General features: G+C 64.0%; 58 protein-coding genes and 1 pseudogene (1 of these 59 only partly in view). 27 read left to right on the top strand and 32 right to left on the bottom strand.

The window, feature by feature from the left end:
- The 3 genes from EPN33_11470 to EPN33_11460 all read right to left on the bottom strand — a co-directional run.
- Positions 1-145, bottom strand: partial view of a PIN domain-containing protein gene (locus EPN33_11470; protein ID TAN21242.1) — the 5' end (the start) only. It extends 260 nt beyond the left edge of the window; only the first 145 of its 405 coding nucleotides appear in the window; its start codon is at positions 143-145; the stop codon falls past the left edge of the window.
- Positions 142-378, bottom strand: a complete 237-nt coding sequence (locus EPN33_11465) for a hypothetical protein (GenBank protein ID TAN21241.1) — start codon at positions 376-378, stop codon at positions 142-144. The genes EPN33_11470 and EPN33_11465 overlap by 4 nt, the downstream gene beginning before the upstream one ends.
- Positions 379-456: 78 nt before the next feature.
- Positions 457-2,028, bottom strand: a complete 1,572-nt coding sequence (locus EPN33_11460; protein TAN21240.1) for a peptidase S10 — start codon at positions 2,026-2,028, stop codon at positions 457-459.
- A 129-nt stretch (positions 2,029-2,157) separates the two neighbouring features.
- On the opposite strand from EPN33_11460, the gene EPN33_11455 reads away from it, so the two are divergent.
- Positions 2,158-3,177, top strand: a complete 1,020-nt coding sequence (locus EPN33_11455; GenBank protein ID TAN21239.1) for a serine protease — start codon at positions 2,158-2,160, stop codon at positions 3,175-3,177.
- Here the strand turns inward: EPN33_11455 and EPN33_11450 are convergent.
- Together EPN33_11450 and EPN33_11445 are read right to left on the bottom strand one after the other, a co-directional pair.
- A complete protein-coding gene (locus EPN33_11450; GenBank protein ID TAN21238.1) occupies positions 3,160-3,657 on the bottom strand; it encodes a hypothetical protein in 498 nt (165 codons plus the stop codon). The genes EPN33_11455 and EPN33_11450 overlap by 18 nt on opposite strands.
- Entirely contained in the window at positions 3,657-4,109 is a 453-nt protein-coding gene (locus EPN33_11445) for a hypothetical protein (GenBank protein ID TAN21237.1), read from the bottom strand. The genes EPN33_11450 and EPN33_11445 overlap by 1 nt, the downstream gene beginning before the upstream one ends.
- Positions 4,110-4,203: 94 nt before the next feature.
- On the opposite strand from EPN33_11445, the gene EPN33_11440 reads away from it, so the two are divergent.
- Positions 4,204-5,865 (top strand): hypothetical protein, encoded by a 1,662-nt coding sequence (locus EPN33_11440; GenBank protein TAN21236.1) that lies wholly within the window; start codon positions 4,204-4,206, stop codon positions 5,863-5,865.
- Positions 5,866-5,946: 81 nt separating this feature from the next.
- Positions 5,947-7,602, top strand: a complete 1,656-nt coding sequence (locus tag EPN33_11435; protein TAN21235.1) for a hypothetical protein — start codon at positions 5,947-5,949, stop codon at positions 7,600-7,602.
- Here the strand turns inward: EPN33_11435 and EPN33_11430 are convergent.
- From EPN33_11430 to EPN33_11420, 3 genes are all read right to left on the bottom strand, one after another.
- Positions 7,599-9,038: an NAD(P)/FAD-dependent oxidoreductase gene (locus EPN33_11430; GenBank protein TAN21234.1), complete on the bottom strand. Its 1,440-nt coding sequence runs from the start codon at positions 9,036-9,038 to the stop codon at positions 7,599-7,601. The two genes, EPN33_11435 and EPN33_11430, sit on opposite strands and share 4 nt — an antisense overlap.
- Before the next feature lie 63 nt (positions 9,039-9,101).
- Complete coding sequence (locus EPN33_11425) at positions 9,102-9,500, bottom strand: PIN domain-containing protein (protein TAN21233.1); 399 nt, start codon at positions 9,498-9,500, stop codon at positions 9,102-9,104.
- Positions 9,497-9,733 (bottom strand): hypothetical protein, encoded by a 237-nt coding sequence (locus EPN33_11420; GenBank protein ID TAN21232.1) that lies wholly within the window; start codon positions 9,731-9,733, stop codon positions 9,497-9,499. Before EPN33_11420 ends, EPN33_11425 begins: the two co-directional genes overlap by 4 nt.
- A 9-nt stretch (positions 9,734-9,742) precedes the next feature.
- Here EPN33_11420 and EPN33_11415 point away from each other — a divergent pair, with 9 nt between their 5' ends.
- From EPN33_11415 to EPN33_11405, 3 genes are read left to right on the top strand one after another with little or no spacing between them, the layout of a single operon-like run.
- Complete coding sequence (locus tag EPN33_11415) at positions 9,743-10,588, top strand: SDR family oxidoreductase (protein ID TAN21231.1); 846 nt, start codon at positions 9,743-9,745, stop codon at positions 10,586-10,588.
- Between the two features lie 12 nt (positions 10,589-10,600).
- Positions 10,601-12,181, top strand: a complete 1,581-nt coding sequence (locus EPN33_11410) for an amino acid permease (GenBank protein TAN21230.1) — start codon at positions 10,601-10,603, stop codon at positions 12,179-12,181.
- A gap of 6 nt (positions 12,182-12,187) precedes the next feature.
- Positions 12,188-12,544: a hypothetical protein gene (locus EPN33_11405; protein TAN21229.1), complete on the top strand. Its 357-nt coding sequence runs from the start codon at positions 12,188-12,190 to the stop codon at positions 12,542-12,544.
- Here EPN33_11405 and EPN33_11400 read toward each other — a convergent pair.
- From EPN33_11400 to EPN33_11390, 3 genes are all read right to left on the bottom strand, one after another.
- Entirely contained in the window at positions 12,541-13,644 is a 1,104-nt protein-coding gene (locus EPN33_11400) for a TIGR04053 family radical SAM/SPASM domain-containing protein (protein ID TAN21228.1), read from the bottom strand. The genes EPN33_11405 and EPN33_11400 overlap by 4 nt on opposite strands.
- A 158-nt stretch (positions 13,645-13,802) precedes the next feature.
- The gene (locus tag EPN33_11395) at positions 13,803-15,581 is read right to left on the bottom strand and encodes a phospholipase (GenBank protein TAN21227.1); all 1,779 of its coding nucleotides are present in this window, start codon (positions 15,579-15,581) and stop codon (positions 13,803-13,805) included.
- Entirely contained in the window at positions 15,566-17,131 is a 1,566-nt protein-coding gene (locus tag EPN33_11390; GenBank protein ID TAN21226.1) for a bilirubin oxidase, read from the bottom strand. Before EPN33_11390 ends, EPN33_11395 begins: the two co-directional genes overlap by 16 nt.
- Positions 17,132-17,147: 16 nt before the next feature.
- Here EPN33_11390 and EPN33_11385 point away from each other — a divergent pair, with 16 nt between their 5' ends.
- Entirely contained in the window at positions 17,148-17,825 is a 678-nt protein-coding gene (locus EPN33_11385) for a 4'-phosphopantetheinyl transferase superfamily protein (GenBank protein TAN21225.1), read from the top strand.
- On the opposite strand, the gene EPN33_11380 is transcribed toward EPN33_11385, so the two are convergent.
- The 5 genes from EPN33_11380 to xseA all read right to left on the bottom strand — a co-directional run bounded on the left by EPN33_11380 (position 17,788) and on the right by xseA (position 22,599).
- Positions 17,788-18,417, bottom strand: coding sequence for a hypothetical protein (locus tag EPN33_11380; GenBank protein TAN21224.1), 630 nt, complete (start codon positions 18,415-18,417; stop codon positions 17,788-17,790). The genes EPN33_11385 and EPN33_11380 overlap by 38 nt on opposite strands.
- On the bottom strand, positions 18,414-19,475 hold the full coding sequence (gene waaF / locus EPN33_11375; protein ID TAN21223.1) for a lipopolysaccharide heptosyltransferase II: 1,062 nt from the start codon (positions 19,473-19,475) through the stop codon (positions 18,414-18,416). The genes EPN33_11380 and waaF overlap by 4 nt, the downstream gene beginning before the upstream one ends.
- Positions 19,463-20,407: a tetraacyldisaccharide 4'-kinase gene (gene lpxK / locus EPN33_11370; protein TAN21222.1), complete on the bottom strand. Its 945-nt coding sequence runs from the start codon at positions 20,405-20,407 to the stop codon at positions 19,463-19,465. The genes waaF and lpxK overlap by 13 nt, the downstream gene beginning before the upstream one ends.
- A 57-nt stretch (positions 20,408-20,464) precedes the next feature.
- Positions 20,465-21,073, bottom strand: coding sequence for a phosphoribosyltransferase (locus tag EPN33_11365; protein ID TAN21221.1), 609 nt, complete (start codon positions 21,071-21,073; stop codon positions 20,465-20,467).
- Between the two features lie 131 nt (positions 21,074-21,204).
- Entirely contained in the window at positions 21,205-22,599 is a 1,395-nt protein-coding gene (gene xseA / locus EPN33_11360; protein ID TAN21220.1) for an exodeoxyribonuclease VII large subunit, read from the bottom strand.
- Positions 22,600-22,685: 86 nt separating this feature from the next.
- On the opposite strand from xseA, the gene EPN33_11355 reads away from it, so the two are divergent.
- The 5 genes from EPN33_11355 (at position 22,686) to EPN33_11335 (ending at position 25,689) form a co-directional block, all read left to right on the top strand.
- Positions 22,686-23,636 carry an alpha/beta hydrolase gene (locus EPN33_11355; GenBank protein TAN21219.1) on the top strand — a complete coding sequence of 317 codons (951 nt, stop codon included), beginning with the start codon at positions 22,686-22,688 and terminating at the stop codon, positions 23,634-23,636.
- A complete protein-coding gene (locus tag EPN33_11350) occupies positions 23,633-24,037 on the top strand; it encodes a carboxypeptidase regulatory-like domain-containing protein (GenBank protein ID TAN21218.1) in 405 nt (134 codons plus the stop codon). The genes EPN33_11355 and EPN33_11350 overlap by 4 nt, the downstream gene beginning before the upstream one ends.
- Positions 24,038-24,245: 208 nt before the next feature.
- Entirely contained in the window at positions 24,246-24,539 is a 294-nt protein-coding gene (locus EPN33_11345; protein TAN21217.1) for a hypothetical protein, read from the top strand.
- A gap of 3 nt (positions 24,540-24,542) precedes the next feature.
- Positions 24,543-24,731, top strand: coding sequence for a Trm112 family protein (locus EPN33_11340; protein TAN21216.1), 189 nt, complete (start codon positions 24,543-24,545; stop codon positions 24,729-24,731).
- Positions 24,724-25,689, top strand: a complete 966-nt coding sequence (locus tag EPN33_11335; GenBank protein ID TAN21215.1) for a lipopolysaccharide heptosyltransferase family protein — start codon at positions 24,724-24,726, stop codon at positions 25,687-25,689. The genes EPN33_11340 and EPN33_11335 overlap by 8 nt, the downstream gene beginning before the upstream one ends.
- On the opposite strand, the gene EPN33_11330 is transcribed toward EPN33_11335, so the two are convergent.
- Positions 25,676-27,472, bottom strand: coding sequence for an elongation factor 4 (locus tag EPN33_11330; GenBank protein ID TAN21214.1), 1,797 nt, complete (start codon positions 27,470-27,472; stop codon positions 25,676-25,678). The genes EPN33_11335 and EPN33_11330 overlap by 14 nt on opposite strands.
- Before the next feature lie 65 nt (positions 27,473-27,537).
- Here EPN33_11330 and EPN33_11325 point away from each other — a divergent pair, with 65 nt between their 5' ends.
- The 7 genes from EPN33_11325 (at position 27,538) to EPN33_11295 (ending at position 33,058) form a co-directional block, all read left to right on the top strand.
- Complete coding sequence (locus tag EPN33_11325) at positions 27,538-28,320, top strand: enoyl-CoA hydratase (GenBank protein TAN21552.1); 783 nt, start codon at positions 27,538-27,540, stop codon at positions 28,318-28,320.
- Entirely contained in the window at positions 28,310-28,792 is a 483-nt protein-coding gene (locus tag EPN33_11320; GenBank protein TAN21213.1) for a 6,7-dimethyl-8-ribityllumazine synthase, read from the top strand. Before EPN33_11325 ends, EPN33_11320 begins: the two co-directional genes overlap by 11 nt.
- 174 nt (positions 28,793-28,966) lie before the next feature.
- Positions 28,967-29,371, top strand: coding sequence for a response regulator (locus EPN33_11315; protein ID TAN21212.1), 405 nt, complete (start codon positions 28,967-28,969; stop codon positions 29,369-29,371).
- A gap of 108 nt (positions 29,372-29,479) precedes the next feature.
- Complete coding sequence (locus EPN33_11310) at positions 29,480-29,842, top strand: hypothetical protein (GenBank protein ID TAN21211.1); 363 nt, start codon at positions 29,480-29,482, stop codon at positions 29,840-29,842.
- A complete protein-coding gene (locus EPN33_11305) occupies positions 29,839-31,404 on the top strand; it encodes a methylmalonyl-CoA mutase (GenBank protein ID TAN21210.1) in 1,566 nt (521 codons plus the stop codon). The genes EPN33_11310 and EPN33_11305 overlap by 4 nt, the downstream gene beginning before the upstream one ends.
- A gap of 29 nt (positions 31,405-31,433) precedes the next feature.
- Entirely contained in the window at positions 31,434-32,318 is an 885-nt protein-coding gene (nadC, locus tag EPN33_11300) for a carboxylating nicotinate-nucleotide diphosphorylase (protein ID TAN21209.1), read from the top strand.
- Complete coding sequence (locus tag EPN33_11295) at positions 32,315-33,058, top strand: biotin--[acetyl-CoA-carboxylase] ligase (GenBank protein ID TAN21208.1); 744 nt, start codon at positions 32,315-32,317, stop codon at positions 33,056-33,058. Before nadC ends, EPN33_11295 begins: the two co-directional genes overlap by 4 nt.
- On the opposite strand, the pseudogene rlmN reads toward EPN33_11295, so the two are convergent.
- Positions 33,052-34,110: pseudogene (rlmN, locus tag EPN33_11290) on the bottom strand (23S rRNA (adenine(2503)-C(2))-methyltransferase RlmN). The gene EPN33_11295 and the pseudogene rlmN sit on opposite strands and share 7 nt — an antisense overlap.
- 123 nt (positions 34,111-34,233) lie before the next feature.
- Here rlmN and EPN33_11285 point away from each other — a divergent pair.
- The gene (locus tag EPN33_11285; GenBank protein ID TAN21207.1) at positions 34,234-35,553 is read left to right on the top strand and encodes an insulinase family protein; all 1,320 of its coding nucleotides are present in this window, start codon (positions 34,234-34,236) and stop codon (positions 35,551-35,553) included.
- Here the strand turns inward: EPN33_11285 and EPN33_11280 are convergent.
- From EPN33_11280 to uvrA, 12 genes are all read right to left on the bottom strand, one after another.
- Positions 35,550-36,053, bottom strand: coding sequence for a GNAT family N-acetyltransferase (locus EPN33_11280; protein TAN21206.1), 504 nt, complete (start codon positions 36,051-36,053; stop codon positions 35,550-35,552). The genes EPN33_11285 and EPN33_11280 overlap by 4 nt on opposite strands.
- Positions 36,050-36,331 (bottom strand): DUF1778 domain-containing protein, encoded by a 282-nt coding sequence (locus tag EPN33_11275; protein ID TAN21551.1) that lies wholly within the window; start codon positions 36,329-36,331, stop codon positions 36,050-36,052. Before EPN33_11275 ends, EPN33_11280 begins: the two co-directional genes overlap by 4 nt.
- A 43-nt stretch (positions 36,332-36,374) precedes the next feature.
- A complete protein-coding gene (gene mnmG / locus EPN33_11270; protein TAN21205.1) occupies positions 36,375-38,234 on the bottom strand; it encodes a tRNA uridine-5-carboxymethylaminomethyl(34) synthesis enzyme MnmG in 1,860 nt (619 codons plus the stop codon).
- Between the two features lie 24 nt (positions 38,235-38,258).
- Positions 38,259-38,480, bottom strand: a complete 222-nt coding sequence (locus EPN33_11265; GenBank protein TAN21204.1) for an addiction module toxin, HicA family — start codon at positions 38,478-38,480, stop codon at positions 38,259-38,261.
- On the bottom strand, positions 38,480-38,704 hold the full coding sequence (locus EPN33_11260; protein TAN21203.1) for a type II toxin-antitoxin system HicB family antitoxin: 225 nt from the start codon (positions 38,702-38,704) through the stop codon (positions 38,480-38,482). The genes EPN33_11265 and EPN33_11260 overlap by 1 nt, the downstream gene beginning before the upstream one ends.
- A gap of 10 nt (positions 38,705-38,714) precedes the next feature.
- A complete protein-coding gene (locus EPN33_11255; protein TAN21202.1) occupies positions 38,715-40,001 on the bottom strand; it encodes a serine--tRNA ligase in 1,287 nt (428 codons plus the stop codon).
- An 11-nt stretch (positions 40,002-40,012) separates the two neighbouring features.
- Complete coding sequence (gene prmC / locus EPN33_11250) at positions 40,013-40,852, bottom strand: peptide chain release factor N(5)-glutamine methyltransferase (protein ID TAN21201.1); 840 nt, start codon at positions 40,850-40,852, stop codon at positions 40,013-40,015.
- Positions 40,824-41,882, bottom strand: coding sequence for an S-methyl-5-thioribose-1-phosphate isomerase (gene mtnA, locus EPN33_11245; protein TAN21200.1), 1,059 nt, complete (start codon positions 41,880-41,882; stop codon positions 40,824-40,826). The genes prmC and mtnA overlap by 29 nt, the downstream gene beginning before the upstream one ends.
- Positions 41,879-42,499 (bottom strand): orotate phosphoribosyltransferase, encoded by a 621-nt coding sequence (gene pyrE / locus EPN33_11240; protein ID TAN21199.1) that lies wholly within the window; start codon positions 42,497-42,499, stop codon positions 41,879-41,881. Before pyrE ends, mtnA begins: the two co-directional genes overlap by 4 nt.
- Positions 42,500-42,513: 14 nt before the next feature.
- The gene (locus EPN33_11235) at positions 42,514-43,557 is read right to left on the bottom strand and encodes a CPBP family intramembrane metalloprotease (GenBank protein TAN21198.1); all 1,044 of its coding nucleotides are present in this window, start codon (positions 43,555-43,557) and stop codon (positions 42,514-42,516) included.
- 120 nt (positions 43,558-43,677) lie between these two features.
- The gene (locus EPN33_11230; protein TAN21197.1) at positions 43,678-44,727 is read right to left on the bottom strand and encodes an NAD-dependent epimerase/dehydratase family protein; all 1,050 of its coding nucleotides are present in this window, start codon (positions 44,725-44,727) and stop codon (positions 43,678-43,680) included.
- On the bottom strand, positions 44,724-47,570 hold the full coding sequence (gene uvrA, locus EPN33_11225; protein ID TAN21196.1) for an excinuclease ABC subunit UvrA: 2,847 nt from the start codon (positions 47,568-47,570) through the stop codon (positions 44,724-44,726). Before uvrA ends, EPN33_11230 begins: the two co-directional genes overlap by 4 nt.
- Before the next feature lie 230 nt (positions 47,571-47,800).
- Here uvrA and EPN33_11220 point away from each other — a divergent pair, with 230 nt between their 5' ends.
- The 7 genes from EPN33_11220 to EPN33_11190 all read left to right on the top strand — a co-directional run bounded on the left by EPN33_11220 (position 47,801) and on the right by EPN33_11190 (position 53,986).
- Positions 47,801-47,998, top strand: coding sequence for a hypothetical protein (locus EPN33_11220; protein TAN21195.1), 198 nt, complete (start codon positions 47,801-47,803; stop codon positions 47,996-47,998).
- A 61-nt stretch (positions 47,999-48,059) separates the two neighbouring features.
- On the top strand, positions 48,060-48,404 hold the full coding sequence (locus EPN33_11215) for a hypothetical protein (protein ID TAN21194.1): 345 nt from the start codon (positions 48,060-48,062) through the stop codon (positions 48,402-48,404).
- A 432-nt stretch (positions 48,405-48,836) separates the two neighbouring features.
- A complete protein-coding gene (locus EPN33_11210; protein ID TAN21193.1) occupies positions 48,837-49,784 on the top strand; it encodes an SDR family oxidoreductase in 948 nt (315 codons plus the stop codon).
- A 103-nt stretch (positions 49,785-49,887) separates the two neighbouring features.
- Positions 49,888-50,880, top strand: coding sequence for an ABC transporter ATP-binding protein (locus EPN33_11205; protein TAN21192.1), 993 nt, complete (start codon positions 49,888-49,890; stop codon positions 50,878-50,880).
- Entirely contained in the window at positions 50,877-51,632 is a 756-nt protein-coding gene (locus tag EPN33_11200; GenBank protein TAN21191.1) for an ABC transporter, read from the top strand. The genes EPN33_11205 and EPN33_11200 overlap by 4 nt, the downstream gene beginning before the upstream one ends.
- Positions 51,633-51,635: 3 nt before the next feature.
- Positions 51,636-53,045: a hypothetical protein gene (locus EPN33_11195; protein TAN21190.1), complete on the top strand. Its 1,410-nt coding sequence runs from the start codon at positions 51,636-51,638 to the stop codon at positions 53,043-53,045.
- Complete coding sequence (locus tag EPN33_11190; GenBank protein TAN21189.1) at positions 52,871-53,986, top strand: DUF4340 domain-containing protein; 1,116 nt, start codon at positions 52,871-52,873, stop codon at positions 53,984-53,986. Before EPN33_11195 ends, EPN33_11190 begins: the two co-directional genes overlap by 175 nt.
- Positions 53,987-54,326: 340 nt before the next feature.
- On the opposite strand, the gene EPN33_11185 is transcribed toward EPN33_11190, so the two are convergent.
- Together EPN33_11185 and EPN33_11180 are read right to left on the bottom strand one after the other, a co-directional pair.
- Positions 54,327-55,550, bottom strand: coding sequence for a type II toxin-antitoxin system HipA family toxin (locus EPN33_11185; GenBank protein ID TAN21188.1), 1,224 nt, complete (start codon positions 55,548-55,550; stop codon positions 54,327-54,329).
- Entirely contained in the window at positions 55,522-55,818 is a 297-nt protein-coding gene (locus EPN33_11180) for a helix-turn-helix domain-containing protein (GenBank protein TAN21187.1), read from the bottom strand. The genes EPN33_11185 and EPN33_11180 overlap by 29 nt, the downstream gene beginning before the upstream one ends.
- Between the last annotated feature and the right edge of the window lie 219 nt (positions 55,819-56,037).

Below are 56,037 nucleotides of genomic sequence, written 5' to 3'. Positions count from 1 at the left end.
GCCGCAGGGAACTGGCGACCTCTACGTCCGTCAGGTGGGGCACGTGCACTCCACCCAGGAGATCTTGGAATCTACCGGCGAGGGTGACAGCGGAGGGACGCCCCCAGATAAACTCCACCAGAGCCGAGGCGTCGGCAACGATCAAATCTTGCCCCGCATCTTGCGAATGATTTGGGCGGGGCTCGGCTTCATTTCCGGCAGCGGGTGCGTTCGGAAGTACTCGAACAGTTCGGTCTGGGGCGGCACCGCGGCGAGATTGCGTAGCTCACGCAGGATGAGCGCTGATAAGGTAATGCCTTCCCGGGCCGCGCGCGCTTTGAGCTCACGATGGAGTTCGCGCGGCACGTTGCGGACCTGGATCATGGTGGTCGACGACATGCGCTCAGTATACTCTCATCAATTTCGCATGTTACGCCAGGGGGCCGCGCGGGGAGCGCGGCCCTGGCGTCGGGCGGCCTAGTGCTCGCCGGGGAGGGAGTGGACGAAGTTCACGAAGTCCTGGTGCAGCTTCACGCGGGAGGCGCGGTGGGTGTAGAGCATGTGGCCGGCGCCGTAGTGCTCGATGGAGATGTGGCTCTGCTCGGCGGGGGTGATGAACAGGTGTTTCATGCTGTTGGTGGCTTCGAACATGGGCGTGGCCTGATCGAAGTAGCCTTCGCAGAGCATTAAGCGCATGGAAGGAACCTGCTCGAAGGCCCGGGCCAGCAACGGGGTGACATCGGCGGTGCCGAACCAGTCGCGGCCGAGCTCATAGTTCCAGCCGGGATTGCCGGCGCCGCCGGCGTTGCGGTCGCCGTACTCGAGCGTGGTTTTGTAGTCGAGCTCGTTGCGCAGGTAGTTGATGAATTCGTGATCGTAGGGCGTATTGATATTGCTGCTGGGGTCGCCCATCTGGAAGGGCGAGCCCGGAGTGCGGACGGGTTCAGTCATTTCGCCGTCATAGCGGCCAACCACCAGCCCCTGCTCTTGCAGCAGCCGGGTATCGAACTGGCTGGTGCCGATGCGCAGGTTGTTGGCGTTCAAGAATTCCGCCGGCAGGCCGGTAAAGCGAGCCATTTCGCTGAGAGCCTGCTGGCGCTCAGCGCCCTGCAGGGTATCGCCCTCATCCAGATAGTGTTCGTACTTTGTGCTGGCCCACTGCTCGGCGGCGGTGACGACCTGCGGGAGCGGTTCTTTTTCCAGATCGGCGGGGAGCTTCTTGTGATACCAGGCGATGGCGGTCAGCGTCGGCAGCGCCAGCCAATAGGGGCGGTCGTTGCTCATCGAGGGCGACAGGGTCATCAGGTTGAGGACGCTCGAGAGCAGCACCACGCCGCTGGCCGCGATGTGATGCTGCAAGAGCGTTCCGGCGAGACCGGCAGAGCGGAAGGTGCCGTAGCTTTCACCGGCGAGAATCACGGGCGAGTTGAGGCGGTTGTTGTCGTACAGCCAGAGGCGGATGAACTCGCTGAAGGCCTGCAGGTCGCCACTGACGCTGGCGGCTTTTTTCAGATTGGCGAGGGAGGTGGCGCGGCTGTAGCCGGTGCCCATGGCGTCGATAAAGACCAGGTCGCTGGCGTCGAGCCAGGTCTGATGGTTATCGACCATGGTGTAGGGCGGCGGGGAGATTTGGGCGTCGTCGCCCAGGGCTGCGCGGCGGGGGCCGAAGCCGCCGATGTCGACCCAGACGGAGTCGGCGCCGGGGCCGCCGTTGTAGCTGAAGGTGACGGGGCGGGGATGAGCGGGGTCGGGGTTGTCGAGGGTGTAGGCAATGTAGAAGAGATGGCCTTCGATTTTGCCGGCGTCGTCGGGGACGGGAAGCTTGCCCACGGTGGCGGTGTAATGCAGAACTTTGCCGTCCATGGTAATGGTGTGGTGGGTGACGACCGGCGGCGGATCGGTAGCCGCGGTCTCAAACATAAAAGGCGACGAAGTCGAGTCGGCCTCGGGAGTGCGCTGCCGGCCCTGGGCGGCGGCGGGCAGCCAGGCCACGAGGGCCGCGCCCAGGGCCAGGCCCACGGCACGGGCAAGAAAATTGCGATTGGGCATGATGAATTTCTCCTGATAGGTAAGAGTTTGACCCCGCGATTATGGCTGTGGCCTGAAGTGCAAGCAAGGGAATTCCGGCACCCGACTGGGTGATTGTGGATGAAGTCTTAACTCCGTAGGCTGCGTATCGTGAGGGGTACTCGAGGCACATGGCTGCGTGCGCTGACGCTGGCGTTAGCCGTAACCCTCGCGGCGGTAGTGGTCTGGACTCGGAGTGAGTCGTTCGGTCCGGGACCGCGGCTGCTGCGGAAGCTGGGAGCCGATGTGGTACGGGTGCAGGCGATGGACGGCTCCGGATCGCTGCTGGATCAGGGCAGCGGGGTACGTTTGCGCGGCGGCTGGATCGCAACAAACTACCATGTCGTCGAAGGGTCTGCCTCTGTGCGCGTACTGGGACTGGGTGAGGCTTCGCCTGCCCGGGTGGCGCGGTGCAATGAGGCTGACGACCTTTGCTTACTTCGGGTGCAATCGACGGAGAAGGAGGGGCCGTCCGGGGTGCGCCTGGCGGGCCCGACTACGCCGGGGGAAACAGTGTACGCGCTGGGGGCGCCGGAGGGGATCCCCTCGGTGATCTCGCAGGGCCTGCTTTCGGGCCTGCGCGAAGTAAAGGGTAGTCCACGCTTGGTTACCAGCGCGCCACTGTCGGCCGGGAGCAGCGGTGGCGGGTTATTCGATGCCGGGGGCCGGCTGGTGGGCATTACTACGGCACAAGTCGCGAATGGCCAGGATTTGAATCTCGCAGTTCCCGCAAGTCAGGTGGCAGCGCTGGTTGCACAACGACGGTTGGCCAGGTCCGCACCGGTTCGGAGGCGGAATGTTTGTATCACCGATCTTGGTACTACGGCCGCAGTGAGTACGTTTCGGGAAGCCTTGATTGACGGCCTTGTCGGTTCGGGAATCGGAGTGGACCAAGACTGCGATCGTTCGAGCGCAGAGCTGACTGGCGAAGTGGAGGCCTGGACACCAGCCGCCGGCCGGCTGTCTATGAGCTACGGTCTGCACTTGGCGGATAGCTCCGGCCACGTTATCCGGGCTTGGCGCGGACACGGCCAGGGCTTGGCGCACCGGCTTCCCGGCGCTCTGGCGGCGGGGCTGCTGCCGCGCCTGCGCGAGGCGCTCGCATCGCCAGGCTCAGTGCGGAACCGGTAAGGGTCCGGCGTCGTGGAGGAGCTGTTTGACGCAAGCGTCGGCGGCGCTGGCGCCAGCTCCCTCATATTTGCCGCCGTTGCTCTCCTGGGTTGTGGACCAGAGGATGTCGCCATCTTTCGCGACCAGGCGCACCGAGACCGCTGCGTGAGAGTCGGTCTCGGTATCTGCGGTGCGGTCGTTGGATGCTAGTCTTCCCACACGGGTCGCGGATTGGTAAGTATGGAGTTGCTGCGATGTGCGCTCGATCGCCTGGCCTTGGAGTACGGCGTCGGCCCGGCCACGGTTTTCTGTCACGATGAAGCGACCGCTCGCCACCAGTGTGGAGATCACCATGGACTGTATGGCTTGTGACTGCGCGTCCTTGCCGAAGGGTTCGACGTAGATACGTTTTACTGCCGTCAGCCCGGAGGGAGCGGGCGGCGCCGCTGGAGCTTGCGGCATCGCAGGAAAGAGGCCCAGCAGGAGGATCGCGGCGAGCATTACTCGCCGCCGAGGCCGGATTTGCGCGCCTCATCGTCCTGATACTCGACCTTGCGCCCGGTCCTGGCTTCCAGCGTGGCGAGGGTCACGCGGACAATGTGCTTGCCCAGCTCGAATATTGCTACGTGCTGCTGGCCGTGCTCATCCTTCCAGCCGATGGTAAGAAAGTGTTTGCGTTTCTTGGAGAACAAGGCGAGCGGAGTGACCATGATGGCCAGGCCGACACGACGGCCCGCCTTCTGGCCGTACTCGAGGTCATTGACTTCGGCGTAGGGGATGGAGATGGAGCCATGATCAGCGGAGAAGACAAAGTTCACCGTGCCTGTAGTCGACACCGTCCCCTCGGTTTTCGTTTTGACCTGATTTTCGGTTCCGCCGTCATATTCCGCCTTGTTGCCATTGACCGCGAAGGCCGCGGTGATCAGCAGGAAGGAAACGGCCAGAAGGCTCACAGTTCGACGCATAGTGACTCCCAGGAGGAGATTTGATGAGAGTCACTCTACACCCGTCGTCCCGGAAGCGCAAATTTTCCGCTACACTACGCGCATGCGTAAACTGACCTGCGCGGCTACTCTGCTGTTAACCGTCCTTGCCCTGCTGGCGGCGGGATGTTCGTCGCACTCTTCCGGGACGCGGTTCGCGCTGTCGTTTCCGGCGAGCGTGCATAGTGGGCCGGTCACCGGGCGGGCGTTTGTGTTTGTGACGCGGAGCGATGAGCGGCAGCCGCGCCTGCAGATCAACGGCTACGACGGCAGCATTCCTTTCTTCGGCGCCGATGTCAGCCAGCTCCAGCCGGGGCAGACGGCGGTAGTTGACGACGCGGCGCTGGGGACAGTGGTCACCAGCCTGGCGGATTTGCCGGCCGGCGACTACTACGTACAGGCGCTGATGAACGTCTATACGCGCTTCCCCCGTGCGGACGGGCATGTCATCTGGGCGCATATGGACCAGTGGGGTGGGCAGCGGTTCAATACCGCCCCCGGGAACCTGATCAGCGCGGTGCAGAAAGTGCATATCGACCCGCAGCAGGCCCAGACCATCACGCTGTCGCTGGATCAGGCACTGCCGCCGCACAAAATGCCGGCGGATACGACGTGGGTGAAGCACATCAAGATTCAAAGTCCGATGCTGACGAAGTTCTGGGGGCACCCGATTTTCATGGGCGCGACGGTGCTGCTGCCGACGGGGTACGAGCAGCATCCGCACATGACCTACCCGGTGGTCTACATTCAGGGGCACTTCAATCTGCGGCCGCCGTACGGATTTAACCCGACGCCGAGCCAGCCCAACGCGCGCAGCGCCTACATCCGCAAAGTGTACGGCATGGAAACGGGCTACCAGTTCTATCAGGAATGGACGGCGGCCAATTTCCCGCGGATGATTCTGGTCACCTTCCAGACGCCCACCCCTTATTACGACGACAGCTACACGGTGAATTCGGTCAACTCCGGGCCCTACGGCGACGCCATCCTGCAGGAGCTGATTCCCTACGTGGAGACGCACTTCCGGATTGACCGGAAACCCAGCGCGCGGATGCTTACGGGCGGATCGACCGGAGGGTGGGAGTCGATGAACCTGATGGTCAAGCATCCGGACTTTTTCGGCGGAACATGGACGCTGTATCCTGACCCGCTCGATTTTCATCACTTTCAGAGCGTGGACGCCTACAACGACGCCAACGCGTTCTGGGCGCCGGGTTTTGGCCCGTGGCTTAAGGTTCCGCGCTACATGTCGCGCGAGCCCAACGGCCAGCCGGAGGTCAACTACGAACAGATGAGCCAGGCGGAGGCGGTCGAGGGGACGCATTGCCGCAGCGGACAGCAGCTCTGCGCCTTTTTTGCTTCGTGGGGGCCGATTGGAGCGGATGGGTATCCGGTGCCGTTCTGGAATCTGCGCACGGGTGCAATCAATCGCAGCGCTGTAGCCTACGGGCGCGATCACGGTTTTGATCTGACCGCCTATCTGCGAGCCAACTGGCCCACAATCGGGCCGAAGCTGGTGAACAAGCTGCATGTTTACGTCGGCGACATGGACACCTACTACCTCAACCTGGGGGTGTACGACATGCAGAACTTTCTGGAGACGACGAAGAACCCCCATTATGCCGGCACCTTCGTTTACGGCCGGCCGGAGAAGCCGCATGGCTGGAACGGCGGTATGACGAACGGAGAGCTGCTGCGGCAGATTTACGCGGCGGTGAGGAAGTGAAAGAAGTATTTCAGTATGTCAGTAAGTCAGTATTTCAGTAGATCAGTATGTCAGTATTTCAGTAGGTAGAGCGAGGGGGCGATGCGGAAGCTGGGGTGGTTGACGGTGTTGGCGATGGCGGCGGTGGCGGCGGTGGGCTGCTCGTCGCACAATCCCGGCACGCGGTTTGTTCTCTCGTTTCCGGCGAGCGTGCATCGCGGGCCGATCACGGGGCGGGCTTTCGTATTCCTCACGCGCGGCGAACACGGCGAGCCGCGCCTACAGGCCGGCGGGTACAACGGAAACATTCCCTTCTTCGGCAAAGATGTCAGTCAGCTTCCGCCGGGGCAGCCGGTCACTTTGGATGGCTCGGCGCTGGGCACGGTGGTGAAGAGCCTTCGTGACCTGCCGGCGGGGGACTACTACGTGCAGGCGCTGATGAACGTCTACACGCGGTTTCCGCGTTCCGACGGTCATACAATCTGGGCGCACATGGACCATTGGGGCGGGCAGCAGTTCAATACCTCACCCGACAATCTTTATAGCGCGGTGCAGAAGGTGCATCTTGCTCCGGGCGAGGCGCAGACGGTTGCCCTCTCGCTCGATGAGGTGATTCCCCCACACAAGCCACCGCAGGATACCGAGTGGGTGAAGCACGTCAAAATCCAGAGTCCGATGCTGACCAAGTTCTGGGGGCATCCGATTTTTATGGGGGCGACGGTGCTGCTGCCTGCCGGCTACACGCAGCATCCGCAGCAGCAGTATCCCGTGGTTTATGTGCAAGGGCATTTCTCGCTGCGGCCGCCCTACGGTTTCACCACCACGCCGAGTCAGCCGGATGCGCGCAGCCGGTACATGCGCGCGGTGTTCGGGATCGAGAGTGGCTATGAGTTTTACCGGGAGTGGTCATCGCCGGAATTTCCGCGCATGATCGTCGTCACCTTCCAGACGCCGACGCCCTACTACGACGACAGCTACACGGTGAATTCGGTGAATTCGGGTCCATACCTAGACGCCATCATGCAAGAGCTGATCCCATATGTCGAGACGCACTTCCGGATTGTCCGCAAGCCCGGCGCGCGGATGCTGACAGGAGGCTCAACCGGCGGCTGGGAGTCGATGAACCTGATGCTGAAGCAACCGGACTTTTTCGGAGGCACCTGGTCGTTGTATCCCGATCCCCTCGATTTTCACCATTTCCAGATGGTCGATCTGTATCAGGACGCCAACGCATTCTGGGCGCCAAAACTGGGGCCGTGGCTGCGCACGCCGCGTTACACCGCGCGGCAAAGCGATGGCCAGCCGATCATCTCCGTGGCACAGATGAGCCAGGCGGAGGCGGTGGAGGGATCCCACGGCCGCAGCGGCCAGCAGTTTGATGCCTGGTTTGCCACTGGCGGGCCGATTGGCGCCGACGGCTATCCCGTAGCGTTCTGGAATTTGCGCACCGGGGCGATCAGCCGCGCGGCGGCCGAGTACGCGCGCACGCACGGGTTCGATTTGACCGCGTATCTGCAAGCCCACTGGCCGACGCTGGGGCCAAAGCTCGTAAACAAGCTGCACGTGTACGTGGGCGACATGGACACCTACTACCTGAACCTGGGCGTGTACGACATGCAGAACTTTCTGGCGGCGACGAAAAACCCGCACTATGCCGGCACGTTTGTCTACGGGCGGCCGGAAAAGCCGCACGGCTGGAACGGCGGCATGACCAACGGCGAGCTGCTGCGGCATATCTACGCCGCGGTCAGGCGCTAAGAATTTGGCCTGGGGCCACGGGGCGTGGTGGGTGTCTCCGGCGCCCAGTCGACGTGGCTCGCCATTTTTTGCCCTGGTCGCTCCCGATGGTCGCTTGGAGTGCGGGCTTCGATTCCCGGCAGGGTCCGCCCGCTGGCGCTCGGGGCTCCTCCAGGCTGCCACCAAGTGGGACGATCGAGAACCGGACTGACGTGGACGCGACCAAAATAATCCCACGCCCACTCCAGGAAGGTGTCCATTTTCGCGCGCACCGTGGTCAGCAAGACCACATGCACGCCCAGCCAGGCGGCAAAGGCGAAAACGCCCGAGATGGGGTGATGGCGGGCGCCGATTTCTGCGACGGCGGCATTGCGGCCAATCATTGCCATGACGCCCTTGTCGAGATACACAAAAGGGGTTTGGGGGTCACCGGCGGCGTGGGCGGCAATATTGGCGGCACAGTGGCGGCCGGCTTGCTGGGCGACCGCGGCTAACTGAGGCAGGGGCTTGCCGGAGGCGTCCCTGCAGTTGGCGAAATCGCCGAGGGCGTACACGCAGGGGTAACCGGCGAGAGTGAGATCGGACTGCACATCCAGGCGGCCGCCGTGCCCCGGTTTGAGACCGAGGGCAGCGGCTAGACCAGAGGCCTTGAGGCCGCCCGCCCAGATCACCGCGTCTGCCTGGAGGTGGGAGCCATCGGCGAGCAGGACAGCGTGAGCGGATACTTCCCGGACGGCGGCGCCCAGGCGCAGGGTTACGCCGCGCTCGCCGAGGATGGCGGCCGCGTAGGCTTGCGACTGAGCGGTGAAGCCGGGAAGGACGGTGGCACCCTTATCGACCAGGGTGATGGAAACCTGATGACGGTCGAGATGGGGGTAGAGATGCGGCGGCATGCGCTGCAGGATGTCGGCGATGGCGCCCGCGGTTTCAACGCCGGTGGCGCCGGCGCCGACGATCACTATCGCCGGGCCGGGGGCGGCCGTGCCTCGGCGGTCGGCCGCTTCCAGCAACTCCAGCAGGCGGGAGCGCAGGCGTTCGGCATCCTGCAGCGAATACATAGGGAAGGCGAACTGGGCGACGCCGGGAATACCGAAAAAGTTGGCGGTGCTGCCGGCGGCGAGGACCAGATAATCGGCATGGAAGACGGCGCCATTGCGCGCCGTCGCCCGGCGCGCAGCGAGATCGACGGTCACAATTTCGGCCAGCGTTACCTCGACGTTGGTATCTTGGACCAACACAGCACGAAGATTGAAGGCGGCATTTTCCGGCGCTAGAATGCCCGTGGCCACCTGATACAACAGGGGCTGGAATTGCTGGTAATTGTGTTTGTCAACGAGGGTGACGCACAGATTAGGGACGGCTGCGAGTTTGCGGGCACAGTGAAGGCCGGCGAAGCCGGCGCCGATAATGAGGACGCTTTTGAGAGCGGTATCCGTGACCGGATCCTTCGATTCTATTCTCTACTATCATCCGATGCCGATCTCGGACGGGTGGGCCACGGCTCTCGCGTGCTGGACGGTTTAGTCGACGGGCGTGAGGAAAGCGCAGCGGGGGCCGGGGGCGCGGGCGAGGCGGAGATCGAGGGTGGCGAGGGGGCAGTCGAGGCTTTCGGCCAGGGCCACGTACCAGGCATCGTAACTGGTGAGGTTGTGGCGCAGCTCCCAGATGCGGGCGGCAAACGGGCGGAAGGGGAAGGCTTCGACCGCGAATTGCATGAGCTCTTCGCGTACTGCGCCGGCTTCTGCCAGGGTGAGATCTCCGGCCGCTTCCATGCGGCGGAACAGGTTCGTCGCCTCCGCCCAGAACAGTGCTGGGGCGGCGAGGGAGTGTTCGTGCACTAAACGCTCCGCCCAAGCACCATCGGAACCGCTATCGGCGAGCGCCACGACCATCGCCGAAGCATCAATGACGAGGTTCACCTGCGGTCTTCATCGCGATATCTAAGAATCTGCTCGGCACTGATCCTGGACTGGCTAAGACGCTTACGTTCGCGGATCTGACGCATCAGGGATTCGTTGGTGGGCTGGGAGGCCAGGCGCTCGAGAGCGAGGCGGAGATATTCCTGCATGGAGCGGCCCTCGGCGGCGGCACGGGAGGCGAGTTCGTTGCGAACGGCGTCAGGCACGTTGCGGATGGTGATCTGTACCGCCATGCAGTCATAATGCCAGCGTTGCAGGCAAAATGCAAGCGCGTGGGACGGTTGCGCAGAAAGGGCCGGGGCCGGTACTATGCGCACGTGCTGTTTATAAATTTGGATGGGCAAGTCGCGGTGGTGAGCGGCGGGTCGCGGGGGATTGGCGCAGCGGCAGTGAAGCTGCTGGTGGAGGCAGGGGCGCAGGTGGCGTTCAGCTACCGGGCGGACCAGGGCGCGGCGGAGGCGCTGGTGGCGACGGCGCCGGAGAGCATTTGTGCGATTGCAGCGGATGGACGGGAGGCGGGGGCGGGTGAAGCGCTGGTGCGGGCGGCGGTGGAGCGCTTCGGGCGGCTGGACATTGCCGTGGCTAACGCGGGCATCTGGAATGCCGAGGACGTGGCGATTGAGAATCTAGAGCCCGGGGCGTGGAATAACGGCCTGGCGATCAATCTGAGCGGCGTGTTTCATCTGGTGCGGGCGGCGGTGAAACAGATGAAGAGTCAGGGGCGCGAGGGCGAGACGCCGCGCGGGCGAATTGTGGCGATTGCCTCTACGGCGGGACAGCGGGGCGAGGCGTGGCACGCGGATTATGGGACGGCGAAGGCAGGCGTGATCGGCTTCGTGCGCGGGCTATCGACGGAGGTCGCGCGGGACGGCATTCTGGTGAATTGTGTGGCCCCCGGCTGGGTCAACACCGACATGGCGCGGCCCGCTTTCCGCGCGCATGCCGACCGGGTGTTTGGCGCGATTCCGCTGGGACGGGTAGGCAAGCCGGAAGAAATCGCCGGCTGCATTGCCTTCCTGTGCTCGCCCTGGGCCAACTTCATGACCGGCTCGGTGGTTAGCGCAAACGGCGGAGCAGTGTTAGCCTGAAAGAACTCCTGCATGTCTTCCCAGCTCTGGCGCACTAAATCCATCGACAAGCTGATTGCCGCCTCGGAAGAGCCGTCGCACAAGTTGAAAAAGACGCTGGGACCGTGGAGCCTGGTGGCGCTGGGGATAGGCGCGATTGTGGGTTCGGGCATTTTCGTGCTGACGGGCACGGCGGCGGCGGGCGAAGCCTACAAGGTGCCGTCGATTCTGCATGCGCAGGTGCTGGACATCATCACCAGCCTGATACAGTACGGCAACTTGTCGCACGCCATGATGCATGGGCGGCCAGCGGCGGGGCCGTCAATCGCCATTTCGTTCATTCTGGTGGCGGTGGTGTGCAGCTTTGCGGGGCTGTGCTACGCCGAGCTGGCATCGATGATTCCTATCGCAGGGTCGGCGTATACATACTCCTACGCCACGCTGGGCGAGCTGATCGCCTGGATCATCGGCTGGGATCTGATTCTGGAATACGCGGTCAGCAACGTCGCGGTGGCGGTGGGATTTTCGGGCTACTTCACCAGTTTGCTGGGAGCGATGGGCATCCGCCTGCCCCCGCAGTTGACGCAGCCTATTTGGGAGAACGGAGTGCGGACGGGGGCGTGGTTCAACCTGCCGGGCTTTCTGGTGGTGATGATTCTGACGGTGCTGCTGGTGCGCGGCATCCGGGAATCGGCAGAGACGAACAATATCATGGTGGTGATCAAGCTCGCCGCCATCCTGATTTTCATCATCGCCGGGGGGATGCTGGTGAAGCCGGCGAACTGGCACCCGTTCGCGCCGCATGGTTTTGCCGGCATCATCACCGGCGGGGCGATTGTGTTCTTCACTTATATCGGGTTTGACTCGGTCTCGACCGCATCGGAAGAAGCCATCAACCCGCAGCGGGATATTCCCTTCGGCATCATCGGGTCGCTGATTGTGTGCGCGGTGTTGTACGTGGGCGTGGCCGTGGTGCTGCTGGGAATGATGAAGTACAGCACGTTTCTGAGCGGGGAGGCGGCTAATGCGCCGGTGTCGTACGCGCTGCGCGTGCTCAAGGCCAACCCCTGGGTGCTGTACGCCGTAGATATCGGGGCGCTGATGGGGATGCTGTCGTCGCTGCTGGTGTTCCAGTACGGGCAGACGCGCATCTGGTTTGCGATGTCGCGCGACCGGCTGCTACCGCCGGTATTTTCGAAAGTCCACCCGAAATACCAGACGCCGTATGCCTCGAGCTGGATTGCGGGGCTGGTGGTGGGCATTCCGGCCGGACTGGTGGACATCGGCGCGGCGGCGGATTTGAGCAACATCGGGACGCTATTCGCGTTTGCGCTGGTGGCGCTGGGGGTGCTGGTGCTGCGGAAGAAGCAACCGGACCGGCCACGCGGCTTCCGGGTGCCGTTCGTGCCACTGTTTCCGATCCTGGCGGTGGTGTTTTGCGGCGTGCTGATGCTGGCGCTACCGGTGGAGACGTGGGTGCGGTTTTTCGGCTGGATGATTATTGGACTGCTGGTGTACTACTACTACGGCCGGAAGCGGAGCGAATTTCACCAGGGAACAGGGGACAGGGGTCAGGGGTCAGTGGCGATGGGCGGGCGAAAGGCGGTAGGCTAGAGGCTTATGGCAGAGGGCATTCAGAAAAGCTTCCAGTACTTGTTAATCGTGCTGGGCATTATTGTCGTGGTGCTGGCGGTGTGGATGGCGAAGGAAAACATGTGGTGGATAGCGATTCCGGATGCCCTCTTTGGCATTGGAGTGGCGTGGTTCGCCTGGATGGATCTCACGGACCACGGCATGCACCCGGCGCCTGCGACCGCAGGGGGACCGGCTATCAGCGACGTGCCGCCACCACCGCCCGTGCCAGCACCGGAAGCGCATGCAGAGGCGCGGCCGGAAGCGACGACACCGAGCGCACCAGCGGAGGCGACACCGGTGGGGCAGCCGGGACGGAAGAAAAAGAAGAAGCGCCGGCACTAAAGACCTTTATTGAGCCACCTGGGCGGTTCATAGACACAGCCGGGATCGGCGGCGAAGACGCTGCCCGAGACGGCATAAGCGCGCGCGCGCGAACCGCCGCAAATCTCACGAAATTCACAGACGCCACATTTGCCTTCGAGCAGAGTGGCATCGCGCAGCGCCCGCAGCAACGGTGAGGTGCGATAGATCTCGCCCAGCGGCGCGCGGCGCACATTGCCGGCCGACAGCGGCAGAAAGCCGCTGGGGTAGACCTCGCCCCGGTAGGAGATAAAGATGAAGCCTTTGCCGTCATTGAGGCCGCGCGGTGCCCGCGCCGAGCCGGCCGCCGCCCAGGGCAGCGGCATGGCTACTGCGCCGGTCGAGGCCCGCTCGCGCGCACGCTGCTGCAAGAGGTAGCGGCGGTAATGCATCGCCTCGGTGGTTTTCACATCGAAGCGCACGCGGCACGCAATAGCGTAAAGCTGCGCGAAAACGCGTTCGATGTTCTCCGCATCGAGGCAATCTTCGGGCCGGCCGCGCCCGACCGGAATCAGAAAGAAGACGCTCCAGAGCACGATGTCGAGCGTTTCCATGAGGGCCGCCATCGCCTCGATGCCGCCGCCATTATGGCGGCCGATGGTGGTATTGATCTGCGCCGGCAGGCCCACCTCCCGCGCCCAGCGGACGGTGTCGAGCGCGCGCGCGAAGGCGCCCGGCACGCGCCGGAAGTGATCATGGACGGCGGCGGTGGCGCCATCGATGCTGACGGCGAGCCGCGCCAGGCCGGAAGCTTTGAGGTCCCTGATGGCCTCGCGCGTCAGCAGTGGCGTGGTGCTCGGCGTCATCGAGACACGCACGCCGAGCTGGGTGCCGTACTCCACCAGATGAAAGATATCGGGGCGCTTCATGGGGTCGCCGCCGGTGAGTACGAAGACCGGGACGGCCAACTCACGCACCTGCCGCAACAGAGCTTTGCCTTCGCACGTCGATAGCTCCCGCGAGGAGCGCTCCGGATGCGCTGAGGCGCGACAGTGCTGACAGGCGAGATCACACGCCTGGGTTACTTCCCAAATGGCAATGAAGGGTGCGTCATTGAAATCGGATTTGGCGCCGACGGCCATTGCTTCCTAAGAAGTTGGCTCGGGGCGCACGGTCCGTCCATGACCTCAGTCACGCCCTGCGGGGCTCCGTTGGTGGCTCGCCACTTTTTGCCCTGGTCGCTCCCGATGGCCGCTTGGAGTGCGGGCTTCGATTCCCGGCAGGGTCCGCCCGCTGGCGCTCAGGACTCCTCCGAGCTGCCGCCACCGGACATCGACTGGCGCGGGACCTGGCGTGGCTGCGCCCGTAAACGACGCACTGTGTCGTTTACCACGCTTGACACTCGGCCAAACCGGGGGCCCCGGGAGCCCCGGGCCTCGCCGGTTGAGGGAGTCAACAGCAGCCGCTTGGTGTTTCCTGGTTGTGTGCCGCTAAAGTCGAACATGGGATCGAGCGAGCCGGAGATGGCGTCAAAGGAGCCACGTCCGATGCGCTCGCCGTGCAGGAAGGTGTCTTCGATCAGGCGCAGGACGGAGGTCTGGTCGGTCAGGTTGTGGGCGACAAAATTCGGCCGGGTCCAGGGGGAGATCACCAGCAGCGGCAGGCGTGGACCGTAGCCACAGCGGCCTTGCGCGCGCGGGTTGTTGGCGGCGATGCCGCGCAGGCGAGGTGTGCCATCGCCGCACACGCCGGGTGAAGTGAAGGCGTCTTCGCTGGAACGGGAACCATTGACCCGCGGACTGGCCACGTGATCGTACCAGCCGTCGGAATCATCGTAAGTGAGAATTACCGCGGTGTGATCCCACTGCTTCTGCCGTTCCAGGAAATTGATGACGCGCACGATGAAGTTCTGGCCGTCGAGGGGGTCGGAATTGCCGGCGTGCCCATTCTCATAGGCGGGGGCCTTGAGGAAGGTAACCTGAGGGAAATTGCCGCCGAGGACGGCGTCAAAGAAGTCTTCGAGATCGTAGTTGTGGTTGGCACGGCCGCCATTGTGGCCGATGGCCTGCAGCGATGAGGGACGGAGGTGTTGCGGGTTGGCGGTGGAGGCGTAGTACTGAAAGGGATCGTGGTGCGGCACGTAATCGGTGATATTGCGGCCCACGATGCGGGAGAAATGCCGCCTGCGACAGCCGGTAGATCCGTCCGGGTTGACCATCTGCAGGTCGAATCCGCCCTGAAACCATCCCCAGGTGACGCCTGCTGCGGTCAGCAGATCGCCGATGTTTTTGCCGCCCATGGCAAACTGCGTCCGCGCGGGATTCGAACAGACGTCGCCGAGCGGATCGGAATCGCTGCTGTCCGTCAGCGATCCGGCGCCGCCGTCAACAATGCCGCCGTGACCATTGCGCGTGGCGCTGACGCCATTGGTTTGCCCGGAGATCAGATTCAGAGCTCCTACGGTGGAGGGCCCAAAGGTGGTGCCAAAGAAATAATCGGACATGGCGTAATGCTGGGCGTAGTTCCAGAGGGCGGTGACGGTGTTGCCATCGAAGTAGCCCATGACCAGCCCTTGCGTTGTCAGCGGCGGTTTCAGCCACGAGGGGGCATGCTCGCCCGGCGGGGGCCCACGCCGCCCGGTGTATTTGGGAAACAGGTCCATCTTGCCGTGATCGAAAGCCAACTGTTCGTTATGGTAGGTGTGACTCTGATCGGCGGTCGCCGCCTGAGAGCGGTCCAATCGGAAAGGGTTGGCGGCGTTGGCGCCGTTGGCGCGGTTGGTGAAATTGGGATTCTGCGTCAGCAGCGCGCCGCTGAGACCCTCTACGGAGGGCGTGCCGGGGAGCGCATGAAAGGGAGGCTCGCCGGGGGGATTGAGAGCGTGCGGGTAAGTCGCGAAGTAGTGATCGAAGGAGATATTCTCCTGAAAGATCACCACAATATGCTGCAGCCGCCCCGCCGGCCCAGGAGGTTCAGGACGGGGGTGAGCCGGATGCTGGGCGACTACTGCCACGGCCATGCCGAGCAGGAGGGGAAGAACGCGGGTGAACCTCATACGGGCGATTATGTACCCGCGCATGTTTTTGGCGGGAGAATTTCCAACGGCCGCATCATCAGGTTGGCCTGATGTTCCAAAATGTGACAGTGCCAGACATAGCGGCCGGAGTAAGACTCGAAGTGGACAATGATGCGGGTTACATCGCCGGCGGGGCAGCGCACAGTGTCCTTCCAGCCGCGCTCAACCGCCGCCGGCGGGCGTGCCGGCGCCAGATACCGCAGAGTTTGGTCAAGCAGGTACTGGTCGGTGTCGAAGGTGCGCCGGTCCAGGATTTGAAACCGAACCTGATGCAGATGAATCGGGTGGGTATCCGTGCTTAGGTTGACGAACTCCCAGATCTCGGTGTCGCCTAAAGCGGGGGTTTCGGTTGCGGGTGCGCTCCAGCGCGTGCTGTTGAGCAGCATGAGCTTGGGTAAGCCGTGATAACCGTCGAATTCATCCAGCGTCAGCGGACGCGAGCGCCGAGCGGAGGGTGGCGCGGTCCGAACTATGGGCCGTAAGCGCACCGGTGGGCGCCAGTCCGTACGCCCGGGTCCATGGGCCGAGGCGATCCTGCACTGCAGAACCGGCTGCTCGTCATTGAGCAAGTAGAGCGCGTGCCCGGCGGCTTGGCGAAAGTCTACGAGCACGTCGGCACGCTCTGCCGGCGCCAGCAGCAGCGCGTTCTGCTCGACCGGTGCCTGCAGCAAGCCCTGGTCACTGGCAATTACGTACAGCGGTAAGCGTTCTGAGAACGAAAGCGTGAAAAACCGGCTATTGGCCGCATTGCAGATCCGCAACCTGTAGACCGTGGGCTGTAAAGTCAGATGCGGCCACAAGGCGCCATTCACCAGCATGCAATTGCCAAACACTTCCGGCACCCACGGATGCGCGGCGATGCCGCTGGTGGGGTAGTAGAGCTGGCCGTGCGGATCCAGCCAGCGGTCGCAGAGTAGCAGCGGGAGCTCGCGCTCGCCGTCCGGGAGCCGCAAAGCCCGCTCCTCTGCATCGCGGATCCAGTATGGCCCCAGCATACCGGCGTAAACGTTGAGCCGGCTGGTGCCCATGGCGTGGTCGTGGTAGAACAGCGGCGCCGCTTCCTGGCGGTTCGGATACTGAAATATTTGCTCCTGGCCGGGCACGATCCAATCTTCCGGGTAGCCGTCGCTCGCGGCGGGCACGCGCGCACCGTGCACGTGCGCGACGGCGCGCGCGGTTGAGCCATTGCCTGCCAGCGTGGGATCGACGGGCAGGAAGTGGTGCGGCGGCAGCCGGTTGCGCCAGCGAATGGTCACTGTTTTTCCGCTTTCGGCCGCAATCAACGGCGCCGGAAAGGTTCCGTTATAGGTCCAAACCCGGGTTGGCGGCAGATGCGGGTGCAGGTGCACGAACGCCTCCTGCATGGTCATCTGGTAGGCGCCGCCGGCGGTGGGCTGTGCGAGATCCAGTTGTGGCAGCGGCGCAAGCCAGTGCGGCAGCGCATCCGGATCGAGCGTGGCAGCCCGGGTTTGTGCCCAGGCGGCACGCGCCAGCGACAGCCCTGCGCCCGCGGCCCCGGCGAACCGCAAAAACTCCCGACGGCTGCATGCCATGAGAACTCCAGTGTAGATTGAATGCGTGGCCGAACTGACCGTCTATTGGTTCGAACTCAAGGCACCGGCAGCCCAGCGGGCGGCCTGGCGCGTCTGGCTATCGGCGGAGGAGCGCGCGCGCGCAGACCGCTACCTGAACCCGGCCCATGGCGAACGTTACCTGACCGCTCATGCCCAGCTCCGCTGGATTTTGGCGCAAAGGCTGGGTTGCCTTCCTGGCAGCCTTCGCTTCGAGCGTGAGAGCAGCGGCAAACCGCGGCTGGCCGGTCATAACTTGCACTTCAACCTCTCGCATTCAGGAACTCTGGGCCTATTGGGCGTGCACTCGTCACTTGCTTTGGGCGTGGACATTGAAGCCGAGCGGCCGCGCAATTTTCTCGGTTTGGCGCAGCGCTATTTCAGCGCGTCCGAGCAGGCCTGGCTGGCGGCGCAGCCCGAATCGGCGCGCGAACACGCTTTCGCCCGCTTATGGACCTGCAAAGAGGCGTGGATGAAAGCTGATGGTCGAGGCCTCGCCGTGCTGCGGCAACCCGAGGCGGAACTCGAGGGCACTGCCGCGCAATTGCGCGCGCTGGGCCGGGCGTGGTGGGTGTGTGAGTTGGAAACCGCTCCTGGCTATGCGGCTGCGGTGGTTTTGGCTGAGGCGCCCGGCGGCATCACTGTGACGCCGCTGCCTCCCCCGCCGCTTGCGTAAGCAGGGCCACCACGCGCCGTCCGCGCAAGAGCAGAAAGATCACCGTCAGCCAGAGCGTTAGGCCGATGACTAAACCAAACAGCGAATCGGCAAGCGTAATGTGATGGCGCATGGTCAGGGCAACGACACTGACGCCAATGATTTCGAGGCTAGCAGGGAAGTAATAGAGGGCATCGCCCAGCAGGGTTGGCCAGGCGAGAAATTGCACAGCGACGACGGCGGCAATCGCCGCTACGGTCCAGGCGGAGAGATGGGCGGAATAGAGAATATTGGCGGCCACCGCCATGGCGCCAAAGTCCACCAGAACGACCCAGCCGATACGGCGGCCGGCGGCGGCGCGGATGCTCCGCTCCTCGGTTGCGGCCAGCGCAGGGCCGCGCGCCTGTTGGCCGGAAATCATCAACCCCACGCCGCGCATCAGCAGCAGCACCACCGGGATCAGGACGCAGGCGACCAGCCAGAGCCAGGTTTCGCTGTTCAGCGCCAGCACCATCCACAGCCCGCCAAAGAGCGACAGGAAAATGCTGGCCATACCGGCAGTGGCCAGATGCGCCGCCAGGGACGGCGCGGTCACCACTGGTTCGCCGCTCATCTTCGTGTCACCTTTTTGTCTGCCCACAGCACGGCGTCGACTTCGGCGCGGACCTGGGCGACGGAGATGTTGCCCATGCAGCGGTGGTCGATGGGGCATTCATGCAGCTTGCACGGGCGGCAGGCCACACCGGCAGCCGTCACCAGCCGCAGCTTGCCGGCTTCGGCCAGCGGATAGGTGGCTTTCTCATTGGTCGGCCCGAACAGGGCCACGACCGGCGTCCCGACCGCGCCCGCCACGTGCATGGGGCCGCTATCGTTGGCGACGAGCACGTCCACCGCGGCGATCAGGGCCACGAGATCCTCAAGGGACGTTTCTCCGGCGAGATTTTTGATTTGTTCGGGATGCGGCGCCAACATGCGGATTTTGCGCGCCAGCTCGCGCTCGGCATTGCCGCCGACGATGACGACCGATACTCCGCGCCGGGAGAGCTCGCCCGCCAGCTCCGCAAACCGCTCCGGTAGCCAACACTTGGCGGTGCCGCCGGAAGCTCCCACATGCAAGGCGGCAATATGCCCGGTATCGGCGCCCGGGGTGGCGGGCACCAGCTTGCGCCGCCAGCGCTGCACGCGGGACGGATCGGGATAGAGCGGGACGCGCAGACGCACCGGATCTTCTGCCGGAAGCTCGGCAACCAAGCCTGCACGCCGCAGCAGTTCCAGATAATAAAACGACTCGTGCGCCGGCAGGCTGCCCGGCACCGGAACGGGCACGGCCGGTTTCAGCAGCCAGCCGCGGCGGTCACGCGCATAACCGACGCGGCGGCGCGCGCCCAACCGCAGGCCGAGCAGCGCGGCGTGAAAGGAGTTTGGAAAAATCACGAGCTCGCGCGTCGCCTTGGCGCCTGCGAGGCGGGGCAGGCTCCGACGGTGGGGCAGAGGCTCAACCTGCAGCGGCAGCCGCGCCATGCCGTAAATATTGGCAACCCCGGGCCGGGCGAGGACGGTCCAGGAACGCTCGGGCGTGGCCGCCAGCAATGCGGATACGGCCGGCAAGCTCATAATGACGTCGCCCAGCCAATTTGGCGCCAGGATTGCCCCCGTGGTCAAAGCCCGCACGCCTCCCGGATGATGGCCGTCAATTCCTGAATGGCGGGTATATGCATGGCAATCTCGACCACGCGCAGATGCGGCAGTGGCGTAGGTAAATTAACGGCATCTTTCGCCGTTGTGATGAATCCGTCCGCGCCTGCCGCCTGGGCGCGCGCACGCAAGCGGGCCAGGTCACGCAGAGAGTAATGGTGGTGGTCGCGGAAGGTCTGCCGCGCCACCGGGACGACACCCAGCTCCGCAAGCGTCTCCCAAAACGATTCTGGACGCGCGAGGCCACAAAATGCAACCGGGCGCGAGGGAATTTCGTCCAGCGGCTGGGCCCGCTTCTCGCCGCGCAGCAGTTTGGCTTGCGTCAGCGCCGCCAGTTGCGGCTGTGCCGCCGCGAACGAGGCCTCATCGCCTACCCAGAGTACGGCGTGTGCGCGCGCCAGGGCGCGGGGCAGTTCCCGCAGGCGACCGGCAGGCAGCAGCCGGTCTTCGAGGTCGCCCGGGGCGACGAGGACGAGGTCAAAGTTTCGATAAAGCTGGCGGTGCTGGAAGCCATCGTCCAATAGGTGGAGTTGGGGCTGAAAGCGGCGCTCGCCTTCCAGGCCAGCGCGGAAGCGGTCCGGATGGACCAGAACCGGCGCCCCTAAACGCGCGGCGATGAGCTTAGGTTCATCGCCCACCTGGGTCACATCTTCGTCGCCGGTTTCAGCAATTGCCAACTTGCTGCTGGCGCGGCGATATCCGCGCGAGAGCACATCGAGGCGCAACCCCTGCTGCTGCAACGCCTGGCCGAGGGCAATGACGGTAGGCGTTTTGCCGCTGCCGCCGACGCGCAAGTTGCCGATGCTGACCACGGGCCGGGGCAGGTGCGCCACGCCCAGGCGCCCATTTGCATAGGCGCGATCCCGCGCCCGGACTAAACGACCGAAGATTCCTGAGGCGAGGTCCATGCCGGGGAGGCAGCGGGAGGCCCGGGGCGGAGCCCCGCGGAAAAGCGCCGCGAGGCGCTACTCGTGCACCTCGATGACCGGCACTTTCTGGGCGCACAGGGGGCAGTCCTTCGCGGTCCAGTAATGAGGCTCGAGCGTCAGTAACTTGAAGAGTGGCAGATCGTCAAAGCGCGCGCAGTTTTCAAACGGCTGATGCACCAACACCGCCAACGCCAACACTTTGGCGCCGGCGGTTTCGACCAGCTTGCGCAGTTGGGTGAGTTTGCGGCCGGTGCGCAGGATGTCATCGACCAGAATGACGCGCTCGCCGCGGTGAATCTGGACGAACTGGCGCAGCTCCAAATCGCCTTTGTCGGTTTTCTCCGCCCAGTAGGTCTGCGAGGCCTGCAGCGCTTCGGCCACGCCAAAGGCAACCGGCAGTCCGCCCGTCGCCGGAACTACGATACTGACATTGGGTATGGCGCGGCGCACGGCGTCATCCTGGCGCAGCATGCGGCTGAGGGCCACGCTCAGCACTTTGGATTCGTTGTAATAGCGCATTGCCAGAGGAATCTGCAGGTAAACATCGGAGTGGGTGCCGCTCGCATGGCGGAAATGGCCGGGCCGCAGCGCGCCGGTCTGTTCCAACTGTTCCCGCACCTGGCTTTCACTGGGGATGAGATCCACTGAGTCCTCCGTTTCTGTCAAATCGTATCACGGTCTTTTTTAACGCAAAACCAGACTTGGTGTAGCACGCGCAGTCGGGTTGCGTGCGGCTTCTCCTGGTGTCGAAGCCGCAATCGACCCGGGTCGTCGGGCTATAGCGGGTCTGGTTTTGCTCTGGCGTCGGCCTCGAGCCAGCCATCGGCAAAGCGGATGCGCAGCGCCTCGCCTTCGGCGACGGCGCTGCGCCGGGCCGCCAGTTTGCCGTTGGCGCCATAGACCAGGGTGTAGCCGCGGCCGAGGATGCGCAGGGGGTCGCGCTCGCGCAGCACCGCCGCGAGGCGGTCGAGCCGCTGCCGGCGCTGCTGCAGGTGGGCCAGCGCCACGCCGGCCAAGTCCCGCTGGCGTGCCGTCAGAGCCAACCGTGCCGCGGCGAGTTGTGCCCGCGGATCGCGCTGGCGCAGGCCCACCTGGCTGGCCACCCAGCGGCGCCTCGCGGCTGCCAGCCGCCGCCACAGGAGCTGCTCCAGCGAGTGCGCCAGGTCATCGGTGCGCTGGCTGCCGTGGCGCAGCCGCTGGCGCACGGCGTCAAAGGCGCCATGGCGCGCGCGATCTTCCAGATAGCGGCGGCGCCGCAGCAGGCCGTAGCGCATGGCGTGCTCCAGCCGCTGGCAGCGATCCTGCTGCTCGCGCAGCCAGTCGGCGTGGGGACGCACCGCCAACTCGGCGGCGGCACTCGGGGTGGGGGCGCGCAGATCGGCCACAAAATCGGCGATGGTGAAGTCGGTTTCATGACCCACCGCGGAAATCGTTGGGACGGGCGAGCGCGCCAGCGCCCGCGCCACGCTCTCTTCGTTGAAGGCCCAGAGGTCTTCCAGCGAGCCGCCGCCGCGGCCGACAATCAGCAGGTCCACGGCGAAGGCGCTGTCCGGCGGTTGCGCGCCGAAAAACGAGAGCGCCTCGCAAATTTCGGGCGCGGCCGCGGCGCCCTGCACGGCCACCGGATAGAGCAGAAGGTGCAGGCCCGGATAGCGGCGCTGCAGAATCCGGATCATGTCGGCTACCGCGGCGCCCCGCGGTGAAGTGATCAGGCCGATGCGGCGCGGCAGCACCGGCAGCGGGCGTTTGCGCTCGGGCGCAAACAGTCCCTCGGCGGCCAGCTTTTCCTTGAGCTGCTCGAAGGCAAGCTGCAGGCCGCCGCGCCCCAGCGGCTCGACGTGCTCGACGATGCACTGCACGTCGCCGCGCGCTTCATACAAACTGATGCGGCCGCGCACGCGCACTTGCAAGCCATCGCGCAACTGAAACTTCGCCCGCCGCGCCTGGGTGGCGAATAAAACGGCGCGCAACTGCGCGCGGGCGTCCTTGAGCGTAAAGTAGCAATGCCGCGAGGCGGCATACTTGCAGTTCGAGACCTCGCCCTCGATCCAGACGTCGAAAAACTCGCGCTCCACTAGCCCTTTGAGGTTGGCGAGGAGCGCGGATACGGTCCAGACCTGACGCTCGAATTCGAAATTGAGGCGGGGCTGGTCCATGGGGGAAAAGTTCACAGTTTACAGTTCACAGTTTACAGTCGGGCTCAGAATCTGGGGGCACGCCGGGCTCAACTGTGGACTGTGAACTGTAAACTGGGAGTGTGGCTCCTCCGGTTCCGGCACCTGGACAAGTTCTGCAGATTGACGGCCACGCGGTGCATGTGCAGTACCAGCCCGCCGCGGCGGGTGGGCCGAAGCAGCCGACGGTAGTGCTGGAAGCGGCGCTGGGCGGGACCTCGCTGGGCTGGGTGTTCGTGCAGCGGGCGCTGACACAAACTGTGGCTACGCTGAGCTACGACCGCTCGGGGCTGGGCTATAGCGCTGCAGGACGGCAGCCACGCACGCTGGACCGTATGGTTGAGGAGCTGGAAGCGGTGCTGGCTATGACGGCGGCGCCTGCGCCTTATCTTCTGGTAGGACATTCTTATGGCGCGCTGATCGTGCGCGAGTTTGCCGGCCGGCATCCGGAGCAAACCGCCGGCGTGATTCTGGCCGATCCGCCTTCGCTGGCCGAGTGGGCCCATCCGGATGCGGCGCATCAGGCGAAACTCGAGAGCGGCATTCGCCTATCCCGCCGGGGCATGTACGCCGCCCGTTGCGGCATTGCCCAATTCGCCGCCTGGCTGGTGTCGACCGGCGCGCTGAGACTCGCCGCCGGGTGCGCCACGCTGATCAGCGGCGGCAAGCTGCGGACCAAGTCGGATTTCAACTTTACGCCCGCCACCCGCCTGCCGCCTGAACTCAAACCGGCGATGCGCTGGTTCTGGAGCCGCGCGCGCTTCTATCAGGCGCTGGCCAGTCAAATGGAGTGCCTGCCCGAAGCGTGCCGGCGCATGGCCGACGCTCCACCGCTCGACGACATTCCGCTGGTGGTACTTTCGGCGGCGGATACGCCCGAACCGCAGCGCGCCGAGCATGAGGCTCTGGCTGCGGTGGCGCACGGGGTGCACCGTGTCGCTCCATCCAGCGGGCATTGGATTCCGCTCGAAGATCCCGATCTCATCCTCACGGCTATCCGCGAACTGCTGACCCCTGCTACACTGCGGCTATGAGGACGGCGCGGCTAACAATGGCGCTCTGCGGGCTGCTTGCGCTGGTACTTTGCGTTCTCCCGGCGTCGGCCCAAAAGAAACAGGCTGTCCCCACCATTCGCGTGACGGTCACCGTGGTCGATCCTTCGGGCAATCGAATTCAAGGGGCGCTCGTGGTACTCAAGCAGATGCGCGACCATGAAGGCCGCATTCCTCACGATCCCTTCAATATCGATACCCACACCGACGAGCACGGCCAAGTCGTGGTGCAGGGTTTTGAACCGGGCGTAGTGTTGGTGCAGGTGATTGACACCTCCTTCAACACCTGGGGCCAAGCGTTTATCCTGAAGAAACCTAATGAGTCCGTTCACGTCAAACTCACGCCGCCGCAGGCACAGGTCAGCACCTGCTGCCGCCCCTAAAGCCGGCGCGCTTCCGTGGGACCTAAACTTGCTAGCTGCTGAACTGGCGCGGCCACTGGATCAAAACCGCAAACTTCGCCTTCAGGCTCGCCGTCTCTTACGCCGTGCCAACCCTGAGGCGGCCGGCCGGCTGCTGCTGGCCGCACGGGATGCCTACCTCGAAAGTTCTTGCGCCGCACCTACCACGCGGTAGGATAAGGAACGGTCCATGGAAATCTATCACTGTCCGTTCTGTCATCAGCCCGTCGATGGCGTGGCTGCGACCGCACGCGCGTTTGTCTTCAACGTTGCCGTGCGGCAGGTGGTCGATAATGCGCAGTCGCTGCGCGCGGGCGATGTCCTGGTCGTCGTAGATTCCACCATTCATCCCGAAGACCACGCCATTCATCGCTGTGACGATCCCGACGGCAAAGAAGTGGTCAAATGGTTTCAGCACCATGCGGCGGAAGCTTATTCGGCAATCAACTTTGCCATCCGTCAGAGCATCGAAGGAAATCGGTAGCCTATGGCGATAGCACGCGAGCTGCTCGAAATTCTGGTTTGCCCGGATGACCACGCCCGGGTACTGCTGGTCGGTCCGGCCGATGCACCTACGGGCCTGAAGTGTGAGCAATGCCAGCGCGTCTATCCGATTCGTGACGACATCCCCGTGATGTTGCTGGAAGAGGCTACGCGCGACACCCCCAATGGTTGAAGTCCTTCCGGACTTGCCGCAGGGAGCTGGGGTTGGCTTTATCCGCCTGCGCAGCCTGGGCGACACACTGCTGCTCACCCCTGCCGCCGCCGCCCTCAAATCCTGGCGGCCGGATGTGTGCCTGGCGATTCTCGTCGAGCCGCGGTTTGCCGCAGTGGTTGCGCGCAATCCTGATTTCGACGCCATCATTGAGGCCCCCGCGACCCTGGCTGGGCGCGTGCAAGCCCTGCGCGAGCTGCGGCGTTTTCATCCTGCGCTGGTTGCCGGCCTGCATGGCGGCTCGACGGCAGCCTGGCTCGCCCGTTTTTCCGGCGCGCCGCAGCGCGCCACCTTTGCCGGCCTACGCCACGCGTGGGCGTACAACCTCCTTACTCCCCCAGAAGCACCGCCCTCGGGGCGGGTGCGGTTGCACACCGTCGAGCACGTGCTTTCGCTGCTTACTTCACTTGGCTTGCCGCCGGTCGCGCCCGGCCCTCTGAAGCTGGTTCTGCGGCCCGAAGCTCGCGCACGCGTCCGCAAGCACCTGACGCAGCGCGGGGTCACCGGCGGCTACGCTTTTTTGGGCACGGAAGCCCGCGAACCGGACATGCGCTGGCCACTCGATTGCTTTGGCCGGCTCGCCGCCTGGTTGCGCGACACGTACGGTCTGGCGAGCGTCCAAGCGAGCGCCACGGCGGGCGAGCCCGTGCCCGGCGCAACCTTGCTATCCGGCACGAGTGTGGAAGAACTGATGGCGCTAGAGGCCGAAGCCGATCTGGTGATCACCAACGACGGCGGTCCGGTACATATCGCCGCCGCTTTAGGTAAGCCGCTGGTTGTGCTCTACTCGATCACGGATGTCGACGTATGGCATCCCTGGCAAGCGCCGGCACGCTGGCTGCAACGCACGCCTCTGAGCGCGCTTACGGTCGACGAAGTTACTGTGGAAGTCGCCGCCCTGGCGCCTACTCGACTTTGAGCACCGCCAGGAATGCCTCCTGCGGGATCTCTACTTTTCCCAGCTTTTTCATCCGCTTCTTGCCTTCTTTTTGTTTTTCCAGCAGCTTGCGCTTGCGGGAGATGTCGCCGCCGTAGCATTTGGCGAGCACATCCTTACGCACTGCCCGCACGGTTTCGCGCGCGATGATCTTGCCACCAATCGCCGCCTGGATGGGCACCTCGAACTGCTGCCGGGGGATGAGCTCTTTCATCTTCGCGGCCAGCGCCTTGCCACGCTCGAAGGACTTATCGCGATGCAGAATCATGGACAGCGCATCAACCGGCTCGCCCGCCACCAGCACGTCGAGTTTGACCAGATCGGAGGCGCGGTAGCCGCTGAGGTGGTAATCGAGCGAGGCATAGCCGCGCGAAACGGTTTTGAGGCGGTCGTAGAAGTCGAGCACGACTTCATTCAGGGGCAGCTCGTAGGTGAGCATCACGCGTCCGGGGCCAAGATACTCAAAACCCTTCTGCACGCCGCGCTTGTCCTCACACAGCGCCAGAATGCCGCCGAGGGCATCGTCGTTGGAGATAATCGTCGCGGTAATGATGGGCTCTTCGATGCGCGCGATGTCGCCCGCGGGCGGCAGCTTGTCCGGGTTGTCCACATCGCGCTCGGTGTCATCACGCAGGAAGACGTGATAACGCACACCCGGCGCGGTCACGATCAGGTCAAGGTTGAACTCGCGCTCCAGCCGCTCCTGCACGATCTCCATGTGCAACAGCCCCAAAAAGCCGCAGCGAAAGCCGAATCCCAGCGCTGCCGAGCTTTCCGGCTCGAAGAAGAACGAGCTGTCGTTCAGCCGCAATTTCTCCAATGCATCGCGCAGGAGGGCGTGTTGATCGCTTTCGGTGGTGTACAAGCCCGCAAACACCATGGGCTTGACCTGCTCGAAGCCGGCCAGTGGCGCCGCGGCCGGCATGTCGTCACCGGTAATGGTGTCGCCGATGCGGGCATCGGCCACGCGCTTGATGTTGGCGACCACCAGGCCGACTTCGCCCGCCGCCAACTCGCTGACCTCGACCGGTTTGGGGGTGCGCACCGCGAGCGATTCCACCTGAAAGCTTTGGCCGTTGGACATCAGCCGGATTTTCTGGCCGACGCGCAGGGTGCCTTCCATAACGCGCGTCAGCAGGATGACGCCCCGGTAGGCGTCAAACCAGGAGTCGAACAGCAGTGCCCGCAGCGGCGCCGCGGCGTCGCCGGTTGGCGGCGGAACGCGCTCAACGATGGCCTGCAGCACGGCATCGGTGCCTAACCCGGTCTTCGCTGATGCCAGCACTGCGCGGCTGGCGTCCAGGCCGATCACCGTTTCGATCTGCTCGCGCACGCGGTCGGGTTCGGCTCCGGGCAGATCGATCTTGTTGATTACGGGAATGATCTCGAGCCCCTGATTCACGGCCAGGTAGGCGTTGGCGACCGTCTGTGCCTCGACGCCCTGCGCCGCATCGACCACCAACAGCGCGCCCTCACATGCCGCCAGGCTGCGCGAAACCTCATAGGAGAAATCCACGTGGCCGGGCGTGTCGATCAAATTGAGCTGATACAGCTGGCCGTCGGGGGCTTTGTAGTCGAGCCGGACGGCGTGGGCTTTGATGGTGATGCCGCGCTCACGCTCGAGATCCATGTTGTCGAGCACCTGCTGCTGCATCTCGCGCGCGGTGAGGGCGCCGGTGGCCTCCAGCAGCCGGTCGGCAAGCGTGCTCTTACCGTGGTCGATGTGCGCCACGATTGAAAAATTACGGATAAAGCGGGATTCCATGCGGCTGAAAGGCTAGCGGCTCGCTTTCAAGTCTACTAGACTCATAGGAAGCGATGAGCACCCCCTTGGCACTCGAGAACGTCCGTCTGGAGATCGCGCCGCCGCTGGCGCGCATCACCGTGCACCGTCCGGAAAAGCTGAATGCACTCAATCGGGCGACGCTCGCGGATCTGAAGCGCGCCTTCGATGCCTGCCGTGCGGAAGCGGGCCTGCGCGCCATCATTTTGACGGGTGCGGGGGAAAAGGCGTTTGTGGCCGGCGCCGATATTTCCGAAATCGCCAGCTTGAGCATCACCGAAGCGCGCGCCTTCAGTCAGGCGGGCAACGCGCTGTTCCGTGAAATCGAGATGTTCCCGGTTCCGGTGCTAGCGGCGATCAATGGCTTTGCCCTGGGCGGGGGCCTCGAGCTGGCCATGGCCTGCACGCTCCGCATGGCCAGCGATAACGCCAGGCTCGGCCAGCCCGAAGTTAAACTCGGCGTCATTCCCGGCTATGGCGGCACGCAGCGGCTGGCGCGGCTCATTGGCAGCGGTCCTGCGCTGCAGATTCTGCTCAGCGGCGACCCCATTCCTGCCGCCGAAGCGCATCGCCTCGGCCTGGTCAATTCCGTCCATCCGCAGGCAGAACTGCTGCCGGCGGTCGAAGCCCTAGCCAACAAGATTGCCGCCAATGCGCCGTTGGCGGTGCAATATTGCCTGCAAGCAGTACGCGCCGGGGTGGAAATGAGCTTGGAGGAAGGATTGGCCTTTGAAGCCAACCTCTTTGCCCTTGCCTGCGCCAGCGAGGACATGAAAGAAGGCACGCGGGCGTTTCTCGAAAAGCGTGCTGCGCAATTCCATGGCAGGTAGAACCGCCGGCGGCCTCAGTGGCAAAGGTTTTCGCTTTGCGGTTGTGGTCAGCCGCTTCAATGAATTCATTACCGCACGGCTGCGCGCCAGCGCCGTGGATATGCTCGAACGTCTCGGTGCCGCCACGATCGAGGTCATCGAAGTGCCGGGCGCGTTTGAAATTCCTGCCGCTGCGCGTGCTGCGGCCGATACCCACGGGTTCGACGCCATCGTTTGCCTGGGCCTCATCCTGCGCGGCGAAACGCCACACTTCGACTTCATCGCCCGGGAAGTCACCCGCGGCATTGGCCAGTCGGCTCTCGAAACCGGCGTCCCGCATGCTTTTGGCGTCCTTACCTGTGAGACGCTAGAGGAGGCCATCCAGCGCGCCGGTCTCAAGGCTGGCAACAAAGGTGCGGAAGCCGCGCTCGCGGCGGTCGAAATGGCTAATTTATTCAGCCTCTTACGGGTCCGGTTCTCCGGGCACAAGTAAGTAGGTATTGCGCTATGATGGCAGTATCGGCCTTGGCTGGAGAGCGCTTCCCCAGCTCGCGAGCTGCGACTTTTCGGGTCCCGCTCGCTGCCGCTGTTACGATTTGCGACAACTGATTCCGTGGCGGAACATTTCCGCCCTGGAGGTAAACCGTTGGCTACTACGAATTCCCCCGTGGAGGGTGCCACAGCCCCCGCTGTTCAGGTTCAGCGCCGCATTCTGGTTGCGGTGGATGATCTGTTTTTTCTTGCCAAAATCCGCGAAACGGCCCGTCAGCTCAAGGTCAATATTGACATGGCCAAGACCGACCGCGAGCTACTGGAAAAGGTCGCCCCGCCGCCGGCGGCCATCATCCTGGACCTGAACAGCACCGCCCTCAAGCCGATTCCCACGATTGGCAAAATCCGCCACAATCCCGAGCTGAAGAAGATTCCCCTGATCGGCTTTCTCAATCACCTCCAGGCTGACCTTAAGATCAAAGCTCAGGAAGCCGGCTGTGATCTGGTCATGCCGCGCTCGGCTTTTTCGCAGAACCTTCCCGGCCTGCTGCGCCGCCACGGTCTAGCCGAAACCGTCTAGGCGCGAGCCGCCTAGAATGGAAGCATGGGCACAGGCGCAAAAATCGGCCGTGCGGCGGCATATTTAATCCGGCAGCGCCAACGCCTGCAACAGGCGCCTGTGGAGCCTATGGGTGCAAGATTGGGCCATGCCGCTGGCACGCTGGTGGGCAATCAGGTCCAAAAACACAAGAGCGCGCCCGGCACAGTGAAAACTGCCTTCCGCCGCAGTGCCCGCCAACTTTGGGTGCATTCCGGCAATGCGCTGCGCCGCCTCGGCCTGCAAGTCGCGGCCGTGCTTTTTTTATTCTTTGCGTCCGGCTTCGGCTTTGCCGGATACAAAAGCTGGGCCGCGGATCGGGCCCATACCGGCATTCCACTAATTTCCAGCCTGACGCAAGCCTCCTCCGGCACGCAGGTTGAGTTAGCGTTGGCGCTGGTGTTTGCCTACTTTGGTATCAGCTCGCTGGCGCGGGCGGCGCAGCGCGCATGAGCAAGGACCTGTATCGGCCTTCCGATCTCGAGGGGTTCGACTACGATCGCGAGCTGGGTGATCCCGGCAAGTTTCCCTTCACGCGCGGCGTGCGGCCGGACATGTACCGCGGCCGTCTCTGGACCATGCGCCAGTACGCGGGATTTGCCGACGCTGAAGAGTCCAACCGCCGCTACCGTTATTTGCTGGAGCAGGGAACTACCGGGCTTTCGGTGGCTTTCGATCTGCCCACCCAGATCGGGCTGGACAGCGATGCCGAGCTGGCGCGGGGCGAAGTCGGCCGCGTCGGCGTCTCCATCACCTCGCTGCCGGACATGGAGCGGCTGTTTGCCGGCATCCCGCTGGAGAAAATTTCGACCTCAATGACCATCAACGCCACCGCAGCCATCCTGCTGGCGCTGTATGTGGCCACGGCGAAGCGGCAAGGGGCGGACCCGCGCAAGCTGCAGGGCACGGTGCAGAACGACATCCTCAAGGAATACATCGCCCGCGGAACTTATATTTACCCGGTCCGGCCGGCGCTGCGTCTGGTGACCGACATCATCGAGTACGGCTCGCGCGAGCTGCCGGAGTGGAACACGATTTCTATTTCCGGTTACCACATCCGCGAAGCCGGCTCGACCGCGGCGCAGGAAATCGCCTTTACCTTGGGCAACGGCGCCGCTTACGTGCAGGCGGCGCTCGACCGTGGCCTCGACGTGGATGCCTTTGCGCCGCGGCTGTCGTTTTTCTTCAACGCCCATTCCAACCTGCTGGAAGAGGTCGCCAAATTCCGCGCCGCGCGGCGCATGTGGGCGCGGCGGATGCGCGAGCGTTTCCACGCGCGAAATCCCAAGTCCTGGATGCTGCGCTTCCACACGCAGACGGCCGGTTCCACGCTTACGGCACAGCAGCCGCAGGTCAATATCGTCCGCACGGCGTATGAAGCCCTGGCAGGCGTGCTCGGCGGCACGCAATCGCTGCACACCAATTCGTTCGACGAGGCGCTTGGCCTACCGACCGAAAATGCCGCCCGCCTTGCTCTGCGCACCCAGCAAGTGCTGGCGTACGAGACCGGCGTGCCCGAGGTCATCGATCCCCTGGCGGGTTCCTACTACGTCGAATCCCTGACCCACCAGCTCGAGCAGGCAGCCGAAGCCTACCTGGAGAAAATTGAAAGCTGGGGGGGGGCGCTCGAAGGGATGCTACAGGCGATCGAGAGCGGCTATGTGCAACGCGAAATCCAAAACGCCGCCTATGACCAGCAGCAGCGCCTGGAAAAGGGCGAGGCGGTTATCGTCGGCGTCAACCGTTTCCAGCAGCAGGAAGCCACGCCCACCCCGGTTCTCCAGATTGCTGCCGAAGTCGAGCGCAAGCAATGCGAGCGCCTCCGCGCACTGCGCCAGAAGCGGGACGCCGGCCGCGCCGAGGCTTCTCTGGCCCGCATCGCCGATACTGCTGCCGGCAGCGGCAATCTGCTGCCTCCGCTGATCGCCGCCGTCGAAGCCAACTGCACCCTGGGCGAAATTGCCAATGCCCTGCGCGCCGTCTTTGGCGAGTATCGTGAAACCGTATTCGTGTAGCCGCCACTCTATTCCAGTAAGCTAGAGACATGGACTGGCACAGTCCCCGTATCCACTCTCTGCTCGAGCGCGCCCTGGCGGAAGATCACGCGCTGGCGGACGCTACCACACTGCTTACCGTCGCTGCGGAAGCCGAGGCGCAGGCGGAAGTCATTGCCAAACAGGAGTGTGTCCTCGCCGGGCTGGATCTGATTCCTCAGGTCTTTGCCGTCTTTGCCGCCATGCAGGCCAAAGCCGGGGCCACCGGTCCGCAGCGGGCGGTGGTGTTTTCGCACCACCCGGAGGTGTTCGACGGGGTGCGCGTGCAACCAGGCCAAACGCTGGCGGTGCTGCGTGGGCTGGCGCGACCGTTGCTCTCCTGTGAGCGCGTCACGCTCAATCTCTTGCAGCGTATGAGCGGCATCGCCACGCTCACCCGCCAGTTCGTCGATGCTGTCGCCGGCTTGAAAGTGCATATTCTCGATACCCGCAAGACTGCCCCCGGGCTGCGCCGGCTCGACAAGTACGCGGTCACGTGCGGGGGTGGGCGCAATCACCGCGCCGACCTATCCGACGCCATCCTGATCAAGAACAATCACATCCGTCTTGCCGGCGGCATCACGCCGGTGCTGGAGCGCGTGCGCAAGCACCGCCGCGCCGGCCAGAGCGTCGAAATTGAAGTGCGTACGCCAGAGGAGCTGGAGCAGGCGCTGGCTGGCGGCGCCGACCGCCTGCTGGTCGACAACATGGCGCCTGCGCAGGTGGCGGCGGCGGTGAAGACGGTGGCGGGCCGCGTGCCCATCGAGGTCTCGGGCGGGGTGAAGCTGGCCAGCGTGCGTGCCTATGCGGAAACCGGCGCCGATTTCATCAGCGTGGGCGCGCTCACCCATTCCGCGCCCGCGGTCGATATTTCCATGCGGATCGTGCCGGTGTGAGCGACGCGTTCCGCCGTGATCTGGCAGCGCGCTTCGGATCGGCGTTGCACTTTTTCGAGAGCATCGGTTCAACGCAGCGCGAGGCGCTGGCCGCCGCCACCGGCGGGGCGCCCGAAGGGTCGTTGTTTGTCGCCGAGCAGCAAACCGCCGGCCGCGGCCGTCACGGCCACATCTGGATTTCGCCGCCTGGCGCCGGCATCTACGCCAGCCTGCTGCTGCGGCCGCGCCGTCCGGTGAACAAGCTGCTCTGGCTGACGCTGGCCGCCGGGCTCGCTGTCGCCGGCGCCGTGCAGCAGGTCTGTGGCGTCGAAGCGGAGATTCGCTGGCCGAACGACTTGCTGCTGGAGGGAAAGAAATTCTGCGGGCTGCTGATTGAAAGCGACCGTGGCGCTGCGGCCCTAGGCTTTGGCATCAATACCAGCCCCGCCGCGCTGCCGCCGGAACTGAGCGAGATTGCGACGTTTTTGCCCTGCGATCGCTCGGAGCTCTGCATTGCTGTCGTGGACTCGCTGCTGCAGCGCTACGCTGCCTGGAACGCGGGGGATGACGAGGCCATCCGCGAGGAATTCGAGCGCCGGAGCGGCTACGCGCGGGGCTTGGCCGTAACCGTCGACGCTGCCTGGTCGGGCGTTACCGAGGGGCTCGACGGCGATGGGTTCCTGCGGGTTCGCACCCCCGACGGTTCGATCCGCACGGTTGTTTCCGGCAACGTCCGGCCTGCGTCCGCCACCGCCAACTGACCGCAAGCCGCGTAAATATCCCGGCCGCGCGGGCGGCGGATGTAGGTCGCCACGCCGCCGGCGACCAGCCGTGTCTGAAAGGCCAGCACATGTTCTGCATCGGGAGTTTGGAATGGCAGTCCACCACCAAAATTCCAGGCAATCAGATTCACCTTTGCCCGGCGGTGGCGCAGCAGCGCGATCAGCCGGTCGGCATCGGCGACGGTGTCGTTCACGCCGGCGAGCAGGACGTACTCGAAGGTCAGGTACTCGCGCGGCTGGTAGGCGTAGGCATCGACCGCGGCCCACAGAGCATCCATGCTGCCCTGACCGCGATGCAGCGGCATTAACCGCTGGCGCTGCTCGTCGTTCGACGCATTCAAGGAAATCGCCAGGCGCGGGCGGCCATGGGGAAACTCTTCCTCTCCCCAGCGCCGGATTTTTTCCACAATGCCTGAGGTGGAGACGGTAATCCGGCGTGCCGCCAAGCCGGCGCCGTCCGGATGCGTCAGCACCTGGACCGCCCGCACCACGTGCGCATAGTTCAGAAACGGCTCTCCCTGCCCCATGAAAACCAGATTTACGCGGTCGGCGCGACCGTGGGTGCTGCCCGGCCGCAGGTTGTGCTCGCGCAGCAGCAACAGAACCTGCCCGACGATTTCAGCCGCGGTCAAACTTCGCGTCAGCCCCAGGGTTGCGGTCAGGCAGAACTGGCAGCCGACGGCGCAGCCTACCTGGCTGGAAATGCAAAACGTCGTCCGTTTGCGAACGGAGCGGCCTTCGCCGTCGAATTCCTCATCGGGCAGGTAAACCGCCTCGACCTGCTGGCCGTCTTCCAGAGCCAACAGGTAGCGGATGGTTCCGTCGCTGGAGATGATGCGCTGCGCAATCGTCGGCCAGCTCAGATGCAGCCGCTCCGCCAGGCGTTTGCGGTCCGCAGGCTTGAGCTGCCGGACCTCGTCCCAACTGGCTGCCTGCTGGCGCTGGAGGGCGGCAAAAATCTGCTTGGCGCGGAACGCAGGCAAGCCGAATTCTGCGGCCAATTCCTTCCACTCTAAAGGAGCAAGGCTCAGAGCGCCTTGAGTAAGCCTTTTATTTTCAGCAGTTTCTTGGCTGACTGGCACGTCCCAATGCTCCCCATCGTTTATGCCACAATAGCAACAGCGCAGTACAGCCGGAGGAAGCCGAGGAAGAAAATGTCCAGCCCCACTTCTCAATTGGTTGCCGGCCGTGACGCGGACGCACCCGAAAACCAACAGATCGAGCGCACCACGCTCGCCAATGGTCTGACCATTATAAGCGAGCGCATGCCGCACGTCCGTTCGGTGACGATGGGTATCTGGGTGCTGAACGGTTCGCGCCGCGAGGCGGCCGAGCTGAACGGCATCACCCACTTCATCGAACACATGGTATTCAAGGGCACCAGCCACCGCTCGGCGGAGGAAATCGCCCGCTCGGTGGACTCCATCGGGGGGAACCTGGACGCGTTCACCTCCAAAGAGAATGTGTGCTTCAGCGCCAAAGTGCTGGACGAGCACGTGCCGCTCGCCTTCGAGGTGCTGGCCGATCTGGTGCTCAACCCGCTGTTCCGCGCCGAAGACATCACGCGCGAGCAGGGGGTCATTCTCCAGGAAATCAAGATGGACGAGGACAACCCTGACTACCTCGTCCACGAAATCTTCACGCAAAATTTCTGGAAGGACCACCCGCTTGGGCGGCCCATTCTCGGGACCAAGGAGACCGTCCGCCGTCTGTTGCAGCCGACGCTGTTCGACTGGTATCACACCTGCTTTTCGCCCGACAATCTGCTGATCGCCGCGGCGGGCAATATCGAGCACGCGAGGCTGGTGGAGCTTGCCCAGCGCTGGTTCGAGGAGATGAAAATCTGCCCCAACGGCCATCGTGACGCTGCTCCCACTACGCACGCCCGGATTATCCTGCGCAATAAAAAGCAGCTCGAGCAGGTGCAGATTTGCCTCGGCATGCCCGCCGAGTCGCTGATGAGCGAGCAGCGGTATGCCTGGTCGGTGCTCAACACAGTGGTGGGGGGCGGCATGTCGTCGCGGCTGTTCCAGAACATCCGCGAGCGCCAGGGTTTGGCCTACGCCGTCTTCAGCGATTTAAGCCCGTACAGCGACACTGGCATGTTCGGCATTTATGCCGGCACCAGCAACCAGTCGGTGCGCCAGGTGATCGACTCGATTCTCAAGGAGCTGCGGGAGTTGCGCGGCCAGCCGATTCCGGAAGAGGAACTGCGCCGCGCCAAGGACAATCTCAAGGGCAGCCTGATGCTGGGCTTGGAGTCCACCGGCGCGCGCATGTCGAACCTGGCGCGGCAGCAAATCTACTTCGGCCGCTTCATTGGGATGAACGAGCTGCTGGAGCGCATCGAGCAGGTCAGCATGGCTGACGTGCAGCACATCACGGCCGCAGCCTTCGACCCCGCCCGCATGGGCCTAACGGTGCTCGGCAACCTGAACGGGCTGCGGATTACGCGCGCCGATCTGGCGGCTTAGGGTTGCAGAAATGTCGTCAGCGGCAGCACGAGCTTGAGCGGCCTGCCCTGCAGCGGTAGGGCTCCGTAGCTTGCATACCAACGTGCGGCGCGGTCGTTTTTGGCGTCGATTAGGAGAATGACTCCTCCCACCTGTGTTGCGGCCAGCAAGCAGCGTTGCGCGGCAGCGACCAGAAGCTGGCCACCCAGCCCCTGGCCTTGTACGCTGACGTCCGTCGCGATTCGCGCTAAACGGAACCCCGGCACCTCGTGATGGCCGAGGCCGCGCCGCATGACTTCGGGTGTATCTGCAAACGCAAGGCATGCCGGCGCGATGCTGTAGAACCCCAGAATGGTTTGGTTATCGGAATCGTCGATCGCCAGGAAGGTTTTTGCGCCTCCCGCATCGTGACTTTGCCGTGCATAACGGCGAAGAAAATCGTTCATCGCCGTATCGCCGCAGTCAAACGCGTTACGGTTGTGCCGGCGCGCGATCGGCTCCTCGTGCCATGCCGGGGTCATCGCTCTTGCTTGCGTAGGGCCGCCATGGCGGCGCGGAGCTTCGCGTTAGGAGCCGGAGGGTGCTCCAGAAGGTCAAGAACGCGAAGACTATCCCGCTCGGACAGCTTCGCGCACTCGGCCTCCTCTATTGCTGACCGGGCTTCCCGCAAGGCAGGTTGCAGGACGAAGTCCGTCAGGTCGGTGTTTCGCAATGCGGCCGCTCGCAGCAGGGCAGCTTTCTCCGTGGGCCGGACGCGAAGCTGGAGACGCTGGTTATTTCCGACAGGAATTCGTGGCATGAAGTTGTACTCATTTAAAGAGTACACACAGGCAGGCTGGGCGTCAAATCGAGGCGGGTGAGGCCGCCTGGCGCTTGCGGAGTTCCAGGTGGACCAGCAGCAGCGACAGCGCTGCCGGGGTGACCCCCGGGATGCGCGAGGCCTGGCCCAGCGTCACGGGGCGGACACGGGTGAGCTTTTCCTGCATTTCGCGCGAGAGGCCGGCGATGCCGTGATAGTCAAAGCTATCCGGAATCGGCTTGCCCTCGGCCTCGCGTAGTTGCACCATGTGCCGCTTCTGCTGGGCCAAGTAGCCCTCGAATTTGATGCCAGTCTCGATCGTTTTCAGCTCCCAACCGGCGGGATCCTCGCGAATCTGCTCTTGCATCACTTCGGGCAGCCGCTCGCGCAGCCAGGGCTCAAAGTCCTTCATCTTGATTTCCGGTTGCTTCAGCTTCTGTGCTGCAGGAGTCGCGTTGAGCAGCGCCGAAATGGCTGCAATCCTTCGCTGTTTGGCTTCAAACAGCCGCCAACGATCCTCATCCACCAGTCCGATCCGCCGCCCGTGCGGCGTCAAGCGCGCATCGGCGTTGTCGATCCGCAGATGCAATCGGAACTCCGCGCGCGAGGTGAACATGCGGTAGGGCTCATCCGCGCCGCGCGCGATCAGGTCATCGACCAGAATGCCGGTGTAGGCCTCGGTGCGGCTGAGCACCAGCGGCGCCTCGCCCTTCACCTGCAAGGCGGCGTTGATCCCGGCGACCTGTCCCTGGCAGGCGGCTTCTTCATACCCTGAAGTTCCATTGATCTGGCCGCCCAGGAACAGCCCGGCAATCTTCTTGGTCTCGAGCGTCGGCCGGAGCTCGGTCGGCTGCACGAAGTCGTATTCGATGGCGTAGCCCGGCCGGATCATGGTTGCGTGCTCCAGGCCTGGAATGCTGGCTACAACCGCCGCCTGGACATCGACCGGCATCGAGGTCGAAAGGCCATTGACATAGGTTTCGTCCGTGTCCAGGCCCTCCGGTTCGAGAAAGATCTGGTGCCGGTCCTTGTGGGGGAATTTGACGACCTTGTCTTCGATGCTGGGGCAGTAGCGCGGCCCCACGCCTGCAATTTGGCCTGAATACAGTGGACTGCGATGAATATTCGCCCGGATCGCCGCATGCGTCTGCTCGTTGGTAAAGGTCGAGTAGCAGAGCACCTGCTCGCGCTCGATCCGCCGCGTTTTGAACGAAAATGGCGTGGGTTCGGCGTCACCCGGCTGGGGCTCGAATTTGGTCCAGTCGATCGTCCGGCCGTCGAGGCGCGGCGGCGTGCCCGTCTTCAGGCGTCCGCAGTTGAATCCCAGCAGCTTGAGGGACTCGCCCAGAAGCTGCGCCGCCGGCTCACCCCCGCGCCCGGCAGGATATGTAGTTTCGCCCACATGGATGAGTCCGTTCAGAAATGTTCCGGTGGTGATGACCACGGCTTCAGCGGCGATGACGCTGCCGTCGCGCAGCTTGATGCCCCGCGCGCGCCGCGTACCATCCGGCAGGGTCTCTACGTCCAGCGAGGCCACCTCGGCCTCGCGCAGCGTCAGGTTCGGCGTCGCAGCCAGCACCTCCTGCATCTTCTCCCGGTACCGCTTCTTGTCCGCCTGTGCGCGCGGCGACCAGACGGCTGGGCCGCGGCTGGTATTCAGCAACCGGAACTGAATCCCAACGGCGTCAATGATCTCGCCCATGATGCCGCCCAGCGCGTCCACTTCGCGCGCCAGGTGGCCCTTGGCGATGCCGCCAATCGCCGGATTGCACGACATCTGCGCGATGAGGGGGATCTTGAGCGTACACAGCGCCGTCTGCAGGCCCATGCGCGCCGCCGCCCAGGCCGCCTCGCAGCCCGCGTGACCGCCACCAACCACAACAATGTCGTACCGCTCCGCCATCCTTCCAGTTTAGCGGACGGATTCTCAGTCCAGCAGCGTGATGAGTTCCTGGACGGTGATCTCCGCCGCCCGCAGAATCGCGCGCAGGGTGCCCCGATCGAGAGTAGCGTGCAAGGGGGCCGTAACCGGTACGCGGCCCGGCGCCGCCAGCCGCACATGGCTGCCACGCTGTCGCAGCGATACATAGCCAAGCTTGCGAAGCGCAGCAATCAACTCTGCTCCCGACAACACCGGCAGCGGGGGCATCAGTGGCTCACGGCAACATCGGTGAGCTCATACTCCGGCGGCAAGCTCCAACCCTCCGCCGACTGGGTTTCCAGGCAGAGTGCTATTGCTTCGCGGATATTCCGGAGTGCATCCTCGCGGTCCCGCCCTTGACTGATGCACCCTGGTATCAGCGGACATTCCGCTACTGTCGCACCGTCCTCGCCGGGGTACAGCAGCACAGGCAGCTTGGCAGGCAGGTCCATGCACCCTAGTTTACCGAAGTGTCGTTGCAATCTGCTCCGCAGCCATATAGGGCTGAAGCGCCGACGGAATCCGCACGCTCCCGTCGGGTTGCTGGTAGTTCTCCACAATCGCGATCCAGGTGCGGCCGACGGCCAGGCCGCTGCCGTTGATGGTGTGAGCGAGTGCGGTTTTTTTGCCGTCGCGGAAACGGATGTTGGCGCGCCGTGCCTGGAAGTCGCCGCAATTGGAGCAGGAGCTGATCTCGCGGTACTGTTGCTGGCTCGGCAGCCAGACCTCCAGATCGTAGGTCTGGGCCGCACTGAAGCCCAGGTCGGCAGTACACAGGTTCATCACCCGGTACGGCAGCTCCAGCTCCTGCAAAATTGCCTCGGCATCGCGCGTGAGCTGCTCGTGATCGGCGGCCGATTTCTCCGAGTGCGCTATTTTAACCAGCTCGACTTTCTGGAACTGATGCTGCCGGATGATGCCGCGCACGTCCTTGCCATACGATCCTGCTTCGCTGCGGAAGCAGGGCGTGTAGGCGGTCACGCTCACCGGTAGCGAGGCCGCCTCCAGTACCTGGCCGGCAAATAGATTCGTCAAGGGTACTTCGGCCGTTGGAATCAGCCACAGGTCCGTACCTTCGCACTTGAACAGGTCTGCGGCAAATTTCGGCAACTGGCCCGTGCCGCGCATGCAGGCGCTATTCACCAGCGCGGGTGGCAACACTTCCGTGTAGCCGTGCCGCTCCGTGTGCCGGTCGAGCATAAAGTTGGCCAGCGCCCGCTCCAGCCGGGCGCCGGCGCCCTTGTAGACCGCAAACCGCGCGCCGGAAATCCGCGCTGCGGCGTCGAGATCCAGAATGTCCAACTCGGCTCCGAGTTCCCAATGCGGCTTGGGCGTAAACGCAAATTCGCGCGGCGTGCCCCAGCGCCGCACTTCGACGTTGTCGGCCTCCGAGTTGCCCACCGGCGTAGCCGCCGACGGCATATTGGGAATGCTGAGCAGAATGGGATCGAGCGCCTCATCGAGCGCTTTGGCTTCGGCGTCGAGCGCGGTAATGCGCTCACCCAGCGCGCGCGTGGAGGCAATCAATTGCTCCGCTTCCGGGCTGTCACGCTCCGGCCCGCGCTTCAGCTTCGCCACCCGCTCCGAGGCCTGATTCCGCTCCTGCTTGAGCGCATCAGATTGTTGAATCAACTCGCGGCGGCGCTGATCCAGCTCGCGGAAGCCGCTCAAGTCAAGTTGCGTGTGCCGCCGCTCCAGCATGGCGGCCACTTCGTCCAGGTGCGTGCGTACGTAGTTGCGATCCAACATTGCTCTTTAGTTTAGCCGCGCCGCGCGGTCAGGACGCGTTGCCAGCCGAGGGTGTCGGCTTGGGTTGCGATATCGGTCCAGCCCCAAGCTGCCAGCAGTGGGACGACGGTCTGGGCTGAGGCGTAGCCCATCTCCAGCACCAACCAGCCGCCCGGCACAAGCGCAGCCTGGGCCTGCGGGATTAGTCTTTGGTAGATTTCGTTACCCTGCGACCCGGAAACTAACGCTACGCGGGGCTCATGCTCCCGTACTTCTGGCTGCAACGCCGCCAGCTCGCCTTCGGCCACATAGGGCGGGTTCGAAACGATCAGGTCAAACGGACCCTCGACGCCGGCGAGAAGATCGGTCTGTTTGAACTCGATGGACGCTCCCAGCCGCCGTGCATTCTCCTGAGCGACCTCCAGCGCCGATGCCGAAACATCGGTGGCCATCACTTGCGCACGCGGCCGCTCCAGTGCCAGGGTCACTGCGATGCAGCCTGATCCGGTTCCTACATCCAGCACGCGCACTGGGGGATTGGCGGGGGTACGCTCCAGTGCCGCCTCGACGACCATCTCGGTTTCTGGCCGTGGAATCAGCACTGCCGGCGACACGGTGAACCGGCGACCATAAAACTCCTGTTCGCCGGTGATGTATTGGAGCGGCGTGCCCGCGGCGCGCGCAGACAGGGCAGCGCGCCAGCGCGCCAGCGCCTCCGGTTCCGCGTCCTCTTCCGGATGCGCGTACAGATAGCTGCGTTCGCGCTCCAGTGCGTGCGCCAGCAGCAGCTCTGCCGTCAGACGCTGCTCGGCCACGCCGGCGCGCTCCAGCCCGGCCACGCCTTCAGTGAGCAGCTCGCGCAGGTTCGGCATGGGCAATCTGGGCGAGGGACTCGGTATAAGGCGCGCGCGCGATTCCCGCCTCGGTAATGATGGCGCTGACGTAGCGGTTGGGCGTTACGTCGAACGCCGGATGCGCCACGGCTACGCCGGACGGCGTGATCGGCACGCCTTGCAGATGCGTCACCTCGGCCGCACTGCGTTGTTCAATCGGTATCTGCTCGCCTGACGCTAAGCTCAGGTCCAGGGTTGATAGCGGCGCGGCCACATAGAAGGGAACGCCATTTTCCTTCGCCAGGACGGCGACCGAATAAGTGCCGATCTTGTTGGCCACATCGCCATTGGCGGCAATGCGGTCGGCGCCGACAATTACGGCCGTAATTTTGCCAGAGTGCAAAAAATGTCCGGCCATGCTGTCGGTGATGACCGTGGTTTTAATGTGATCCTGATCCAGCTCCCAGGCGGTCAGCCGCGCCCCTTGCAGGTAGGGCCGCGTCTCGTCGGCAAACACTTCGATCTTCTTGCCCGCTTCCACCGCTGCGCGAATCACGCCCAGAGCGGTTCCGTATCCGGCCGTCGCCAGGGCGCCGGCGTTGCAGTGCGTCAGCACGCGGCCACACGCCGGCAGCAGGGCGGCGCCGTGCCGGCCCATCGCCCGGTTTATGGCCACGTCGTCGGCGGCAAGGCGCAGGGCCTCGGCTTCGAGCGCCTTCCGAATCTGCTCCAGCGGCTTCCCGCGCTGCGATGCGAAGCATGCCCTCATGTGCTCAATTGCCCAGAACAGATTCACCGCCGTCGGCCGTGTCGCTGCCAGCTCGTTGCAAATCGCCTCGAACTCCGCTGCCAGCTCCGCCTCGTTCTGCGCGTGCGACCGCTTTACGCCCAGCGCCACACCCATGGCCGCGGCCACGCCGATCGCGGGTGCGCCGCGGACGACCATGTTCCGGATGCCCTCCGCCACTTCGTGCGCGTCACGGCAAAGCTGATAGCGCACCACATGCGGCAGGGCCGGCTGGTCCAGCAGACGGACGCCGTCTTCGGTCCACTCCAGCGTGGGGATCACTGCGACGCCTCGGCGATGGTATTGCCGCCGCGCAGCAGCTCCTTGTGCGCCGCACGCACTTCCTGGGCGCCGAAGATTGCGGCGAACGGGCACGCCCGGCCGCGATGCGCGCGCCAGAGCTGATTCAGATTATTGCGGCCGCCCGCTTCTTCGCGCTCGACCAGGCAGCGCACGGCGACCACGTTCAACTCTGCCGCCCATGCCGCTTCAATCGCCTGAATGGTCGAGGCCGCCGTGGTGCAGACATCATCGACGATGGCGACTTTCATTCCCGGATGAACCAGGCCCTCAATGCGCTTCAGCGTGCCGTGCGTTTTTTCCGCCTTGCGCACCAAGAATCCGGTGATCGGGTGATCCGTCCCGGCGCTTTCTATCGCTACGCCCACCACGATGGGATCAGCGCCCATGGTCAGGCCGCCCACGGCCTCGACCGGCGTATCCAGTTGGCGCAGCTCTTCCGAAAACAGGTGCGCCGTCAGCAGCGCGCCCATCGGCGACAGCGTGGTTGTGCGGCAGTCGACGTAGTAGTCGCTGGTCCCGCCGCTCGAGAGATGGAACTCTCCCAGCCGGAACGAGTCCCGCGCCAGTAGATCCAGAAGCTGCAATCGTTCTTCCATGGTGCAACCCCAGTTTAATGGGGAAAGTGATGAAACCCTTGCGTGGTTACGAACTCTGCGACAAAGAGAACCCCGTTATAGGCGCAGTGCATGAGCCAGCTCGGCACCAGCGAACCGCTCGCCGCCCGCACCGCGGTCAGCACAATGCCGACGAAGGCCAGCAGCAGCACCGGCCCCCAGGCCCAGCTCAATTGCGCGGCGTGCATCATGCCGAACAAGAAACCGGTCACCAGAATCGCCAGTGCCTCGCCACGGTTCAGCCGTGCGATCTGGTTCAGAATCCAGCCCACGCCCTGGAGCAGCCATTGCGGCATCACCAGAATTACGAGCAGTGCCACCACCAGGATGGGCTTCTCGACTCCAACGCTGGTTCCGAGCATGAAGTGTGCGCGCAACGCCCACACTACGACGGCCAGCACCCCTAGCGCGGCCAGAATCCGGGTCAGCGGCCGCCAGCGCCGTAGCTCGTCCTGCTCCATGCCCGACGTGAACGTCGCTTTCAGCGTGGGGTAGAGCAGACCGCGAAAAAAGAACTCCTCAAAAAAAGGCGCGATCACCACGCCATATACCGCCAGCATCCACGCCGTGTGAGGCGTGAACAGGGCCTGCTCCGGCGTGTTCTTGGGCATGTGCACCCAATGGCCGAGCAGCTGCACCACGGCCATCAGCGCCACGCCGCCGAGCAACGCGTAAGCGGCACCGCTGGCGCTGAGCTTGCGCCAGTGAATGGCGTCCCAGAACTTCCGCCCTTGCGCCTGCGCCACCCACGTCCAGGCGAAGCCGAAGCCGAGGAAAAACCCGCCGGTCTGGCCGAGCAGCATCAGCGCCACGATCATCTGCTCGCGCGGCATACCGAGCACTTGTCCGCTGGCGCGCGCGGCGATGGCCCAGGTGAAGACGGCGATGAGCGAGACCACCACCATCGCCGCCAGTGTGAAAATGACGATGAGGGTGAGCTCCAGCCCGCTCCACGCCGGCTCACGCGGAGGCGGCGGAGGCGGGGCAGGCGGAATGTCCGGGTACGGCCAGGGCGGCAGCGTTGGTGGCATCGCGTCCAAACGATCAGTCTACAGCGGCTCGCGCCGTTTTTGCTCGGGGCTGCGCCCCGCAAACCTGCCACCGTCAGGATTGCCCCGATGGTCGACTCCCCCCGTCTCCGGCGTTGGGGGTAGGCTGCCTTAAGCCGCCGCGCGGCGGCCGCTCATGTGGGTGACCATTTCGTCCAGAATCCGGCTGAGGGGATATTCGAGCTGCCAGTGGGGGAAATGCGAGTGCAGCTTGCGCAGGTCCGAGATATAACAGATATGGTCGCCGATGCGCGGGGTATCGCGATAGCTGGTCTGCAGCACCAAGCCGCGCGCGCGCAGCGCTGCCAGCGCCTCCAGAATCGACAGGCTATTGGCCCGCCCGCCACCGAGGTTATAGACCTCGCCCGCCCGTGGGGCCTCGCAGAATTGCAGGAACAGGGAAGCCACGTCGGCCGCGTGGATCTGATCCCGCACTTGCTTGCCGCGGTAGCCGTAAACCGTGTACGGAAGACCCTGCACCGCGCAACGGACCAGGTAATTCAGAAAGCCATGCAGCGCTACGCCTGCATGCTGCGGCCCGGTCAGGCAGCCGCCGCGAAAAATGCCGATGGGCATGCCGAAGTAGCGGCCGTATTCCTGGCAGAGCACATCTGCCGCGAGTTTGGATGCCCCGAAGAGCGAGTGCAGGCACTGATCGACCGGCATCTGTTCGTCGATGCCGTCGCGGCCGTCGGCGTAGTCGTAGCGCGCCGGCAGTTCGCGCAAGGGCAGGTGATTTGGGCGGTCACCGTAGACCTTGTTGGTGCTGGTGAAGCAGAAGGGGGCTTCCGGGGAATTCTCGTGCGCGGCCAGCAGCAGGTTGAGGGTTCCGACGGCGTTGACGTCGAAGTCTTCCGCCGGAATCGCCGCTGCCCGGTCGTGCGAGGGCTGCGCGGCGGTGTGAATGATCAGGTCGGGGCGCAGCCCCGCAACGAGGTCGCACACAGCGCTGCGGTCGCGCAGGTCCAGTGTCGAGTGGATGTACTGCGGCCAATCGCGCCGGAGCGCGGCTACGGTCGATGCGGTCGAACCTCCCGGCCCGAAAAACCAGGCCCGCAGGTTGTTATCGATGCCGGTAACCGCCCATCCCTCGCGGCACAGCCGGGCCACGCACGCCGACCCGATCAGCCCGCCTGACCCGGTGACCAGAGCTGTTTTCACATCGGCTTGGATAGCATGCCAGCGTGGGCCGGTTGTCCGGCATCGGTTCGCAACGCCCGGCCGGTCAGGCTGGCGGGCACGGTGGTGATGAGTTCCGGCGGCCCTTCGGCCACCAGTCGTCCCCCGCCCGCTCCGCCTTCCGGCCCGAGGTCAATAATCCAATCCGCGGCCCACATCACATCCAGATTGTGCTCGATGACCAGGACCGTATTTCCCAGCGCGACCAAGGCATTGAGCACATGCAGCAGGTGCTTGACATCGGCGAAATGCAGACCTGTGGTTGGCTCATCGAGAAGATATATGGTCTTGCCCGTAGCTCTCCGGCTCAACTCCTTGGCCAGCTTGATCCGCTGTGCCTCGCCGCCGGAAAGCGTCGTGGAGCTTTGGCCCAAATGGATGTATCCCAGGCCCACCTCGCATAGCGTGGCGAGCTTGGCGGCGATGTGGGGGATATTGGCAAATAGTTCGCGGGCTTCTTCTACGGAGAGATCCAATACGTCGGCAATCGAGTGGTCTTTGAACTTCACCGCCAGCGTTTCCTGGTTATAACGGCGGCCACCGCACACCTCGCAACGCACCTGCACGTCCGGCAAAAAGTTCATGACGATGCGCTTCACGCCTTCGCCCAGACAGGCTTCGCAGCGTCCGCCACGCACATTGAAACTGAAACGCCCTTTGCCATAGCCGCGCACCCGCGCCTCGGGCAGTTCCGCGAACAGATCGCGGATGTGGCCGAACAGTCCGGTATAGGTCGCCGGGTTGGAGCGTGGCGTGCGTCCGATCGGGTCCTGGTCGACGCGCACCACTTTGTCGAACTGCTCCATGCCTTCAATCCGGTCATGTTCGCCCGGTGCGGCCAGCGCGCGGAAGTAGCGCTGCGCCAGGGCCGGATAGAGGATGTCGTTCACCAGCGTGCTCTTGCCTGCGCCACTGACGCCGGTCACGACGGTCAGCAATCCCGCCGGGATAAAGACATCGAGGTCGTGCAGGTTACGCGCCCGCGCACCCACGACGCGCAGGCCTTGACCGGCGCGCACCGGGCGCCGCTGCGGCGTGGCATCGTTCACGTGCGCACGGCCTGCCAGATAATCGCCCGTCAGCGAGCCCGGAGTGGCCGCGATCATGGCCGGGGCGCCGGAGGCGACGAGCTCGCCGCCATGGCGTCCGGCGCCGGGCCCTAAATCGAGCACGTGGTCGGCCTGCTCAATGGTCTCGCGGTCGTGCTCGACCACCAGTACGGTGTTGCCCAGATCGCGCAGCCGCAGCAGCGAGCGGAGCAAGCGTCCGTTATCGCGCGGATGCAGCCCAATCGAGGGCTCGTCGAGCACGTAGAGCACGCCGCGCAGCCGCGAGCCAATCTGGCTGGCGAGGCGGATACGCTGCGCCTCGCCGCCCGCCAGCGTCGCCGAGGGGCGGTCCAGGGTGAGATATCCCAGACCCACTTCGAGTAGAAATCCGATCCGCTCGCGCACTTCCGCGATCAATCGCCCGGCAATTTGTTTCTGCCGCGGATGCGCCAGAATCGCCTGCTCCATCTCGGCCGCGGCCTGCGCGGCGCCGGTCAGCGCCAGAGCGGTGAAGTCCGCAATCGAACGCCCCTGAATCTGCACCGCCAGGCTTTCCGGCCGCAGGCGTTGACCGTGGCAGGCGGGGCAAGGCGCGGAAGACATGAAGCCCAGCAGCCACTCGCGCACGACGTCCATGGTGGTGTCTTCCTGCATTTCCTGCAGGTGCCCGATCACGCCGGTGAAATCGCCGGCGCCGTGCAGCAAGTCCTCCTGCTGCTGCGGCTTGAGGTCGGCATAGGGCTTCTCGATGGGAATGCGGCGGCTGCGCGCGAACGCGGTAATTTCTCTTTGCCAGGCTTGGGAGCTGGAGCCGGGGCCCAGCCCGCCTTCGAGCAATGGCTTGCCCGGATGGGTAATGAACTTTGCCGGATCGAACTCGTACCGCGACCCCAGCCCTTCGCAGCGTTCACACGCCCCATAACGGCTGTTGAACGAAAACGACCGCGGCTCCAGTTTGGCCAACCCCAAGCCGCACTGCGGGCATGCCCAGAGCTCGGAAAACATCCGCTCCTGGCCGTCGTCGCCGGCTCCATCCAGCCGGGAAATCACCACCAGGCCCTTGGCCATGGCCAATGCCGTGGTCACCGAGTTCCGCAGCCGCGCCGCCATCGCCGGCCGTGCAAACAGCCGATCCACTACCACCTCGATGGTATGCGCCCGGCGTTTGTCCAGCCGCTCGCCATTGAGTGGTTCTTCCTCCAAGTGCCGCATTTCACCGTCAATGCGCACCCGCGTAAAGCCCTGGCCCGGCAGCGCCGCCAGCTCCTGCCGGAACTCGCCCTTGCGCCCCCGCACCAGCGGCGCCAGCACCATAATCTTGGGCGCCGCACCGCCCTCCTGCGCCCAGCTCAGCACCGTCTCGACGATCTGGTCCGCCGACTGCCGCACAATTGCCTGCCCGCACTTGGGGCAGTGCGGCTCGCCAATCGAGGCCCACAGCAGCCGCAGATAGTCGTAGATTTCGGTCACCGTGCCCACCGTCGAGCGCGGGCTGTGGCTGGTGGTCTTCTGCTCGATGGCGATGGCCGGACTCAGGCCTTCGATGGCGTCCACATCCGGCCGCTCGAGCTGATCCAGAAACTGCCGCGCGTAGGCCGACAGTGTCTCGACGTATCGCCGCTGCCCTTCCGCGTAGAGCGTGTCGAAGGCCAGGCTGCTTTTGCCCGACCCGCTCAGGCCGGTGATGACCGTGAACGTCTGCCGCGGAATGCGGACAGAAATGTTCTTGAGGTTATGCTGCCGCGCCCCCACGACGCGGATTTCACTGATCGCCATGCAATCCTCTATTTTGCCATGGCCCCGATCCGCGTGCCCCTTCGCGCCACCACGCCTGGATCTTCACAGCATTGTGACAATTTCGACGCAAGGATGAATGGACCTTTGGCGTCCCAAGGCCGGAAGAGCGCTCTTTCTCAACGTTTTACATTGACACGCCGCGGGGGGGGGGGCACAGTCACAGTGTGCGCAGAGAAATATTGCGCCGTGACATGTCTTAAGGAGGCGTTATGTTGTTGAGAATTGTCACCCGGCTCTTTGGCTGTGTCGCCCTTCTCGCGTTCGTGTTTGCATCGCCTTTTGCTCGCGCCCAAAGCTGGACGACCATGCCGATAGGCTTTTATCCTGGAACCATGATCCTCATGACCGACGGCACGGTGCTGGTGCATTACGCGAACGAGGTTGGCAGTGAACTATGGCCAGTGTGAAGCCCTCGAAACCCGCACCTCAGCCATCAGCGAAGGCGCCAGCAACCCCGAGAGGCGACCGATGAAACTGCTACTGGCGCTCGCGTTCCTCGCGTCACTCGGCCTTTTCGCTGCTGCACAGGCGCCGGCCACGCCCGGGCCGTCGCGGGCGGCGGTGCCGGCTGCATCGGCAGGGACTGTCTCGATCGGCCACGCGACGGGGGCCTCCGTTGGTCGGCCGTCGGGAGTCACCCAACCCGCCGCGGGCGATTCGGTCCAACTAGAGCAGACGCAGCCGTCCGCGCGTAATCAGCACCACTGGCTGCGATGGGCTATCGTCTCCGTTGCCGCCATTCTCGGCGTAATCGCGATAATTGCGATCAACAAAAACGTCAAAACCCAGCAGATCACAACGGGGCTGCCATAACTCAATCTGCTCCAGGCTCGCTGCTGGTGCGTCGGCAGAGGTGATCGATGAGACTTGACGCTCGCCCTGTTAGCGCCACTCGGCCTTTTTGCTGCTCCACAGGCGCCAGTCACGACTGTGCTGCCAACGGCCGCAGCGCCGGTCGCGACGGCACGGGTTGGCTCGAGCCGCTACGCGGCAGAAGCTCCCGTCAATAGGTCCCCGCGAACCCTCCTGCCCGGCGTCCGCGCCCGGGCTCTTTCCGAGCAGTCGCGGCCGTCCGTGCGTAGGTCGCACCGCTGGCTGCGCTGGGCCATCATCGCGGTTGCGGCCATCCTCGGCGTCGCCGTAGCTGCCTATCGGCATAACGATCATGCGTGCAATACCCCGTCATGCGGACTTCCGTTAGTTCACGCAACCGTCCCCACCCGCGCCTCTGCTAGTCTGAGAACCATGCGCATTTTGGTGGCTGGCGGGGCGGGCTTTCTCGGCTCTCATTTTTGCGACCGGCTGATCGCCGAAGGGCATACGGTCGTTTGCCTCGATAACCTGGTGACCGGCAGCGAGGCGAATCTCGAGGGCCTGCAGCGCGAGCCGCGCTTTACCTTCGTGCGCCACGATATCTGCGAGCCTTTGCCCGATGTCGGGCCGCTCGGGATGGTGGCCAATTTCGCCTCACCGGCGAGTCCGGTCGATTTCGCCCGGTTGCGCCTCGAAATCCTCCGGGTGGGCAGCGTGGGCACCTGGAATTGCCTCGAACTGGCGCGCGCGCGCAATGCCGGCTTCATGATTACCTGCACATCGGAGGCCTATGGCGATCCGCTGGTGCATCCGCAGCGCGAGGATTACTGGGGCAACGTCAATCCGGTCGGGCCGCGCTCCTGCTATGACGAAAGCAAGCGCTTTGCCGAAGCGCTCACCATGGCCTATCACCGCACCTATGGCCTGCCGACGCGGATTGCTCGGATCTTCAACACCTATGGGCCACGCATGCGCCTCGATGATGGCCGCGTCGTCCCCGCACTGGTGGCCCAGGCGCTGCGGGGCGAGCCACTGACGGTGTTTGGCGACGGCTCGCAAACCCGCAGCTTCTGTTACGTGGAGGACGAGATCGAAGGCCTCCGGCGGCTGCTTGATTGCTCCGATCCTTACCCCATCAACATTGGCAATCCTACCGAAACGCCGATTATCGAATTCGCGGGGGTGGTCGCCCGGCTCGTGGGTGCGCCCGAGAATATTGCCTTCCAGCCGCTGCCCACCGACGACCCCAAACGCCGTTGCCCCGACATCAGCCGCGCCCGCGAGTTGCTCGGCTGGCAGCCCCAAATCCCGCTCGAAGACGGTCTGCGCCGGACCATAGACTTCTTTCGCGCCCGTCTGACCGCCTCGACCTCTATATAGATCACAATATGCGCCTGTTTCGGCTCCTACCGTGACCTGTCGTATTCTGTAACCCTGAGCCTGCCCCATTCGTCTATACTGAGTTTTTCCGGAGGAAGCACGCGTGCTCGAAGTCCGCAATCTGAGCAAGAACTACGGTCCGTTTCACGCGGTGAACAACATCAGCTTCACCGCCAAGGAAGGCGAGGTGGTGGGTTTTCTCGGCCCCAACGGCGCCGGCAAGACCACCACCATGCGCATGATCACCGGCTACCTGCCGATCAGCCAGGGCGAGGTGACGGTGGACGGCATCCCCGTCCGCGCCGGCACGGGCAGCATTGCCGCCAAGCGCCGCATCGGGTATCTGCCCGAGCTGCCGCCCATCTATCCCGAGCTAACGGTGGATGAGTACCTGAACTTTGTCGGCCGGCTGCGCAAGCTCAAATCGAAGCAGCGCAAGGACGCCGTCGAGCGCGCCTGCAAAAAGACCGCGCTCAGCGACGTCCGCTATCGCGTACTGGGGCATCTCTCCAAGGGCTACCGTCAGCGCGTCGGCATCGCTCAGGCGATATTGCATGATCCGCCGCTGCTGATCCTCGACGAGCCCACCGCCGGCCTCGACCCGCGCCAGATTCTGGAAACCCGCCAGCTCATCGGCGAACTCGCCGGCAAGCACACCATCATTCTCAGCACGCACATTCTGTCGGAAGCCGCGCGCACCTGCCACCGGGTGGTGGTTATCCACAAGGGTGAGCTGGTCGCCGAAGATACTCCCGAAAATCTCACCCGGCGGCTCAAGCCCACGGATACGCTCACGCTGCAGGTGCGCGGCCCCGCCGACGCCGTCACCGCGGCGCTGCGCGACATCCCGGGCGTGCTCCAGGTCGAGCACAAACAGAGCCGCGACGGCATTGGCGCCTGGCAGCTCGAAGCCAACGGCGCGCCGGTGCGCGAGGTGCTGGCGCGCCGCATCGTCGAAAACGGCTGGGGGCTGCTGGAGCTGCGGCCGCTGGAGCTGAGTCTGGAGGAAATTTTCCTTTCGCTGACCGGCAATCAGCCGCAACCGCAGCCGCCGGCGCTTCCGGCCGCCGCTGCCGAGTCAGGAGCGATCCAATGAGCGCCATGTGGGCCATCATGCGCAAGGAGTGGAAGTCCTATTTCACCGGACCCATCGCCTACGTCGTTCTCGCGCTGTTCGCGCTGGTGACGGCGTTCTTCTTTTACAGCATGCTCGCCGTCTTTGTCGTCCAGAGCCTGGGTGGCGGCCAGTTCGGCGCTACCAGCCCCAACGTCAACGTGCAGGTGCTGGCGCCGCTGACCTTTGACATCGGCATTACGCTGCTATTTCTGCTGCCCATGGTGACCATGCGGCTGTATTCGGAGGAAATGCGCAGCGGCACCATCGAGCTGCTCAAGACCGCCCCCATCCGCCGCATGGATGTGATCCTGGGCAAGTTTTTTGCCGCTCTCGGTCTGCTGATCCTGCTGCTGATCATCGCCGGCTTCTACGTCGCCGCCATCGCGCACTATGGCAAGCCCGATCTGCTCACCGCCGGCGCCAACTTTCTCGGTCTGCTGCTGCTCGGCGCGGCCTTTCTGGCGATCGGCCTGCTGATCTCCAGCTTTACGAAGAATCAGATTGTCGCCGGCGCCATCACCTTCATGTTGTTTCTGCTCCTCTGGGTTGCCGACTGGGTGACCGCCTACGGCAGTGGCGCCATTTCGCACGTAGTCGCCTACTTGTCGATCACCTCGCATCTGCAGAACTTCACGCAGGGCATTGTGGACATCAAGGATGTCATTTACTATCTCAGCCTCATCGTTGCCGGTCTGTTCCTGACGGCGCGCCGCATGGAGCTGGCGGAGTAACGCATGGCCAACGACGAAAAGACTCCGCAAAAAGCCCGCAAACCCAGCCGGCTGCTGCAACGCAGCTCACTGGTCGTTTATCTCATCGTGGTTCTGGCGGTGCTGGTGGTGGTCAATGTCCTCGCCAACCGGCACGACAAAAGCTGGGATTGGACCAAAAGCCACCGCTATACGCTCAGCGCGGAATCCGTAAAAATTCTTTCCGAGCTGAACAAACCACTGCATCTCATTCTGTTTGACCGCAGTTCGAACTTCGGCGCTGCGCGTCAGTTTTTCGACCGGTACCAGCGGCAGTCGCGTCTGGTCAATGTGCAATATATTGACCCCGATCGCCATCCCGCCGAAGCACGGCAGTACAAGATTCAGTCTTACGGCTCCATCGTGGTGCAGAGCGGCGATCAGCAGCAGATCGTCACCAACATGACCGAGCAGGACGTCACCAACGCCATCGTCCGCGTGCTCAAGGGCGCCAAGAAGATCGTCTACTTTGTCGCGGGCGATGGCGAGCGATCTCCCGATGACAATGGGCGCAATGGCTACAGCGCCCTCAAATCCGCGCTGGAGTCGGAAAACTTCACGGTCAAGACCCTGGTCTTAGCGCAGACCCCGGCCGTACCCAAGGATTGTGCGGCGCTGATCGTCGCCGGCCCTACTCACCCGCTGCTGGCGCCGGAGGTCACGGCAATTGAGGACTACATCAATGGCGGCGGCGATGCGCTGTTCATGGTCAATCCGGAAACCAACGGCCCGCTGATCAACTATCTCGACACTCAGCTTGACATCAAACTCACGCCCGATGTCGTCGTCGATACCAGTGGTATCGGCCGCCTGTTTGGCGCCAGCGAGCTCATGCCGGTTGTCGCCCATTACGACCAGCACCCCATCACCGCCAATATGCATCAGGTGGCGACGCTATTTCCCTATGCCCGTACGGTCGAGCCCGGCACTATAGCCAACTCGCGCGCGGTGGTGACGCCGCTGCTGGAAACCACGCCCGACAGCTTTGCCGCCACCCACTTCGCCAACAACCAGGTACATGTCAATCCTGCTAGCGACCGACACGGTCCGCTCACGCTGGGGGTGGCGGGCACGCTGCCAACGGTATCGAGCGGCGTTGGCCTGCAAAACGTGGGTGACAGCACCGAAGCCCGCTTTGTCGTCTACGGCAGCCCCGATATCGTCTCCAACGCCATCATCGACTTTCAGGGCAACCGCGATCTGTTTCTCAATACCATGGACTGGCTTGCGGGCCAGCAGAAGTTCATCACCATCCGCCCGACGCCGCCTACCGGGGCGCCGGTAAACATCACCGCCGGCCAGATGCGTGGCCTGTTCCTCATGTTCCTGATCGGGCTGCCGGTGCTCATCATCCTCATCGGCATCGGTGTCAACTTGAAGCGGAGGACACTGTGAAATCCTGGTGGCGTCTGGTGGTTGCCGTAATCGTTCTGATCGTGATCGTCGCGGTCCTCAGGTGGCCCCACAAGGCCAAGCCCGTCGCCCCGGCCAAACCCCTGGTCACGTTAACGGCTTCCGATGTGCAGCGCATCGCGATTCAACAGCCGGGGCAGCCCGACGTTGTACTCACCAAATCCGGGTCGAATTGGAGGCTCGAGCAACCGTACCCATTTGCCGCCGATTCCACTGCGGTCTCCAGCCTGATCAACACTCTCGACAACATCACCGGCGCCACCAAGGTTAGCGACGTCACGCCGAAAATCCAGCTCGCGAACTTCGGCCTCGATGCTGCGGCTAAGACCGGTCAACCCTCGACGGTCGAGCTCGGTCTTGCCAGCGGTAAAACCATCGATTTCATTTTCGGCAGCGATACCCCGACCGGCGACAACACTTATTTCCGCGTAGGCAGCCAGGGTGCGATCGAGATGGTCTCCAGCTACATCAAGACCGACTCGCTCAAGGCGGCGTTCGATCTCCAGGACAAGCAGGTGCTGCATTTCCCCAGCGGTCAGGTCACGGGCGTTACCCTTACCGCCAAAGGCAAGCCCCTGCATTTCACCAAAACCAAGGATGCCTGGCCGAAAGCTCAGGCCAGCAACATCACGTCGTTGATCGAATCGCTCAGCGACGCCCAAATGAATGCCATGAAGGCGCCGGACGCGGCCACGGCGGCGAAGCTCGCCTCCAACGATGGTCTCGCCCATCCCAGCTACGTGGTCACGCTGGAATGGCAAGGCGGCCAGGATACGCTCACGATTGGCGCCAAAACCGGCGCCGCCGAATACTACGCGCGCAACTCCGAAACCCCGGCGGTGTTCACGCTCAGCGACTACCTCATCAGCGACATCACCAATCTCACCTCGCCCGCTGCGCCACCGGCGGTGGTCAGCAAGTAGCCACAAGCAGGTTTTCGAGTGGCACAGCCACCTCTTGTGGGAGCCGCCCTCCCGCTGGTCGGGCTGTGGCTGGGCTTCGCTCCGCGGCAACGGCGCCGTCGCGCCACAGCGGTCGAAAATCTGTGCCGCAATCGTTCTCCTGACGACCGCCTCTGCGTCATAGGCGTAGAACAATACGTTCGTGTCCACAAACGAGCGCGGGCTCATCGCCGGTCGTCACTCGTCACGGCTGGCCGTGATCTTGCCGCCGGTCGCGACCGTTCGTACAGTTCATCCGCGGCAACGAGGCGGGTAATCTGCCGGCCCGCCTGCCGCGGTGGTTCGTCACGACGGCGAGGTATCACAGAGACGTCGTGCGACCCTCATCCCAGTGGCGCAGCATCCTGGCGCCGATTTCTGCGAAATCCGCGTGCTCCCGCATATGCGCGAGCAACTCCTTCGACACCGCCCCCATCGCGTCGGCTATACGTTCCCTGATCGCGCGCACGCGAGCCGGCGATAAGCCTGCGCGCGTTTCCCCCAGCCGTTGCAGCTCCCGGGCACTGGGCCAATTCGTACGGCCGTTGAGGGTAAGAGCCATGCGGTCCTGCGGCAAATAGACCGCGGTGGTGACAACGTCATAAACCGGCGCGAGCCGCGCTGCGCCCAGCACATCGTCATATACGATGCCGAAATTCTTCAGGTGCGCATCGCCATTGCGTAGAGCGCAGTTGAGAACGATGAGAGTAAACAGCCGTTCCAGATCCTGGACGAGGTCGGGCGACCTGGCAAACTCGCCGAATCGCTTCAGCACGGCAGTCTCGTAGCTGCCACGATACTTCTCATCGGTGTGGCGTGCGTTCAGCACGCAAAAATCCTCAAAGCCCCGATACGTGCCGTCCGGCCGCAGATCGAACCGGTCGACCACCAGCGCCCGCGCGTCTTCAGCCAACCGATAACGCGGTGTCTCTAAACCTGCCTTCTCCGCTACGCGGAGGCAGAAGTACTCATTCGCAGCGAGTTGCGGAAACTCATTCTCTTCCCAAAATTTCACAATGTGGGTGGCTCCACGGAAGCTCGGGGAGGCCCGGACTTTCGCCGCGGCAAGAGAAGCCGATGCCTCCTCATCGCGCACCAGAATTTTCGGTTGTACCCCGCTGACGCCGGAGCTCGATGCGAATTTATCGAGCAGATAGCGGTATAGATCCTTGCCGCGCCGCTGCTCCAGAATCTCGTCCACAGATTGGAACGGCACCTCTTCCTCGAGCGACTCCCTGGTGCCGGTGTATCGCAACCGTCCGATCTGCGAGCGTCCCACCACGCCGAGCAGGTCGAGATCGTCGAATCTGCCGGTCGCTTTGGCAAACGCAAAGCGCAGCCGTTCACGCAACACACCTTCCGGCAGGCTCATCTCGAAAATCGGAGGCAGCCCATACGACACATTCCACGATGCCAGCCGAACCGGCATCGTCACCGAAACCGCTCTTGCGGGCGGCACTCCCGCCGCATACACAAATGTGCCGCCGCGCCCGGCAAAGCGGTCCACCAGCCCGGCTTCAGCGCCGCCCGCCCACACCTTGATCATCGGGGTCCTCGTTCACAAGATCTTCCAGCGTCGGCCGGCGCAAGTGCGCCTCCTGGAGCCTCAGCTCCAGTCCCAGCACGCTCAAAATTCTGCCCACCTTTATAAACCCCAGCTCTCCCAATCGCCCGTTCTCGAGCGCATCGAGCGTGGCACGGCTGACCCTTGCTCTTTCGGCAAGCGAACCCTGACTCAGCCTCATAGCCCTGCGCCTTTCGCGGATCTGCTTGCCCAGTAAAAATAGCTGCACTGTGCCTAGTATACAAAGCATTATAGATTAATACAATAGTTTTGCCTAAAATATTAGGCAGTGCTGCTCGGAGACCTGCCTCGCAGCACTGCTCAACACCTGCGTGATTTCAACCACGTTGCAGGTGGAGGATCACGGCGGGCGGGTCGAGGCCGAGGTTGAGGTAGTGATTGCGGCCGCGCCAGAGGCCGCGCGGGCCGGCCAGCAGGTCCTCAACGGCGAAGCTGTCGCCCACGCCGA

The organism is Acidobacteriota bacterium (assembly GCA_004299485.1).
Taxonomy (GTDB): Bacteria; Acidobacteriota; Terriglobia; order Terriglobales; family SCQP01; genus SCQP01.
The sequence above is the reverse complement of the archived record's forward strand: the minus strand, read 5'-3'. Positions and strand labels throughout refer to the sequence as shown.

Coding starts and splice junctions, on each gene's coding strand:
- EPN33_11465 (TAN21241.1), bottom strand. CDS start 378: ATGTCGTCGACCACCATGATCCAGGTCCGCAACGTGCCGCGCGAACTC.
- EPN33_11460 (TAN21240.1), bottom strand. CDS start 2,028: ATGCCCAATCGCAATTTTCTTGCCCGTGCCGTGGGCCTGGCCCTGGGC.
- EPN33_11450 (TAN21238.1), bottom strand. CDS start 3,657: ATGCTCGCCGCGATCCTCCTGCTGGGCCTCTTTCCTGCGATGCCGCAA.
- EPN33_11440 (TAN21236.1), top strand. CDS start 4,204: ATGCGTAAACTGACCTGCGCGGCTACTCTGCTGTTAACCGTCCTTGCC.
- EPN33_11435 (TAN21235.1), top strand. CDS start 5,947: ATGCGGAAGCTGGGGTGGTTGACGGTGTTGGCGATGGCGGCGGTGGCG.
- EPN33_11420 (TAN21232.1), bottom strand. CDS start 9,733: ATGGCGGTACAGATCACCATCCGCAACGTGCCTGACGCCGTTCGCAAC.
- EPN33_11415 (TAN21231.1), top strand. CDS start 9,743: ATGCCAGCGTTGCAGGCAAAATGCAAGCGCGTGGGACGGTTGCGCAGA.
- EPN33_11410 (TAN21230.1), top strand. CDS start 10,601: ATGTCTTCCCAGCTCTGGCGCACTAAATCCATCGACAAGCTGATTGCC.
- EPN33_11405 (TAN21229.1), top strand. CDS start 12,188: ATGGCAGAGGGCATTCAGAAAAGCTTCCAGTACTTGTTAATCGTGCTG.
- EPN33_11400 (TAN21228.1), bottom strand. CDS start 13,644: ATGGCCGTCGGCGCCAAATCCGATTTCAATGACGCACCCTTCATTGCC.
- EPN33_11395 (TAN21227.1), bottom strand. CDS start 15,581: ATGCGCGGGTACATAATCGCCCGTATGAGGTTCACCCGCGTTCTTCCC.
- EPN33_11390 (TAN21226.1), bottom strand. CDS start 17,131: ATGGCATGCAGCCGTCGGGAGTTTTTGCGGTTCGCCGGGGCCGCGGGC.
- EPN33_11380 (TAN21224.1), bottom strand. CDS start 18,417: ATGAGCGGCGAACCAGTGGTGACCGCGCCGTCCCTGGCGGCGCATCTG.
- lpxK (TAN21222.1), bottom strand. CDS start 20,407: ATGGACCTCGCCTCAGGAATCTTCGGTCGTTTAGTCCGGGCGCGGGAT.
- EPN33_11350 (TAN21218.1), top strand. CDS start 23,633: ATGAGGACGGCGCGGCTAACAATGGCGCTCTGCGGGCTGCTTGCGCTG.
- EPN33_11345 (TAN21217.1), top strand. CDS start 24,246: ATGGAAATCTATCACTGTCCGTTCTGTCATCAGCCCGTCGATGGCGTG.
- EPN33_11340 (TAN21216.1), top strand. CDS start 24,543: ATGGCGATAGCACGCGAGCTGCTCGAAATTCTGGTTTGCCCGGATGAC.
- EPN33_11335 (TAN21215.1), top strand. CDS start 24,724: ATGGTTGAAGTCCTTCCGGACTTGCCGCAGGGAGCTGGGGTTGGCTTT.
- EPN33_11330 (TAN21214.1), bottom strand. CDS start 27,472: ATGGAATCCCGCTTTATCCGTAATTTTTCAATCGTGGCGCACATCGAC.
- EPN33_11320 (TAN21213.1), top strand. CDS start 28,310: ATGGCAGGTAGAACCGCCGGCGGCCTCAGTGGCAAAGGTTTTCGCTTT.
- EPN33_11310 (TAN21211.1), top strand. CDS start 29,480: ATGGGTGCAAGATTGGGCCATGCCGCTGGCACGCTGGTGGGCAATCAG.
- EPN33_11305 (TAN21210.1), top strand. CDS start 29,839: ATGAGCAAGGACCTGTATCGGCCTTCCGATCTCGAGGGGTTCGACTAC.
- nadC (TAN21209.1), top strand. CDS start 31,434: ATGGACTGGCACAGTCCCCGTATCCACTCTCTGCTCGAGCGCGCCCTG.
- EPN33_11285 (TAN21207.1), top strand. CDS start 34,234: ATGTCCAGCCCCACTTCTCAATTGGTTGCCGGCCGTGACGCGGACGCA.
- EPN33_11280 (TAN21206.1), bottom strand. CDS start 36,053: ATGACCCCGGCATGGCACGAGGAGCCGATCGCGCGCCGGCACAACCGT.
- EPN33_11275 (TAN21551.1), bottom strand. CDS start 36,331: ATGCCACGAATTCCTGTCGGAAATAACCAGCGTCTCCAGCTTCGCGTC.
- mnmG (TAN21205.1), bottom strand. CDS start 38,234: ATGGCGGAGCGGTACGACATTGTTGTGGTTGGTGGCGGTCACGCGGGC.
- EPN33_11265 (TAN21204.1), bottom strand. CDS start 38,480: ATGCCCCCGCTGCCGGTGTTGTCGGGAGCAGAGTTGATTGCTGCGCTT.
- EPN33_11260 (TAN21203.1), bottom strand. CDS start 38,704: ATGGACCTGCCTGCCAAGCTGCCTGTGCTGCTGTACCCCGGCGAGGAC.
- EPN33_11255 (TAN21202.1), bottom strand. CDS start 40,001: ATGTTGGATCGCAACTACGTACGCACGCACCTGGACGAAGTGGCCGCC.
- prmC (TAN21201.1), bottom strand. CDS start 40,852: ATGCCGAACCTGCGCGAGCTGCTCACTGAAGGCGTGGCCGGGCTGGAG.
- pyrE (TAN21199.1), bottom strand. CDS start 42,499: ATGGAAGAACGATTGCAGCTTCTGGATCTACTGGCGCGGGACTCGTTC.
- uvrA (TAN21196.1), bottom strand. CDS start 47,570: ATGGCGATCAGTGAAATCCGCGTCGTGGGGGCGCGGCAGCATAACCTC.
- EPN33_11220 (TAN21195.1), top strand. CDS start 47,801: ATGTTGTTGAGAATTGTCACCCGGCTCTTTGGCTGTGTCGCCCTTCTC.
- EPN33_11215 (TAN21194.1), top strand. CDS start 48,060: ATGAAACTGCTACTGGCGCTCGCGTTCCTCGCGTCACTCGGCCTTTTC.
- EPN33_11210 (TAN21193.1), top strand. CDS start 48,837: ATGCGCATTTTGGTGGCTGGCGGGGCGGGCTTTCTCGGCTCTCATTTT.
- EPN33_11200 (TAN21191.1), top strand. CDS start 50,877: ATGAGCGCCATGTGGGCCATCATGCGCAAGGAGTGGAAGTCCTATTTC.
- EPN33_11195 (TAN21190.1), top strand. CDS start 51,636: ATGGCCAACGACGAAAAGACTCCGCAAAAAGCCCGCAAACCCAGCCGG.
- EPN33_11185 (TAN21188.1), bottom strand. CDS start 55,550: ATGATCAAGGTGTGGGCGGGCGGCGCTGAAGCCGGGCTGGTGGACCGC.
- EPN33_11180 (TAN21187.1), bottom strand. CDS start 55,818: ATGCTTTGTATACTAGGCACAGTGCAGCTATTTTTACTGGGCAAGCAG.